The following is a 56,966-nucleotide window of genomic DNA, read 5'->3' as shown; positions in this document are numbered from 1 at the left end:
ATAGGTTGGGATTAAAGCAGGTGTTCTTCAAGGAGCAAATAGGGGATAGCCTAATTTTTGAAGCTGTGGGCTTTGATAAAGGGGCAAAACATCGCTTTTGCGTTAGACCAAAGACGAAAACGATTGATGAATTCATTTCAGGCAAATGGATGAAGGTCCGCAGTTTTATAATCAAAAGTGTGGATATTTAATGTTGAACCCTATAAAGGTAGCCCCGTTAATCGGAGTTACCTTTTTATTTTTTGACCCATAGTCATTGATAATGTGAAGTATCTCCATACAGATCAATGGTTGTATTGTTATCAGTTAGGGTTACTTTACATAATGCTGTAGAGAGAATATCCGGTAACTCCCCAATTTCCTGCAATGATTTATTGAGAAAATAAGCCATAATGACTTTTAAAGTCATCCGATGCGTGACGATGAGCACTTCTAGCCCTACGTTATCGTTTATGATGCGCTCCATTGTCGGCACTACTCTTTGTTCAAGCTGCTTGTAAGTTTCACCTGAGGTTAGAGGAATATATAGATCGGGTCTAGTGAAAAAATGGGAATATTGTAAAGGGGATTCTAGTTGTATCTGATCCGTATTCATTCCTTCCCAGCTCCCCATGTTAATTTCCATTAAAGAAACTTGCTGATGAATAGGTAAACTCCGCTTTCCCCGTAAAATCTGCGCAGTATGCAATGCTCTTGGACTAGTACTAGAATAAATTGCGCCTAAGTTTTCTACTTCCAAACGATCTCTTAACCATTCCGCCTGCTGTTCACCCAAGGCTGTAAGCGCAGAATTTTGATGCCCTTGCATTCGTTTTTGTAAATTCCATTCTGTTTGCCCGTGGCGGGTTAAGTATAATACTGTCTTTGTCATTAACGTGACCTCCCTTATGAATAGTTGTAAGTATAAGATAAATAAATATAAATAAACAATATATAATAGTTAACATCCATAATGTATAGTTATAGTAAAATGGCTGAGGATAAGCGGCGAATACTGATATTATTTTATGAAGTGAGGAAGAGATCACGATGAACTATCATGTATTAAAATTGTTTTATTACGTTGCGATCACAGGTAGTGTGACCAAAGCCTCTGAACGTTTGCATATCAGTCAACCCGCTATATCAGCGCAAATCCGTAAGTTTGAACGGGAGAATCATATTTTATTATTTGAAATTAAAGGAAAGAGGATGGTGCTCACCCCTTTAGGAAAAAGGTTAATCGAACCTCTTGAGAAGTTTTTTGCCATGGGTGATCAAGTCCAGCAAATCATTGAAGACTATCACAAATTTCCTGAGGGGAATCTGCGGATTGCAGGTAATTATTTGGCGACAAGCATCCTCATTCCCCGGTGGGCGTCATTATTCAAACAATCTTTTCCGGAAGTTAACATTCAGATCACTACTACTAATTCTCATGGTGTCATGGGAAAATTAAATAATTTTGAAGCAGACGTGGCGATTTACAGTGATATGGAGTTTCCTTCGCATAATACAGGAGTGTTCGAACATCGGGAGTTATATAGGGACGAGTATATATTCGTGGTTTCTTCCCATCACCCTATTGCCAATCAGCAGGTTAGTTTTGAAGAAGTGATGTCTGAAGCATTTATTATGAGGGAAGAGGGCAGTGCAGCCAGAGAGCGGCTTGTCCGGTTGTGTGAAGAAAGAAGTGTACAGCAGCCAACGATTGGGCTTCAATTTAATGGAGTGAATGAAGTTATTCAAGCTGTCATTGCCGGTTATGGAATTAGTTATGTATCCGCTTTGTTGGCGAAACCTTATCTTGATCAGGGAACATTAGCTAAAATAGCAGTAGAAAATGTAGTCTCCAAGCATTCGATATGGATGGGCTACAGAAAGAAGGAACTTCAAGAAAGTTATATGCAGTCGTTTATTACGCTCGTTATGAAACAATTAAGTATAAAATAATTTTAGGAAATTAAAGATAATCTCATGGTAAACTATGGATAAAAATATTAGGAGGGGTCATAATGGATCAAATTGTATTCAAACAAATTAAGTTTGTGCGAAGTGTTACTGTGCGTGCTGTCGAGGGACTATCTGAGGGAACTTTGAATAGCATTCCAGAAGGGTTTAATAACAATATCCGATGGAATTTGGGACATATTTATTTGGTGCAAGAGAAGTTTGCCTTTCATTCTGCTCGGGAGCTTATGCAATTGCCGGCAAGCTTTGAACGCTTATTTGCGAAAGGGACTAAACCAGCCGAGTGGAATGAGGAACCGCCAACGCTTGAAGTTTTACTTGAGATGCTTACGGAGCAACCCAAACGGATCCAGGAAGCTTTTCACAATCGCTTAAGTGAGCAAGTAACCCCTCTTACAACAGGAAGTGGATTAACCTTAAATTCAATCGGTGAATTCATAAATTTCACACTTTACCATGAAGGTATGCATTTCAATACAATAAAATTATTAAATCGCTTTGCAGATAAATAAATTCAAATAACAAAAGATATCGATATATAGTTGGTATCTTTTGTTAGCTTTATGATCGAAAAAAAGATTTGTAAATGAAAAGGTTATGTGATAATCTAATTTATGTAATACATGTAACCGGTTACACATTGGGGGATGAATGAAAGAATGATGACGATCAAAGATGTCGCAAAAATAGCTGGAGTTTCGGTAGCAACAGTCTCACGGGTTATAAATGAATCTGGATATGTGAATATCGATACTCGCAAAAAGGTTGAGGCAGCGATCAAAGAAATGAATTATACCCCTAATGAGGTTGCAAGATCATTATACAAGCGGAAATCTAAATTAATCGGGCTGCTCTTGCCTGATATTACTAACCCGTTCTTCCCGCAGTTAGCGCGGGGGATAGAGGATCGGATGCAGGAGCAAGGTTATCGGATCATCTTTGGCAATAGTGATGAGAACGAGGACAAAGAGATGGATTATATTCAAACCTTTATCCAAAACAATGTCATTGGCATGATATCGTCAACCAATTTCCCTGAGAGTGACGTTTATTCTAACTTGAAGATTCCGGTTGTATTTCTGGACCGTACTTCTAATGATAGCCCTTCCGTATACGCAGATGGCAAAAAGGGCGGACGTCTTGCAGCACAGGAGATTATCGCACGGGGAAGCAAAAAAATTACAGTGATACAAGGACCGGCGCATATCAAACCTGCACAAGATCGATTTCTTGGGGCGATTGAAGTCCTTAATGAAATGGGAATCAGCTATAATGTGATCGAAACTTCATCCTTCTCCCATACAGTAGCAGAACAATGGGCTGTGGAGTTATTTGATAAATATATAGATACGGATGGCGTAATTGCCAGTAATGATATTGTGGCGACGGCAGTCATTCATGAAGCACATCGTTTAGGTAAAAGAGTGCCGCAGGATCTGCAAATCATCGGATTTGATGATATCCCGCTCAGCAGCTTGTTGTCACCTGCTTTATCCACCATTCGCCAGCCGGCACATGATATGGGTAGAGAAGCAGCGGGTTTACTTATTAAGCTAATTGAGCAAGATAAGGTGGAAGAGAAGATTATTCAACTACCCGTTAGCTTTGTGGAGCGGGAAACTACAAGAAGTAAAGAATAGATGACAACATGAGAAAGGTTGATGAATATGGCTAAGATATGTGTAATTGGCAGCTGTTCAATGGATTTAGTAGTGACTTCGAATAAGCGGCCTCACGCGGGTGAGACTGTGCTTGGAGAACAATTCTCCACCGTTCCGGGCGGTAAGGGTGCGAACCAAGCCGTCGCTGCTGCCCGTCTAGGAGCAGAAGTTACGATGGTTGGTTGTGTAGGTGATGATTTCTATGGTACCGCTATCATGGATAATCTGAAAAAGAATCGCGTTTTTACCGCCAATGTGGAACCGGTTACACATGTCGAAAGTGGAACAGCTCACATCATTTTAGCGGAAGGCGATAACAGCATTATCGTTGTAAAAGGAGCCAATGATTTAGTTACTCCTGCATTGGTTGAACGGGCACTTGATAATATTAAAGGCTCTGACATGGTATTAATCCAACAAGAAATTCCGGAAGAGACGGTGTCTTATGTAAGTGAGATTTGCTATAAATTCAATGTGCCTATGTTGCTTAACCCAGCACCTGCTCGGCCTATCAGTGAAACGATTATAAACAATGCCACCTATTTAACTCCCAATGAACATGAATGTGCAATATTATTTCCTGAGATGAGTACTGCTGAAGCTTTACGCAAATACCCCAATAAGTTATTTATAACCGAGGGCAGCAATGGTGTGCGTTATTACGATGGTAAACAGGAAGTTTTAGTTCCCACCTATAAAGTGAATGCTATAGATACCACTGGAGCAGGAGATACTTTTAATGCGGCATTTGCTGTTGCTCTAGCCGAAGGCAAGTCTATTCGAACAAGTGTAAAGTTTGCCAATCGCGCCGCTTCTTTATCCGTCACAAAATTTGGTGCCCAAGGTGGCATGCCAACAAGAGTAGAGGTGGAGGTGAGTCTTTAATTATGAAAAAACAAGGAATCTTAAACAGTCATATTTCCAAAGTGCTTGCTGATTTAGGCCACATCGATACGATTGTCATTGCTGATATTGGATTACCCGTTCCATCTGGTGTTCCAAAGATTGATTTAGCGCTTAAATTGGGAGTTCCCAGCTTTCAAGAGATTGTCGAAATCATATCAGAGGATATGGTCATAGAGAAAGTTATCGTGGCAGAGGAATTAGCAGCAAAAAATAAAGGCACTTCTGAATACTTGAATGACAAATTTAAGGAAATACCTATAGAGGCGATTTCACATGAACAATTTAAATTGTTAACCCGGCATGCGAAGGTCATCATTCGTACGGGGGAAGCTAAGCCGTATGCAAATTGTATTTTACAAGCCGGGGTCTATTTTTGATAAAAAGGGGGTTCAAAGCATATGCACATTACGATGAAAGATATTTATAAATCTTTTGGGGCTAACCGTGTGTTGACGGGTGTGGATTTTGAGCTGAAGGATGGTGAAGTTCATGCCCTAATGGGAGAGAATGGTGCAGGAAAGTCTACTCTGATGAACATTTTGATTGGACTGCATCAGCGTGATCAAGGAACCATTAGTATAGATGGTCAGGAAACATACTTTAACAATCCCAAAGAGGCTGAACGTTATGGGATCGCTTTTATCCATCAGGAGTTGAATGTGTGGCCGGATATGACAGTTCTAGATAATCTGTTTATTGGTAAGGAACGAACCTCCAAACTAGGGATCTTAAATATGAAAGAAATGAAAGCGTTAGCAAATGAACAGTTTCGTAAGCTCTCCGTAACGATTCCCTTAAATCAAGAGGCGGGGGAATGTTCGGTAGGGGAGAAACAGATGATTGAGATTGCAAAAGCGCTTATGACTCATGCAAAAGTTATCGTCATGGACGAACCGACAGCGGCATTAACCGAACGGGAAATCCAGAAATTGTTCGAAGTCATAACTTCCCTTAAAAAGGAAGGCGTCTCCATCGTGTATATTTCGCACCGGATGGAAGAGATTTTTACGATATGTGACCGAATAACGGTCATGCGAGATGGGAAAACAGTAGACACGAAGCCCATTCCAGAGACTAACTTCGATGATGTAGTTCGGAAGATGGTAGGGCGTGAATTAACCGACCGGTTTCCTGAGCGTACCTCCAAACCCGGAGAGGTTGTTCTTGAAGTTAAAAATGCCACGAAAAAAGGGCAATTTAAAGATGTCAATTTCTCCGTTCGTTCGGGTGAGATCTTAGGTTTCTCGGGATTAATGGGATCTGGACGAACAGAAATGATGAGAACCTTATTCGGTTTGGAATCGTTAGACCGTGGAGAAATTATGGTGCGGGGAGAAAAGGTCACGATTCGAAATCCCAATGATGCGATGAAGGCGGGGATAGGATTCGTTACGGAGGACCGTAAAGATGAAGGGTTAGTGCTTGATTTCTCTATTCGAGACAATATGGTGCTTACAAATTTATATAGCTTCGCTCCTAAGGGTGTAATCATTGATAAAAAAGAACAAGAATTTGTAGACATACTTATCAAACGGCTACACATCAAGACACAGTCTTCCTCCACTTTAGTCCGGAATTTATCCGGGGGGAATCAACAAAAGGTGGTCATCGCCAAATGGATTGGGATCGGCTTAAGTGTGCTTATCCTCGATGAACCTACCCGTGGAGTGGACGTAGGAGCTAAACGGGAGATCTATCAGCTCATGAACGAATTAACGGAACGTGGAGTCGCCATAATCATGGTATCGTCAGAGCTTCCTGAAGTCTTAGGAATGAGCGACCGGATCGTAGTGGTTCATGAAGGGGAAATTAGTGGAGAGCTATCACAACAAGAAGCTACGCAAGAAAAAATCATGACGTTAGCTACAGGGGGGCAATAGTAATGACAACTATCAAAGGTGAGAGAGAAAGTAAAGGTTTTCAAATCGGGCAAATTACACAGAAGCTAGGTCCATTACTAGGGCTGATTATTCTAATTGTTATCGTTACGGTGTTGAACCCAAGCTTTATGGAGCCCCTTAATATCCTGAACTTGCTTAGACAAGTTGCCATAAATGCGCTTATCGCTTTTGGGATGACCTTTGTTATTCTAACGGGTGGTATCGATTTATCGGTGGGTTCTATTCTAGCCCTATCCAGTGCCTTCACAGCTAACCTGATGTTGTCTGGTTGGGATCCTGTCTTAGCCATTATTGTAGGTTGTTTAGCGGGTGGCGTGATGGGGATGGTCAACGGACTGATGATTACAAAAGGTAAAATGGCGCCATTTATCGCTACGTTGGCGACCATGACGATTTTCCGGGGATTAACACTTGTATACACAGACGGTAATCCGATCACAGGTCTCGGAGACAGCATGACCTTCCAATTGTTTGGCCGTGGATATTTACTGGGAATACCTGTACCTGCTATAACAATGATCATCGTCTTCGCAGTCTTATGGGTTGTATTGCACAAAACTCCATTTGGTCGTAAAACCTATGCCATTGGTGGTAATGAAAAAGCATCTATTATTTCAGGGATTAAAGTCGACCGCATTAAAATAATGATCTATTCATTGACGGGTATGTTGTCCGCATTGGCAGGAGCGATCTTGACTTCCAGATTGAACTCAGCGCAACCCACAGCAGGCACATCTTATGAGTTGGATGCTATCGCAGCTGTAGTATTAGGCGGTACGAGCTTAACTGGTGGTCGTGGACGTATCGTGGGCACATTGATTGGTGCACTGATTATCGGGATTTTGAACAATGGATTGAACTTGCTCGGCGTATCTTCTTTTTACCAAATGGTGGTCAAAGGGATCGTTATTGCCATTGCCGTACTCATAGACCGTAAGAAAGCCGTATAAGGGGGATTCCAACATGAAAAAGTTAACTTTGATTCTTACTTCCTTACTATTAATTCTCATGACAGGTTGTTCCTTGGAGCCTCCAGAGTGGGCTAAGCCTAGCAGTGGTGGAAGCCTGGAGAATATGAAGATTGGATTATCCATATCTACATTGAATAACCCCTTCTTTGTATCCGTTAAAGATGGTGTTTTGGCCGAGGCTAAGAAGCAAGGCTTGGAAGTCCTTGTCATTGATGCCCAAAATGATTCTGCTAAACAAAGTAATGACGTCGAAGATTTGATGCAAAAAGGTGTGAATGCGTTATTGATCAATCCAGTGGATTCATCAGCGATCTCGACAGTAGTGCAAACAGCTAACAGTTTAAATATTCCCGTCGTTACGTTGGACCGTTCCGCAGATCAAGGGGATATCAAAGCTCTTGTTGCCTCTGATAATGTAAAGGGTGGCTCTATGGCGGCACAATATATTGTAGAGCAGCTTGGGAAAGGTGCAAAGGTCATCGAGCTAGAAGGATCCCCAGGAGCTTCAGCGACTCGGGAACGCGGTAAGGGATTCCATGAGATTGCGGACAGCCAGCTAGAGGTCATTGCTAAGCAAACAGCTGATTTCGACCGCACGAAAGGCCTGACCGTTATGGAGAACCTTCTACAAGGAAATCCTGGCGTACAAGCAGTTTTCGCTCATAATGATGAAATGGCGCTAGGTGCTATTGAAGCCATTCAAAGTTCAGGCAAGAATATCCCTGTGATTGGTTTTGATGGAAATGAAGATGCACTTAAATCCATCGAAGCTGGTAAATTAACAGGAACCGTTGCGCAGCAGCCTGAATTAATTGGCCAACTAGCCATTCAAGCCGCTAAGGATGTATTAGAAGGCAAAACCGTAGAGAAGCTGATTGCGGCACCGCTTAAACTAGTTGTTAAAGAGTCAAAATAATAACCATTATAGAAAAAGACTGCGCTCACCGATTTGGTGTGCACAGTCTTTTTTGCTATACATTGCAGCTTATTCTTCAATAACTCTATCCGTTAGCTGTGTTACATAGCTGTCTGACAAATGGAGCAGCTGTAAGGCACGCTCGAATTCGTCTTCTGTGGATTGCAGAGGTTGGTTGCCGTTACCAGATAAAGTATAATGCTGGCCATCCTCGAAGCCACTGCCGGATAAGAAGAGCTCTTCGTTATTTACGAAAGATCCTGTAGGCAAGTAATACCGTTGTGGTAGTAAGTTATAAGTTGATTGATTCAAGAGATCTTGTCCGAAATGAATATGATCTGCAAGAGAGACACCCAATAAATTAGATACGGTAGGTAAAATATCTACTTGCCCGCCTAGCTGTTCTTTTACACTAGGAGTTGTAATCCCTGTTGCTGACATGATCAACGGAATATTAATCAATTCACGTTCCGAATATTCATGGCCGAGAATCTCTTCCAGTAGGAGATGATCATCCTCTTTTAAAGAGAAGATAGGCAGTCCACGATGATCCCCGTACAATACGATCAAGCTGTTATCCCACACACCGTTTTGTTTGAGCTCATCGATAAAAAGTCCCAGCGCATAATCAGCATAATTCTGAGCCCGAATATAATCGCCAACAAGCGTTCCTTCGAATCGCTCTGGAAGTGTCATTTTGTATTTATCCTCTGGGATGGAGAACGGATTATGAGATGACATCGAAATTACATGGGAGTAGAAAGGTTGCTCATTCTGATCCATTCTTGCCAGCTCTGCAGCTGTTTTTTCATACAAAACTTCATCAGAAGCGCCATAGAATACAGTGTCTTCTTCCCCGAAGTAAGTTTTATCATAATAACGATTGAATCCCAAAGCACTATAAAGCTCACCACGGTTCCAAAAGTCGACTTCGTTCGTATGGAATGTTGCCGTATCGTAACCTTGTGCTTGCAACAGCTTGGGTAAGCTTGGTAGCTCTTTAGGAGCGTACATTTGGGTAGCTGGACCATCAGGGGGTACATAAAAAGAAGTGTTCACAATAAACTCTGCATCTGAAGTGTTGCCTTGTCCAACCTGCTGGTAGAAACGCGGGAAGTAGAAGCTGCTGGCGGCAAGCTTGTTCATATTTGGTGTGATTTCTTGTCCATCAATCTTTAGATTGATTAAGAAGTTCTGGAAAGACTCCATTTGCAGAATGATTAGATTTTTTCCTTTGGCGGCTCCAAATAAAACCGGATTAGAGCTAGCTTGAATTCCTTTAGTTTTATCAATAGTGGATTGCGTAATCTCAGAAACGTCAATTTGTTCTTCCTCTTGATCAGCTAGCAGAGAGTAGGCTTCATAATTAAGAATGCCCATTTGTTCCGCTTTAATCGTTTCGTTCATACTGGCACGGTTTGGAAAAATATTCATTGCACAAATGATGATGGAAATACAGAACAGGACTGCCACCGCTTTACGGTTACTTTTGCGCGACATGGCTTTTTTCCAATCCAGCGCTTTCTGTTTTCTAAACATCACCAAGCTGATGACAATGATATCCACAAAGATAAGCATATATTGAGGACGAAGGACCGAAAATATACTTTTCTTTACGGCTCCCACTTGTTTGACCTGATCTAATACTTGCGAAGTAGCAATGATGCCAAAATGATTATGATATACAATTAATGAGAAAAATAGAGTAGTAATCAATACATTGACAAGCATGTAAATTGCAATTTTTCGTTTCGTAGCGAACCATTCAATCAAGCAAAAGACTAGAAGTACAAAAGGGATTTCTTTAAGCCAAGTGGTCCAAGTAGGGCCATCTTCAAATAGAAAGTACCAGGCAAAATAGCTTTTTACAAGCATAATGAGAGAGAAGAATAGCAGAGATCTTTTACTAAGTGTACGAGGTTCTTTAAACGGCATTGCTTATGCCCATCCTTTTCTTTTTAGATTAGTTCATTCTATTACATTGAAGCGTTTAAAATCAACTAGATTTGGGTATGTCTGAGTGAAAATTTCCTGAATATTACAGTTTAGGTGGATTGAATAGTTCACGATATATAAAAATTTTTTATGAAGATGAACTTTTTACAGTGCTCCTGACTCATATAGGGGAGAGAGGTGAAGGCATGGATGTTGTTCGATTGGTGAAAAAAGCTAAAAAGGGAAATAAAGAAGTTTTGCTGCAATTAATCATGTATGAAAAGGATGTTTTTTATAGGCTTGCGTACAGCTATATGGGAAATGCGCATGATGCTATGGATGCCATGGAGGAAATGATAGTTACGTTATACGAGAAGATTGACCAACTTAAGAAAGAGGAGTCTTTTTACAGCTGGAGTAAGACGATTTTGGTAAACGGCTGTAAAAGGCAACTTCATAAGCGAAGCAAGCTGGTGTTATTAGAGGACTGGAGCATCACTGACGAGAAGGAAAAAGCCGATGTTACATCAGGCGATCCTTATCATAAAAGTGAACAGCAAATGGATATGCAGGCGTTATTGTTACATGTGAACGAGCAGCAAAGAGAAGCAATTCAATTGAAATATTTTCATGATCTCGATTATCAAACGATAGCTGAGATCACACAGGTCTCGATCGGAACTGTTAAATCAAGGATCTACAATGGATTACAAACGCTGAAAAATCATTACAGAGGTGATGTTGATGAACAATAACGTCGAACAACGATTAGTGGATGAGAAGAGGAACTTAGAGTCCATAACTGCACCTGAGGGTTTAGAAATGATATTAAGAAATGCTTTAGACTCGGCACCTCCAAAAAGAATAAAAAGAAAAAGCTCGCCCCTCTGGAAGATTGCAGCCGTCATTATATTAGTGATAGTAGTTTCTGGAAACAGCTATAATGCCTTCGCTTATTATGGAAAAAAGTTATTTGGTTTTGATGAGGTGTTAGAGGGAACTTTACAACAACTCAATGAACAAGGAATGGGACAAAGCATAGACAAAAAGACGACGTTAGCAGATGGAACAGAACTTACGATTAACGGAATTATGGCAGATGCCAATCAATTTATTGTGTATTACACGTTAAACAATCCTAAGGGACTAGAGGAGACGGGAGATCATTTTAGTCCTTCAAAAATAGAAGGGTTTCTCACGAATTCCAACATAAGAAGCGGCGTATCTTTAATCAACGACGAACATACAGAAATAAAAGGCACGATGACATTTGATAGCGTAAGCCCATTCTCGAAAAAACTAACACTTCATTACTGGGGACCTCCACAGAAAGGGCAGATGAGTGAAGGGAGCATAACGTTTTCTTATAATCCAAATCAAGCGATGGTGACTCAGATCAAACAGTCGATTAATAAAAAGGTCAAAGCCGACAAAGGATCAATTACCTTCAAGTCGATCACGGCCACACCCACCATGACTGTGATTAAAGGGAGTATGAATGTCGAGAATTTCGATCGAATAAGATTAGGGTTAGAAGGCATTCAATTAATTGCCAATGGAAAGCCTGTAGAAATATTAGGTAGTAGCAATAAAACCTCGTTGGGTGGGAGATCATTTGATATTCGTTATGACACCTTGCCAAAAGAATTACATTCATTGCAGCTGGTTGTTAAAGAGTTTGTTGGATATCAGAAGCTGGAAGAGAAGTATCCTCTAAATGCTGATAGTAATGAGCCGATTCTACTAGGGGATAAAGAATTATGGATTAAAGATGTGACCAAGACCGCTCAAGGGATTGAAATAACTATTGCTACAGATGAGGATGTAATGCTGGATGGTGTGTCTATAGAAAATGCTAACGAAAACACGGCTTTAAAAACAACAATTAATCAAAAAGAGTCAGAACAAACGAACGGTAAACTCATGAAGGAACGCACCTTATTATTTGATACACAAACGAAACCTGAAAGTATTCTGATAGAAGGAATACATTATATGAAGGAATATAACAAGGTGATTGAGATTCCTGTGGATTAAAAAGAAGTGCCATATCCATAATTTATGAAATATAGTAAGTTATAATAGTCTGAGAAAGTGAGGGGTTTATGGAAAATATAGGTGCTTATAAGGTGAGTCGTCCGTCGTTAATGTCGCTTCTGTTTTCTATGATTTTTTCAAGTGGCATACTATTGTTAAATACCAGAAATAATATGGAGTATAAAGTATTACTTTATTTTGGTTATATATGGTCGGCTTTCTGTCTGATTGTTGTAATCATATTGCTCTATAGGATCATTACGATTAGAAAGTTCATTGAGGTTCGGATTCATCCGGACGCTATAATAGTAGAAAACAAAGAAATTCAAGCGAATCAAATTGATAATATTTATGTAAAGGGCTATTTCATACCCGTAATAGGCATTAAACCTGTAGATCACAAATTTCCTCCCTATAAATTATGTTTTAGTTTTCTTGACGACGAATACAAAGGAATGAAAGAACTAACCGCATGGGCCGAAAGTAATCAGATTAAACTATCTAAAAAAAGATTTATGAGATGGCTTTAACCGGGCTCTGACCAGTCCACCATACCGCGCTATATGCGCACAGCGGAAAGGATGGGTGTCCTAAAAGCCGAAAATGGCTGCTGGGGCACCTCATTTTTTTGCTCCATCATCGTCCCCCAAACGTCGCTCGTTTTCTCCATCCGCGAATCCTGAAACTTCGTTTGCTTCCTCCATCATCAAGAACCCTCTACTTTTGTCACCTCCGCTATCCCCCAAAAAAAACTACACTTTCTTCGATCACATTTGCACACCCGGAAGCATCTATCGGACTCAGATGACCCTTAGACGCGTCATATCCCACTTTTGGAACCCTAACGGACCGCATAGTCGTTATTGGTCTAAAAAACACCCCGAAAGCAGCCTTTTCAGGGGAATAACTGCACTGGAGTCCGAAACCTTGCTCCAAAGCCGAAATCTTCGCAAATAACGTCATCTGGGTCCGAAAGTAACCGTCATCCATCATCAAACTCCCAAGCCACACTTTCTTCGATCACGTTTGCGCGCCCGGAAGCATCTATCGGACTCAGATGACCCTTAGACGCGTCATATCCCACTTTTGGAATTCTAACGGACCGCATAGTCGCTATTGGCCTGAAAAACACCCTAAAAGCAGCCTTTTCGAGGGAATAGCTGCACTGGGGTCCGAAACCTTGCTCCAAAGCCGAAATCTTCGCAAATAACGTCATCTGGGTCCGAAAGTAACCGTCATCCATCATCAAACTCCCAAGCCACACTTTCTTCGATCACGTTTGCGCGCCCGGAAGCATCTAACGGACTCAGATGACCCTTAGACGCGCCATATCCCACTTTTGGAACCCTAACGGACCGCATAGCCGTTATTGGCCTGAAAAACACCCCAAAAGAAGCCTTTTCGAGGGAATAACTGCACTGGGGTCCGAAACCTTGCTCCAAAGCCGAAATCTTCGCAAATAACGTCATCTGGGTCCGAAAAGTAACCGTCATCCATCATCAAACTCCCAAGCCACACTTTCTTCGACCACGTTTGCGCGCCCGGTAGCATCTAACGGACTCAGATGACCCTTAGACGCGTCATATCTCACTTTTGGAATCCTAACGGACCGCATAGCCGTTATTGGCCTGAAAAACACCTCAAAAGCAGCCTTTTTGAGGGAATAACTGCACTGGAGTCCGAAACCTTGCTCAAAAGCCGAAATGTTCGCAAATAACGTCATCTGGGTCCGAAAGTAACCGCCATCCATCATCAAACTCCCAAGTCACACTTTCTTCGATCACATTTGCACACCCGTAAGCATCTATCGGACTCAGATGACCCTTAGACGCGTCATATCCCACTTTTGGAATTCTAACGGACCGCATAGTCGCTATTGGCCTGAAAAACACCCCGAAAGCAGCCTTTTCAGGGGAATAACTGCACTGAAGTCCGAAACCTTGCTCCAAAGCCGAAATATTCGCAAATAACGTCATCTGGGTCCGAAAGTAGCCATCTTCCATCATCGAATTCCCAAGCCACACTTTCTTCGATCACGTTTGCGCGCCCGGAAGCATCTAACGGACTCAGATGACCCTTAGACGCGCCATATCTCACTTTTGGAATCCTAACGGACCGTATAGCCGTTATTAGCCTGAAAAACACCCCGAAAGCAGCCTTTTCGGGGGAATAACTGCACTGTGGTCCGAAACCTTGCTCCAAAGCCGAAAAATTCGCAAATAACGTCATCTGGGTCCGAAAATAACCATCTTCCATCATCGAATCCCCAAACCTCGCTCGCTTCCTTTTGGAGTTCTGACTGCCGTAGAGAGACTGATTACCCCAATACGCTAATAGGTAGAATGAATGGTAAATCCTTAGTTTTTTTTGTTGTAAATACAACAATTATGTTATACTATTTTCCTGTCACATCTGCATAACACCATATAATTAGAGCTCAAAATAAGAGTTTATTTGTAAATTGATATTTTAAAAGGAGAAAACAATATGGCTATCAATATAAAAAAGTGCACGGTCGAAGATCTAGGTTCACTTCAAGGAATTAGTGTTGAAACATTTAATGAGACATTTAGTAATCAAAATTCACCTGAAAATATGAAGGCCTACCTGGATAGAGCATTTAACTTAAAACAATTAGAAAAAGAATTGTCGGATAGCTCATCAGAATTCTATTTTATTTATTTTAATGAAGAAATCGCTGGGTATTTAAAGGTAAACACCGAGGATGCTCAATCTGAAGTAATGGGTAATGATTCACTTGAAGTCGAGAGGATCTATATTAGAAAAAAATTTCATAAACAGGGGCTTGGGAAATATCTAATAAATAAAGCTATAGAAATAGCGGTACAATGTAATAAAGAGAAGATTTGGTTAGGGGTTTGGGAAAAGAATAAGAACGCTATTAGCTTTTATGAAAAAATGAAGTTTGTTCATACAGGAACTCATTCTTTTTATATGGGTGAAGAAGAACAAATAGATTTTATTATGACAAAACAACTATAACATTTGTCTAAAATGATGTTAACTAAGAGGATCGATAGGAGGCTTAGAATGAAGCAACTTTATATAAAACAAAAGGTATTCAGTCTAAGTGGTAAATTCACGGTAAAGAATCAGCAGGAGCAAGATGTCTATTACGTAGAGGGCAGTTTTATGCAAATTCCCAAGACATTCTCCATCATGAATACAACAAGAGATGAAGTCGCACTTATTACGAAAAAAGTGTTCAGTTTTTTACCAAAGTTTTTTGTAGAAGTAGATGGTCGAGAGGTATTGACGATTAAGAAGGAGTTTTCTTTCTTTAAAGCACGTTATACGATTGATGCGGCTGACATTGAGGTACATGGTAACTGGTGGGACATGGATTTTCAGGTTTTACAGCGTGGTGTAGTCATCGGTAAAGTGAACAAAGAGTGGTTCACTTGGGGTGATAGCTATAAGGTTCAAATATTGAATGATGAGATGGAAACGCTCATGATTGCGTTCGTTGTCGCTATTGATTGTGTGAAGGCTGACCAGGCATCTACATCACATCAGTGAAGATTCAATATTAAAGTTAATAACTTAGCAAGGTGATGTGGACGGAATAAATTCAGCAGGTAAAGCTGAGTGTAATTGGTCAGTTTATCTATGATGCGCTGAACGTACCATAAGTAGGCAAGTTAGGTTTCTGATAGTGCCTATGTTAGATCTTATTGTTGATTTTCATTTTTTGAAAAAACGCCTATTGCGCCCAAACGCTCTCTTCGCGAATGCATATGATGATTATGCCTACTCATTGAAAGGAGCGATCACATATGGGATTTTTTCCAACACCGGGAGCCGGCGGGGGATTTCCAGGATTCCCAGGCGGACCTGGCGTGCCGGGAGGACCAGGAGGACCAGGAGGACCTGGAGGACCAGGGGGACCAGGGTTTCCGGGTGGAACCCCCGGACAATTTCCGGGGGGTGCACCGGGAGGCGTTCAAGCGCCGACGGCTCCTCCACCGCAATTCGTGCCACAAATGTCGTCTACCACATTTGCCATTGATCCCGGCGGGATCAGACGCTGCCTGTTCCGCAACACATACATTTGGCTGAACAACGGCGAGCAATTCTGGTTCTTTCCGGTATTCGTCGGACGTAATTCTATTGCAGGGTTCAGATGGAATGGTTTTTTCTGGTCGTACTTCGGCATTGATTTGAATCGGATTAGCTCGTTCACGTGCTTCTAAGGTAGACAGCGATAGAGAACAGCCAGCAGGCTGTTCTCTATGTTGTGCAAATTATCGTGTCCCCGGAGTTGTGAATTACGCAAAAGATACATAGTGAAGAATCGTTTCCCCTGACGCTAACGTTAATGCTGGAAAAAAAAGGACTACTCTGCGAAGGATAGCCTTAAAGCTTGCCGTTACAGACAGCGCGTTGAGCCATCTCATAAATCACGGTAATGCGGAGGGATGGGCACGTTGGTGATCCATTGTGTTATGAATTCAATTAGTTTTTTTGCCGCTGGAGAGGCATTTTTAATGGAGGCGGCTGCAATACCAATAGAACGATAATACTCGCCTTCCAATGGGCGATAACATACATTGTCGGGGAGATGTGACAAAATCATTTCTGGGAGAATACTTAACCCTAAACCATTTTGTACCATGGCTATTATGGCATGATCATCTTCTAATTCATATTTGATCGTGGGTGTGAGTTTATTTTGCGAGAAAATTCGCTTTACATCGGTGTCACAACCCGCAATGGGCATGATAAAAGGTTCATCAATCAATTGCTCAAGGCGGATGGTTGATTGGCGCTCGAGAGGATGATTCTGCCACATAATGCAGACCATCCTATCTTTTTGAAGAGGGACCACATGAAAAGCATCTCGAGTAGGCAGATTAACAAATCCCAAGTCAGCGGTTCCATCGGCAATCCATTCTTCTATTTCAGAGTAGTTACCATCAAGTAGTTTTATTTCAATATGTGGAAACTGATTTTGAAATTGTTTAATGATTTGGGGCATCCATTGGATCGATACACTAGAGAAAGCACCTATTTTCACAGTGCCGATTTCGACACCCTTTAATGCAGCTACTTCTTGATTGAGTTTTTCATTAAGTTGGAGGATTTCTCTGATATGTGGGATTAAACGTTCGCCATCGTTGGTTAACCGGATACCCGATCTGTTTCTTATGAGAAGACACAGTCCGAATTCAGCTTCTAAGCTAGAAAGCGCATGACTGATGGCTGATTGTGTTAAATTTAATATCTCTCCTGTTTTGGTAATGCTGCCGATCTCAACTACCTTACTGAAAATTTGATATTTTAAAAGATTCATAATGATTTCTCTCCTCAATAATGTATGAAAAAAATTCATTAAACTAACAATTAATATTCATTATTTTTATCTTAATTATAATAGTATAATCTGTTTTATATAAAAACATCTACGATTAAAGGGGAGTTTGAGCGGAATGGTTCATGAATCAAACGGATCTTATTATGCAGTCATATTTTCAAGTCAACGTACGGAGGGGGATAACGGGTATAACCTTATGGCTGAAAAAATGGAGCAGCTTGCGTCCGGGCAACCTGGGTTTTTAGGAGTGGAAAGTGTCAGGGATTCTTCAGGAGCAGGTATTACGATTTCTTATTGGGAGAGCTTGGACGCGATTAGGAACTGGAAACAGCATCAATCTCACAAAGTTGCTCAGGAGAAAGGTAAGAAAGAATGGTACCAAAATTACAAAGTAAAAATTTGTAAAGTTGAAAGAGAGTATTCTTGAGTGGTAACATATTACTGCAAAGTCATTGGGAATCAATCCATTGAAGCGTACAACAACAATCATTTTATTTCTCAAAAGGATGCAAAGAAACTTATTCGAGAAAATAGAAGAGTCCGTTACTAATTAGATAAAATATAGATATGGGATGATTTTTAGATGAACTATCAAATTAAAAGGGCGACCCTTGAAGAAAAAGAAATCCTCAACAACCTAATGCAATTTTATATGTATGATTTCTCCGAGTATATGGATTTGCACCTTGAAGAAAACGGAAAATTTAATGATTATCCTCTCAACGATTACTGGACAGAAGAATCGAATTTCCCATATCTGTTAACTCTGAATGGGAAAAATGCTGGATTCGTTTTAGTCAAAATAAAAAATAGAGATGATGATTTATACTTTTCCATTGCAGAGTTTTTTATTATAAAAAAGTATCGGAGAGTAGGATTAGGTAGACTAGTTGCAAAAGATATTTTTAATATACATAAGGGGCAATGGGAAGTTTACCAAATAGATAATAACGAGCCCGCACAACGCTTTTGGAAAAAGGTGATAGAGGAATACACTGGCGGAAAATTCACTGAACGAATTGAAGCAGGGAGAAAGACACAGGTGTTTGTTAATCGAGTTGAATCTTAAGCTAGGGTACAATAGATCAATAAAAAGCGGCAGTCGTGGACTTTATTTTCTAGTCCAGGGTTGCCGTTGTTTTTTTAGGATCTCCAGAAGTGATGTTATAGGCCAGTTGTCCGGGTATTTTTGAGTAGTACAAAATCACTTCTGATGTTAAAATTACCCAAAAAGTATTTTAGGAGGCTAAGACGGGAATTATGCTAAATATACAGCAGATTGTAGAACTTATTCCTCATCGGTATCCGTTTATTTTAGTGGACAGAATTATAGAGCTGGAGGAGAACAAAAGAGCAGTAGGTATTAAAAATGTATCCATTAATGAACCGTTTTTTAGCGGCCATTTTCCTGAGCATCCTGTTATGCCGGGTGTTTTAATTGTGGAGGCATTAGCCCAGGTAGGCGGAATCACAATGTGCAAAAACGAGAAGCTGATGGGCAAGATAGGGTTATTAGTTGGCATTGATAATGCCCGTTTTAAGCGCCAAGTAACGCCTGGGGATCAGCTTCTTCTCGAATTCGAAGTCAATCGGATGAAAGGTGAAATTGTAAAAGGCAAAGGCACCGCAACAGTAAATAGTGAGCTTGTATGTGAAGCTGAGATTTCTTTTGCATTTGTGCAAAAAGGAGGTTCAAAATGAAAAGGATGCCGTTTGTACGACCAACCGAACATTACGATCTGCAAATTAAGGATATTGACGAGCAAATATGTGCATTGATTAAGCAACGAAAGGAAATCTCGAATAATAATCCAGGATTCCCACCGTTTGAATCTATCTCTAAATGGGCAGAAAATTATGAGCTCTATGAGGATTTTTTGAAAGCGGTATTTGGGACGTTGCTAAGTGAAGATCATTTTAAACCGATGGTTGAGCCAATTGATTTTAGAAAACATATTGCAGTTCTTAAATCAATTGAGAAAGATGGATTTTTTTATACACTGACCTCTATACGCCAATATAGTAATGCTAGTGTGGTCACCCTTAATATAGATTGGGACATGACAACTGAGCTTCCAACAAATTCTCATAACCATAGCTTTTTCGAGCTGTTTATAGGAGAAGAATATGATAGTCGAATGATGAATGGCGGAAGTTCAACCGGACAAGCTTCTTATAATTACGTAATTTCTCCACCGCTTTCTGACGATCCTTCAGGTGTTATATTAGAGTTCAGGGAACATGGTAAACCCTTCAAGAACAATGAGACAGGAAATCAAATTGTTTTTAGGCTGTAGTACTTATTTCTTCTCCTCCGGAAAATATTGCTTATAGCTGTCTCCATTGCTATTATCAAAAGTGGAGATCCGAGCGAAGTTAAATTAGGCGCCGCTCCATATCACAGTTAACGGATTTTTAGTGAAATAAAAACCGGCCATCCTGAGGGGATGGCTGTTTTCTGTGTAAGACAACTTAATGATTCATTTCCGAATGCGTTCCTTCCTCAGGAGATTTGCCTTCTGGTGGGATCCAAACGATTTGATGAATATTATTGTCTGCTACTAAATAGGTATAAGCCCAGCCCGCTTCATTTTTAAATCTAACCGTTAAATGATAAGGATTATATTGTCTACCTTCTGGCCGGCTAATCTCCCACTCTTGATAAGGGTATTTTTTCTCCAGATATTGATTAAGTTGTTCTGTTTTTTTAGAAACTTGAAACTCAATCCAAACGGGACGAATCGCAAAGGATAAAAGCAAAAGTAATGTTAATATAGAGGCTACGATTAAACCGAGTTTTCTAATCCTCGTAGGTGAAACTAATACTATAACAAAAATGACAAGGACAAACCCAACCGACGTTACAATTTCGATTACGGTTATGGGATGCAATGAAATCCTCTCCTTCTCTCAGATACAGAAAGGTGGCAGCTCTAGATTTATGAGCCCTTAAAAACTACGAAGGTACAGTTTACAATTTAGATATTCAGGAATACGAAAATTGATGACCCCACACAGACTTCACATGTCTGTATTTTTTTGCTAATTGTGGTTCTATAGTATGATTTTTTGGGATTATTTGAAAAATGGTTGAGAAATACATAGTGTATAGTCAATACTGTGACTTATAATGTTAGCTTAGGTAATGATCTAAAACTCTTAATATAACCTTGAATATATTCATTTACGCAGTAAAAGGCTGAAAGGAAGTCATCTCTTGTTTGAAACCCTACTTTTAAATTTTTTGTTTTTGCTTTTTCCAGTATTAACATTTCTAATATTCTTTGAGAATCGGGCCTATTCCTACAATAGATTGATTCTCGTTTTTATGTCTGCAGTGACCATGAGTCTCTGTATTGCAAAACCTATCAGACTTGAAATTGGCTATATTTTTGATTTGAGGTACATTCCGTTTATTATTGTGGCACTGTTTGGAGGATATAGGAACGTTCTTCCTCTATATATTATTTTGAATGCTTACAGATTCTATGTGGGTGGAGGTGGAGTATTTTATTCGTTTCTATTTGCGACAGCGATTCTGATTTTGGTGCCGTTATATAAAAATAGATTTTTAAAATTACCATCGAAGGGCCGTGTGATTGCGGCAAGTCTGATTGCTTTGCTAATTATGGGGGTTTATCTGTTAATTTTAGGTTTTGTTCAGGATTCTTTAGACAGGCAATTTTGGATTCTTTCATTAAATGCGTTGACAACTCATGTTGGGGTGATGAGTGTCATTATGATTTTGATTGAGAAAATTATCTCCAATATTAAAAATCGGGAACGGATTGTCCAATCGGAAAGATTAAATGTCGTCAGCGAGCTAGCGGCAAGTGTATCCCATGAAATCAGAAATCCACTTACAGTGACTAGTGGTTTTTTGCAGCTATTAAATAAATCTAAAACGATGACGCCAGAGGAAAAGGGCTTTGTAGAGTTATCTCTACAAGAGCTACAGCGAGCAGAAAAAATTGTAAGTGATTATCTCTCCTTTGCCAAGCCACAATCTGAAAACATGGTTTACTCCAATATGAAGGCAGAATCAGAATATACTAAAAATATCATAATGCCTTATGCCACTATGCACAAAGTAGATGTCCAATTTAGTTTTAATAATTCGTTAAATAAAAACTATGACCGAAACCAGATTCAGCAGTGTCTAATTAATTTATATAAAAACGGTATAGAAGCGATGAAGGAAACCGATGGCGGTACGCTATTTATCGATATATTTGAAAAAAAACAAAATATTATGATCAGTATCAAAGATAACGGAGTCGGCATGACTAAAGATGAAATATCGCGACTCGGTAAGCCGTATTATTCCACTAAAGCAGAAGGAACGGGGCTGGGTATGCTTATGGTCTACAGTACCGTCGATAAAGTGAAAGGAACTATTGAAGTCGATAGTGAAAAAGGCAAAGGGACAACGTTCCTTATAAATATCCCAACATAGGCAAGTTGCAGAGAGTATCCTTTGCTGTTTATACCCCACTAGGAGTGTGTAATACCTCTCATGAATGGATTTCGTGTAAAAAGGGTAACGAGCCTGTGCGAGTCCCATCTGGAGGTGCAGCAATGGAGATATTTGTATCTATAGGCGTCAAATTGGTCATCAGCTTTTTTGGTTTGTGGATCATTACCTTTATTACCGGCCGCAAGACGCTTAGTCAATTGACACCACTCGATTTTCTGTCTTCATTGATTTTAAGTGAAATTGTCGGCAATACGATATATGATGATGAGGTGAAGATCTGGCATCTGCTGTTTGCTCTTTTTATTTGGACCGCATTATCTTATCTGTTCGAAAAGGTGACCACCTATTTTGTGAAATTCGGGAACATGGCGGAAGGCCGGACAGTGCTGCTAATTGACGATGGCAAAGTGAATCAGGATTTGTTGGAGAAATACGATATTGAGTATACCCAACTGCTGTTCATGCTGAGGCAACAAAATATCTTTTCCCTAAGTGAAGTACGGTATGCTCTGCTTGAAACGAACGGCTCTCTATCGGTTATGCGCAAGTCTGAAGCTGAGCAGTCTTCTGCTTTTTCCATAACAGTTATTGATAAAGGCAGGGTACTGGAAGAGTCCATGCGGGGCAGATCGATGAACAAGGAGCAGATTCAGGAACGCGTCAGAGAGCAGGGTTATAATTGCATTGAGGATATTGCCTATGCTGAATATAAAGAAGACGGAACGCTCTATATCCTTCCCAAAAACAAACCATAAATCAACATGATGAGACGCTGGAGCCGGGAGGCTCAAGTGTCTTTATTTGAAATCAGGAGTGCCTAGTGAATAATAAATTTTAATGGAGGTAAGGATGATTAGTTTAGGATTATGGATCTTAACCGCTCTAATTGTGCTAGTTGTTGTAATGTTTCACGCAGGAGCATTATTAGATTTTATCCGGCCTAGTGTGCTACAAACTCAAATTTTTGGTCTTCACATTACATTGTTTGGAGTAGTTGTGATATTGGCCTATGAGGTCGTCGCGGGATAGGCGTTTTTATTGGATTAATTGGACTGTTTACGGGGATCTTGGGCTCTTTTAGAGATTTCTCTAAACCGGAGGATAAAAAGAATATCTGACAGCTTATATATTTACTAACTTTCGGAGGGGTATAACTTTATGGAGATTTCTTTATGTAAAGCAGACGCGAGCGACGCAGAGTTTATTCATGAAATGCAAGTAAAAGCCTTTATGCCATTGCTGGAGAAATATAAAGATTATGAAACCAGCCCAGCCAATGAATCTGTGGAACAAATCAGGGATCGAATTAATCAGTCTTTTGCAGATTATTATATGATTAAGTATTTTGATATTGCTGTGGGCGGTGTCCGTATCGTTAAAAAGGATAATAAAGCTTATCGGGTCAGCATCATCTTTATATTGCCAGAACATCATGGGAAGGGGATTGCCCAGCAGGTTTTTGCAATGATTGAACAGAGATATAAAGATGCAAAGAAATGGGAGCTGGATAGTATTATACAGGAGCAAAGGAATTGCTATTTATATGAAAAGTTAGGGTATAGAAGCACGGGGGAAACCAAAAAAATAAATGACAACTTAACATTAGTTTTTTATGAAAAACATATGAGTTAAAGCCTTAGGGTTATACTTAAAAAAAAGACAGCGGGCAGTTCATGTCCACTGTCTTTTTCACATACAAATCAATACACTCGAATACGCTTCACAAATAACGATATAATCAATCCAATACCTGCAATTGCTGCGATAAATAAGTAAGCATGTGTAATTCCAGCGGTTAATATTTCAGGCTGTGCAGCGGTTGGATGTGTGTTTGCGAATCGTGTTTGTCCGCTAGACATTAGCGTAACAGCGAACGTTGTACCAAGAGCACCTGCAATTTGCTGAAGTGTACTCATAACAGCAGCCCCATCCGGATAGTATTTCACGGGTAATTGATTTAACCCATTGGTTTGAGCGGGCATAATGACCATAGCTAATCCGATAAACATTGCGCAGTGTATTAAAATAAAGGTTAGGCTACTGGTTTCAGTAGAGTTTCTTGTAAATAGAAAACCAGCAATGGTTGCGATAAAAAATCCAAGCGGCAGCAATAATTTCGGACCGTATTTATCGAATACTCTACCCGTAACTGGAGCCATAGCCCCGTTAATAACACTGCCTGGAAGAAGTAGAGTACCAGCCATTGTGGCCGATAACAATAAACCTCCTTTTAAATATAAAGGTAATAAAATTGCAGAAGATAAAATGATCATCATTCCTAAAAAGAGCATTATAAGACCTATCGTAAACATGGGATATTTAAATACCCGTAAATTCAGCATTGGGGTTTCCAATTTAAATTGCCGTAATACAAACAAGATTAAGCTGATGAAACCAACAATAAGAGGCAGCAAAACAATGATTTCACTCAAAGAATGATCAGCAAAGTTACTAAAACCAAAGACGATTCCACCAAATCCAAAAGTAGAAAGCAAGATGGATAAAATATCTATTTTAGGTTTTGTGATGTTGGCTACATTTTTAATGAATGTTAATCCGAAACCTGATGTAAATAACAATAAAGGTAAGCTTATCCAAAAGATATACTCCCACCCAAAATGATCTACAATTAAACCAGATAGAGTAGGCCCAAGTGCCGGTGCACACATAATAACGAGCCCCATCATTCCCATGACAGTTCCGCGTTTATGTGCAGGAAAAATAATAAGAATAATATTGGTCATTAATGGAAGCAATAAGCCTGTCCCTAAGGCTTGCACTAATCGTGCAATTAATAATGAGGTGAAATTAGGCGAGAGGGCAGCAATTAATGTACCGACGATAGATAATAGCAAGGAAGCTGTGAATAATTGTCTAGTGGTAAACCATTGCATTAATAGGGCGGATATTGGAACGAGGATACCTAATACAAGTAAATATCCTGTGGTTAGCCACTGAACCGTTGAGGCGTTGATTGAAAATTCATCCATTAAATTTGTAAAAGCCATGTTTAAGGCGGTTTCACTAAATAGCCCGACGAATGCACCTAACATAAGCGAGAAGGCCATGAGGGCTGGACGTTTAACTTGAACAGTTGATGATGATTCCATAATAATGATGAACCTCTTTTCAGAATTTTGATTCGTATTATTTTTGCATGATAGATGATATATCAACTATATGGGGGAGAGAAATGCTTTAAGCACTTCTTACATTATTCAGCACATGTGTTAGCAAAGTCTTTAACGTTGAGTAATCTGAAGCAGATAATCCTGACTCGATAATTTCGTTTAAATTGACCGTCACCTCATTTATAGTATTCTCTAATTTCCGTCCTTCTTCTGTTACATATACATTTACCGCTCGGCGATCTTGCGCACTTGTTACTTTGTGTATGTAACCTTTGCTCTCTAAGCTGGCGATCATTCGGGCAACACTGGCTTTGTCCTTACCAAGATTAGCAGCAATCTCGTTCTGAGATAGACCTTCTTTCTCAAGCATCAGAGCCATAAGTAGATGCTGTTCAGGTGCAAGTCGAAAAGGAGCAAGTAACTTTGTTAAATAATTTGCTATTTCTAAATGCAAATCTCGAATGACCAAACCTAAAGGTTCTCTTGAATCCATATGATCTCTCCTAATTGAAGAATAGATGATATATCAACGTTATTGATTTGTCTATATTAGCATAAAGTTATGTATGCTTGTCAAGTTAAAGAAAATGAATTGAATCATAGACTTAGATACAAGCGGCAAAGTTGTTTAATGCCCAATCACTTGATGATACATAGTCATATGCTGTTGTGAAATTTGAAAAAATTAATTAGGGAGGGATTTAAATGGGGTATAACTGTGTTGGGGGCGTTCAAGAACAAAAAAAGGCTCCAGTTTGTATTAATCCTTGGACATCAACGGGTACGATTCTTGTGCTTTACATTCTTCTCGTCATTATCCTTAAAACTTGTTGGATCTAGAATTCATGTAAATTGATGCCCCAAAGTTTTTTTCTTCGGGGCGTTTCTTTGTTTTCTTTAGTTAGATAATAGACACGTTAAGGATTCAGGATAGACTTAACGGGAATAATCGGGTTGTGTCATAGAAATAGGCTGAGGATTGGCAAGTACCCATTGCACCGCCAGCTCGCATAATCTGGCTGGTTGCTCATTGCCAGCGATGTTGCGGAACCGTTTGGCGAGTGATGTTGCCTCTTGAAGAAGGACGGGCTCTAAAGGCGTTCCCGTGCTAAAATGCCGTATCAGTGCATCCAGCATTTTACGGTAATCGGCATCCCAGTTTCCTCCGCCATTATTAAGGATTTCATGAGACACCCGCCCTGTGATGCGGATAACCTCACCCTGCACCGTTGTCGCGTGTCCTGAAGCAGGGACGAGAAAATCCCACAGCTCTTGGTGCTGTGCGGGCCATGCGGTTGCCGTTACCTCGATAGGAGAGATTCCATCATGTCTCTGCAGTTTCGCTATAGGCTCGACATCAAATTGCCGGTACAGCTCCAGGAGAGCATTTGCAGTTTCATCCAGTCGATCTTTATTGTAATTTGTTCTGACGAATTCAAAATCCTTGCCGATACGCCGCACGGATTCCTTCATCTCCGGCGTGATTACTGCTCCTGCATCCAGCATAATTCGCGAGATTTCTGCCATGTGAACTATATCGATATTCCGGCATTGTAATAATCCTTTGGCGAGAGGTGTGTTTTTCCGGTTATTTTCTGCATGGACATTTGCGCCGCGTACCACCAGATCCCGCACTACTTTTGTTTTGTAAGAAGCAGCTGCTGAGTGCAGCGGTGTCTCATTCTGGTAATCCAGAGCTTCCATATCTGCACCTAGTTCAAGGAGTAAGGGGACATTTCCGGACCAGGTTGCAGCCTGAGCATGAAGAGGGGTACGCTTATAGTTGTCGGCAGCGTTGATGTCAGCACCCTGCTCCACAAGCCAGGAAACCATCTCATCCGGTATTTGCCGGAAGCTGAGGGCGGTACCTTTGCTGTAACCCCCACGGGCATCCCATTCGCATAGCTCAAATACCTCTTTTAAGGCAGATATATCATTCGTTTTAACCAGCTCGGCAAAATTGGCGGGTAATGTTTTTTTCTTTTTGCCCATCTCATTTTTCCGCTCCTTTATTAATAGATAAATAGCAGATAACTTCTTGCAAGTTTATCATATAGTAGAATTGAACACTAATTCATGCAGGACGAAAAGGTTGAAGATATAAACGTAACTTTATTGGAAAAGAGTGGGATATCGTTTATATGGCGTTCCCGAAATCATAGACTATTAGAAAATGAAAACATTAAGCTTGTGTCTTGGAAATATATTCGAGATTTACGAAGGGCATCGAAATTACGCTAACACAAGGCAGTCAGACAAAGCGATCGACTCTGCTTTTGTTGTTTTTTAAGTTCGTTCATTTCTAATTTTTCTGAACTCCTTAGGAGTTATGTTTAAGTGTTTTTTAAAAGACTGGATAAAGTGATTTGCGTTATTGAAACCAACTCGCTGTGCGATTTCAGTTATCGTGTAGTCAGTTGCTATTAACAAATCACAGCTTTTATTAATGCGATATTTAATTAAGTAGAAATACGGAGTCATATGGATACTTTTCTTAAAACCTCGAGTGCACTCCGATACACTTAGATGTGCTGTATCTGCTATTTCCTTCAATGTCAAATTATTAGAATAGTTTTTGTGAATAAAACTAAGCATTAATTGTAGTCTCTCTTGCTGGAGTCTGTTATATTTAGACGATTCCTCAGAGGATAGAGAAAAATTTGATATAAGGATTAACCATAACTGGACTGTTTTGATAGAAACTTCGTACTCCCATCCCCATTTTTTTTTCGATTCAAATTCTTTTTTCATAGCCCAAAGAATTTGTAGGATTTGATTATGCCAGTCCTTATCTCCTTTGATTTCTAAACTTAACAAGAATGAATTGGTATACGGAAGTACATACTTTTTTTCCATTGCACTATCAGAATAAAAAGCAAGTAACTTCTCTGGGAAGTTAAAACTAACATATTCACCCTCTTGGTTAAGGTATGTAACAATATGAAGTACGCTCTTATTAATAAAGATGGCCTGACCTGCTTCTAAATCATAATTGATTCCGTTGACTTGTATGGTTAGTTTCCCTTTGGTCACTAAAGTAATTTGTAGTTCTTGGTGCCAATGTAGATCGTTAACCCCTCTGCCATTAGGAATAGATTCATAATTGGTATGAGTGTACATGATGTATGGAAATGCATCATTAGGAAATTGAATGGCTTCGTGTAATTGCTTTTTCAAAGTGCTTATTCTCCTTATTTGACGATATTTCAATATAAATTAAAGATATAGTTGCACAATATTGATCTTGGCGGTGATATTATTATATCCAGCCTAGACTTATCATACAATTCTGTGCACAGGGATTGTCACACATTTTGGAGGAACTATGGCTAGTTCAAATAAACCGCCTATACTATTGCATCCGTTTATTCTGTTATTTATCAGTATTTTGTCCGTTTCTATCTCTTCAATCATGATTAAACTTTCAGATACACCTACTTCAGTGGCCGGGATGTATAGATTGTTTATTTCTGTAATCATCATGCTCTGTTTTACATCTGGGAAAATGGCTCGTTCTACTGAGATGAATAAAAAAGATTGGGTCATCGTTATTTTATCCGGCCTATTTCTAGGGTTACACTTTTTATTCTGGATGGAATCATTGGTCTATACTTCAGTTGCAAGCTCCATGGTGATCTTATCGTTACAGCCGCTATTTGTTATGATGGGGTCTTACTTTTTATTCAAAGAACATGTTAACCTGCTAAGCGTTTTTTGCCTGATTGTTGCTCTTTTAGGTTCGATTGTTATTGCATGGGGAGACATATGGGTTTCGAAAGATGCATTAATTGGCGATGGTTTATCGTTAATTGGCACATTCTTTGCTTCAGTCTATCTGTTGGCCGGGCAAAAAGTAAGCGGCAAAATCAATGCAAGTATATACAGCATTTTCGTTTTTTTTATTGGTGGTACTGTTATGCTCGTGTACAATTTGATAAATAATGTCTCATTAATTAATTATGCTTCATCAGATTGGATTTATTTTTTGCTTCTTGCAATAATTCCAACTATTTTTGGTCAATACATCTTTAACCTTTTGTTAAAGTCGATTGGAGCAACTACTGTCTCGGTTGGGATTATTGGTGAGCCTGTTCTTGCTATAGTCCTTGCATATCTATTATTAGGGGAAACTATATCATTATTCCAGTTTTTAGGTGGCATAATAACCTTACTCGGTATGGGAATGTATTTTTGGTCGAAATCTTTAAAGTACAACATTCAAAATAAGTGAATGAGTAGTTGGAAAATGTTTTAGCTAAATAGGGGGATGGCAAATGGTAACTATTGATGATTTTTTAAAACTTGATGTTCGTGTTGGAACAATTATTAAAGCGGAGTTTTTTGCAAAAGCAAAAATACCTGCGATTAAACTCCAAATTGATTTTGGACCAGATATCGGAAGCAAAACATCAAGTGCACAGATTACTAAACGATATAAGGCCGAAGAGATTGTAGGGCAACAAATCATTGGGGTAGTTAACTTTCCTGCTCGAAATATTGCGGGTTTCCAATCAGAAGTATTAGTTCTTGGAGGAATACCGGATAAAGGGGATGTGGTTCTCTTGAAGCCAGATATTAAATTACCTAATGGGACACCTATTGGGTAATATAGGGTAATTGTAGTATACAAAAATTGATAGTAATCGGAGAGAAGACAATGGAAGAATTAACAAGCTTAGCATCTGAAAGTATTGAGGCAAGTAAAACGGCGCTAGTCGTGATCGACTTGCAGCAGGGAATTGTCCACAGTCCAAAGCAGGGGCCGCATACAAGTGCTCAGGTGGTTGAGAATGCCAGCAAATTAGCCCAATCCTTTACGGAGAAAGGAGGATTTGTTGTTCTGGTGAGGGTGTCATGGCTAGATGGGCAAGATATGCTTAAACCTAAAACTGATTTGAAAATGAATTCCGTGACCTATCCAGAAGGTTGGGACGACATCGTACCAGAATTAGCGAATATCAAAAATGCACATCTGATTACCAAACGGCAGTGGGGGGCATTTTTCGGTACAGATCTTGATTTGCAGTTACGACGCCGCGGAATAGACACGATCGTATTATGTGGTATTTCTACCTCGATTGGTGTGGATACTACTGCTAGAGAAGCTTATCAGCTTGGTTATCATCAAGTTTTTGTAGAAGATGCTATGACCGCGATGGCTAAAGAAGAGCATGATTATGTATGCAAAACTATCTTCCCTCGCATAGGTAAGATCCGGTCGAGCGATGAAGTAATATCCATGTTGAAATAATATAAAAAAACCTCATGCTCTCTCTGTGATCTCAGAGATTGTCATGAGGTTTTTTAATTGAAGTTATGTCTTACATAAAGATGAGGAGAAGTATCCCAGCTAAGAAGCAGTAATAAGAGAAATACTTCAAATTACCTTTAGCCATAATCCCCATAAACCAACGCATGGAGAAATAAGTGACGATAAGTGTAGTAATAAATGCAATCAAGTATGGAATGGCTAGCTGCGAGCGGTTAGGATCGTGGGCAATATCAGATGCGCCCATAACAAGTCCGCCCAAACTGACAGGAATATAAAGCATAAAAGAAAAGCGTAAGGCAGTTTCTTGCTTCATTCCCACAGCGATGGAAGAGATGACAGTTGCACCAGAGCGGCTTATCCCAGGAATAAGGGCGACTGCTTGGGCAAGTCCGACTATAACTGCATCCTTCGCTTTTAAGTCACCATCTTGTTTACGTCCGCGAAGGTTACGGATCAACCATAAAGCTACCCCTGTAACCAGCAAGGCGATGGATACGGTATGAACCGACGAGAAGATATCCTCAATCTGATCCTTGAAGAGTAAGGCAACAATTACCGCAGGCAAGGTACCGATGATGATGTACAAAGAGAAGAGGAAATCCGACTTATATTCCTCTTTGCGGGTCAGAATAAATTGAACGAATCCAGTGATCAATCTTCCGATATCTTTGCGGAAAATAAAACAAATCGCAATTAGTGAAGCCGTATTTGTTAAGATTTCAAATGATAGCCCATTTTGTTTTAAGCCTAGCAATTTCTGTGCGATGATCAAATGGCCGCTCGAAGAGACGGGGATTGGCTCAGTTGCCCCTTGAACAAACCCTAGAAACAAGTATTTAAGCCACAGTATAATATCTTCCATTTTACCTCCCAGTATTTTTGTAATCTTTTCAATCATATCGTATTCAATAAAGAAATGACAATAGAACCATCGTGCCATATTCAATTGAACGAGTTATACTAATTCGTAAGACTATTAAATGAGGTGGAACTATTTGTAGTACAGTACTAAAAATTCAGCAGCATGATATTCCAAGAGCAGCCAGTGTTCTGGCCGAAGCATTTGCCAAAAATGATCCGTTATATCAGCATATCTTGCCTGATGAATCAACCCGATTACGCGTGTTGAATATTTTTTTTCATCGTTACATTGAGATGTTGTATCCATATTCGGATTTACTAACGACTTCTACTAACTTTGAAGCAGTGGCTTTAGTGTTCCATTCGGAGCGTCAGACAGGGACAGTGATTTCGAACGTCAGGTATATGAAACAGATTGTCTTTGCGATAATTAAGTCATTACCGATTTGCCGAATCATTGGGGTGCGAGGATTTATACGTGGTTTATCTATTTTGCGTAGTATGAGTTCCTTGTGGTTATCAATGTTTGGGGATCAGAAGTATAAACATTTGGATATGCTTGCAGTGCAGGATCAATATCGAGGTCAAGGATATGTATCAAAAATCATGACACCGCTACTCGCGGAATGTCGTATGAGCAATACGTTATGTACGTTAGAGACACAGACACCGAGCAATTTGCCCATTTATGAGCATTATCAGTTCCGTACGGTTAAGGTCATTCCTCTACCTAATAGCACACTTGAGCAGTATTGTATGGCGTTTACGCCAGGAGTTGCCGAGTAGTTAATAAAAAAGGGCGGTCCCATTCAGCCATTTCATGGTTTTTGGGGCAGTCTTTTTTTTGCGGAGTCTATAAGGGTTAATGAAGTTTCAACAGAAAAATCAGGGAATTTCTCCCTGTAATTCTGCGATCTTTTGTCATCCGGCTAGAATCAATTATTTTGTTTAACAAAAATAGCATAACCTTTGTAGGATTGTTATAATAGAAACATATATTCCCGTGCTTCAGAACCCTATACAGGATGTATAGGGGTTTTATTTCTTTTAGTGAGGGTGATCGAGAACAAGTATGGGGTTGTCCGTACAGGGAAAAGAGGATCGGAGAGTTCCGCAGGAAATTTTAAATTATGAAGTGATGGCGAGGTTAGCAGAAAGATGAATTGGTCGGATTTTGGCGAACGAAACAAACGATTGAATCCCCTGTGGAATTTGGGGGCTGGCATGAACCTTGGCGAAATCCAACCTTACAAAGAAATGGTATCTTTAAGCGTTCTGCTGCAAGTCTATTATCTGGAGCTAGAATCGAATGAGAGAAGATCCAAAGAGGATATTATTGAGCTTACTTGGACTGCGCTGGAACGTTTTAATATCGCCAATCTTGGGACTACCGAATCCGTAGAGCGTCTCGTGGACGGTTTATTGTGGAGCGGGAATGGTGGGGATTTCGAATCCTTTTTCTATGATGATGTGACCCGGCAAATGTCCGTGCAGAAATATAAGTATTTCACAGTGGACGAGGATGCGACTCGCAGCAGTTGGGAAGAGAACGGCAGAACCATCTATCGACTCTCTGAATATGCAATGGAGCTCATTTTTATGAGCCATGAGATTATTGATGAATTTCAGATCAGCATCAAACTGCTCGAGATTCAAATGCATATAAAGCATGGGCGCGTAACTCGGGCTCTTCAGGATGTTAATGAACTGATCTCCCGTGTCCGCAAGATGACCCAGCAACAGCAAGAATACCGCAATGCGTTACGCCGCAATCCGAAGCATATTTTTAGTGAATTCGGAGTAGCTCGGCATCAGCGACTCGAAGAGATTCATCATCAGTTCGAGGAGGAACGCAAACATTTTGACAGTATTCACCGTTCTCTGGCCCGGCTGGCCAATGATGAGAAAGACGTGATCGACTTCAATGAGATCCGTATTCTCTCTGAACGAGTCGAGCTTTCTAGGCGTGTACACGATGAGCTGGCTGAGGTAGTGTTGAATATTTTTGAGATGGAGACCAATTTAAGGTTGAACTTCCCTGAATTATTCTGGGGAGCAGCCGGGTTTAACTTCCGTACACATGTATGGGAGGAATGGGTGAAAGAGGAGGGTCTGCCAAGCGGTGACAGTCTTGAACTGCTGCTCAGCGGATTATTCGCTCCGAATCAGGACTTCGTTTATCCGCTTCCTTGGGCTTGGGAGGAACAAGAGGTAGGGTTTATCCCCGACTTAATGATGGATGATTTCGAAGATGAGGTGGACACTGAGCCTGTTCAATATATTCCTAAAGGTATTCCATGGAGAAAAGTAGTGGAGCTGTGGATGCCGGTTTTTGCTGCCTTGGCTGAGCAGGGAAGCTTTACCTTTACTGCAGACGCTTTTTCCGCCGAAGAACTAACAGGGTGGGCTAACACACCGGATGCTGTTGATCTGTGGGTGCAGTTTTTTCATACAGATATTTTAGTGCAGGAACAGGCACCAGAAGGTGGTAGCGGCGTTTCTGATGAATGCCAACAGCTAATCCAATATGTGCTTGCGGAAGATCTTCTGTTGGAGAGTTTACGCGGCAAAACGCTGCGGACGAGCATTGCTCCAGAACCAGCCTCAAGGGTACGGTGTCCTGGTCTGGATATGAGTCCATATATGATTACGATCGTGGAGAGGTGAGAAGTTACTAACATGAGTTATACATTAGAACAGGTACAGCAAGCTTCGCGGCTATTTTTTGAATTGCTCCGTAAAAAAGTAATTCCTCTCGATGACCCTGCAGCGGCAGAATGCCTTCAGGATGCAGGAACTTATGATGCACTTCAGTACGTTGCTAAAGAAGGGGGCTGTCGGGTGATGAATTCCGGGCACCGTCTCCATCTGCTAGTTAATCCGCTGGGATCAGTGTTTGCAACCAACTTCACCCAGTTGAAGAACAAATATTCACGTGTTGAGCGTAAAACTCACTTACATATTATCAATATTATTATCCTGGTTTTTCTAGCCGAAATGGATCAGGATGAGACTCATTTTAAGTCGGGGCAGGACAGTATGTCCTATATTCAAATTGCTGATCAGGTGTCCTCTCTCTTTCAGACGTGGATTCAGGTGGATGAGGAAGGACGATTCAGCCAGCAGTGGCAGCTTGATATCCAAGCGATGTTTAAGGTATGGACCAGTCTTTACATGCAGACTAAGAGTCAGGAAGAGAGTGATCTTCTGACCAGAGGCGCAGGCTCACGAATTGGGCTGATTCATGAAGGCATGAAACTTCTGGAAGAGGAGAAACTCGTATTCATCTCTGAAACAGAGAAGCGTATCTTTCCTCGGGAAGAGCTTTATGAGAGAATGCGTTATTTATATCATGATGTCGATCGATACCAGGAATTAAAGAGCCTCATTGGAAGAACTTTAGCTGAGAAAGACGGTGCTACCTATGCCGCGGATTGAACGCATACGAATTACAGGACTTAAATACGAGAAGATGCTCAAGAAATACGACGACATGATTCTGGACCTCTGCAACGAAGAGGGACCCGCTAATACGCTTATTACGCTCATGAATGGCGGTGGAAAGGGCGTACTGCTGCAATCTATTTTCCAGCTATTGATGCCCAAAACACCATGGGGCAAAGACAGTGAGAACCAGGTTGAGGCATTCTTTCATAATCATAAAAAACAACTTAAACCGTACACTTTTCACGTAGCTATCGAATGGCATCTCGACAACAATGAGCGCAATGAGTATATGACCACGGGAATCGCTATGACGGCACATAATTCGCTTGATCAGCAGGATATCAAAGTGGATTACTTGCTGTACGCACTTACAGATTACGGTGAAGCGGCTGAACTTACGCTATCAACGTTGCCGTTATTTGACGAGGTGACTGCTGAACCTACGAGTTTTGAAACGATCCAGCAATTTGTGCGCGATCGGCGGGGAGAGATTGTACCTTTTGGCAGCCATAGCTCGGATTTGAAAAGATATTATGACTTCCTGGCTACCCGGGATATCCATATCGCCGAGTGGCGTAATATGCGGCGAATCAATGGTGAAGAGGGTGGTATCAAAGGTTATTTTAAAAAAAATGATGCCTTCACCAATCATAACTTGTTCGAAAAGCTGATTATTCCTGAAATCGGATCTAGTCTGAATGAAGGATTAAAGGAAGACGACAATACGCTGCAGCGGATGTTTATCGATACAGCAACAGTGGCTCAGCGCTTGCCGATGCTTGAACAGCGGGAGCAGGTCTATACAGAGTTTCTTAGTATGGCTGCACCACTTTATGAGCTGGTAAAACTAGGCGTGGAAGCAGAAAACGTAGTTCAAGAAACTGAATTACGTGGACGCCAAATCTATACGGTTATCTATGAAGAGCAGAGAAATGCAGAAGCTGAGCGAAGTAAGATTGCTGATGAACTGGCTGGACGTTATCAGGATGCGAAGCAATTGCGCTTTGAGACAGACAATCTTAAATACTTACGCAGTAAGGAAGAAACGGAACTGAAGCAAGAAGAGTTTAAGAAGCTCAGTGATGATCAGAGCCGTGCGCGTGGTCGGCTGGAGGATTCCAAAGCGCAAGAGAAGAAGCTTGAAGTAGCTTATTTTCTGGCTAAACGGTTGCTCCATACCCGGCAAATTGAGCAGTGGCAAAAAGAAATTCAAGCTATCGAAGGTTCTCTGGAGATGAAAGAACGGCAGGAGGTCATTCAGGCAGCCAAGGAACAGCTGCGGAAACAGTGGGATGTGGTGTTTAATCTCTGGCAGCAAACGATCAGAGAGTTTGGGACAGCACAGCAAGACCTAACGGCGGAAGAGAGAAGATTGCGCAAGGAAAGGGAAAGTTTCTTGGTAGAGCTGGCCGGGCTGGATAATCAGATCAATGATTTGACCTTATCTATTCGGCAATACACGGAAGAACTCGGAGCATTCGCAGCCCAATATGGGCAGGATGCCGCCCATTCTCCGGCAGCTGCCCTGCAGCGTACGATCTCAGCGGCCAAAACGATTCTTCAAGACATTGGAGACTTGGAAGAACAGCACAAGCAGGAAGAGATTCGGAAGCTGGCACTGCATAAGAGTCATGCTGAGCTGAGTGAGAAACGGCGTTCTTATGAGCGTGAAGCGGACGAGCTTGGGGTTCTGCTTGAGTCACAGACTCAGAAAGAATCCCAATTATGGTCACAGCTCGTTGTACTGCTGGAAATGTATGAAGAGCATAATCGTTTAGGAGTTACTGGCCTTTTTGAAGAACAAGATGTTATCCCGGCACGTTTTATCCGAAAAATAGATGAAGTAGAGCAACAGACTAAACGTTCCAGAAGGGATTACTATAATCAGCTCATGGATGTGGAACTTCAGAACCAATCCTACTGGCTACCCAATTCAGATATTCTGACGGTCAAAGATACACTCGATTCGTTAAAGATTCAATCAACACTAGGTAGTTCCTACTTAAATGACCGTCCGTATCTTGAACGTGAGGAAGAACTGGAGCAATATCCGTTACTTCCATATAGTTTGATTATGACCCGGCGCGAAGCTGATAAAATTCAGCCGGAACTGATGAAGGACATCTTGCTTAAATCAGCGGTGCCGATCTTTATCCGTGAAGAGATGGCAGCTCCGCATCAAGCATCCTTCATGCTTTTTGCGAATCAAGGGCCGCAAATGGTCTTGCAGCCGGATCGTTTCCAGGATTGGAAGAGCAGTATTCAGGGGAAACTCAAAGAACAGGAGCAGATCCTTCAGGACTCTGAAGCTTATTTATCTAAGTTAAAATCGGTGCGTCAAGAATATGAACGTTTATTCCAAACTGAGAATACCATGACGCTTACAGCCAAGCATGATGCCCTTATTAAACTGCAGGCTGAACTTCAGCAGAGCATTATCAATCTGAGCCATGAGATGGATGAGAACGAAGGGACGCTTACCCGGATCGGACGGGAGCTCGCTGAGAACAAAGTTCTAAGTGTGGAGCATGAGCAGAGAGCGGGGGTTCTGCAAGCTTGGATTGAACGGACGAAGAAACAGGAACAAGATTATAAGGAAAAACAAAAAATAATCGAACGAAAGAATCTGGTGAGCAAAGAGTTAGCAGGTAAAGATCAGCAGCTTGAACACCTAAAGGTGCAAATGGAAAGCTTGAGTGGACAACGCAATAAATGGACGAGAGAAACCGAATATGCGATGTTCCCTAGACTGCAACGATGGTTTCCTGAGATTGTTTTCCCAACAGATCACCAGCTTTCTGATGAAGGAGAAGTCATACCTATAGATCCTGTAGAGCAGAATCTTCTCTTGCAGCAGCTCAGTACCGTGGAAAGCCTACAGCAATCATTAACTGAAAATGAACTGGAAGTTCGGACAAGAGCTGCACAGATTAAAGCAGCAAGCGAGAATCTGGCTGAGCTTGAATCCAGCCTGAATCAAGTGGATGTGAATTGGCGGAAGGCGACTGAACCTACGGAAACGTCTGAGACCATTATGGCTGCAAGAAATCGCCAAAAGACGGATACTACTTCGTTGGAGGAAGACTATCAGATTGTTCACGACGGTTACATCCGCTGCCAGACTGAATTGGAGAACTTGCAGAAAGAGTTGCGCAAAGTAGAGAAGGTGATCAAAGAGAAACATGAACGTGCCGTGGAGCTTTGGAATGAGGCGCTAGGGGATAAGGAGACAGAAATTCAGGAGCGCTGCCAAGCGAATGAGCTTATGCTTAATCAGTGTAAAAGATCCTTGGACCGAATCGATGTCCTCCTTCAGACTTTATCCAATCAAATCAAAATAATGAACGCGCATATTGAGGATCGCGTCAACCTACGGAGTGTGCCAGAAGAAATAACGCTGAGGGTTAGAGAAAGCTGCGAGCCTCTAGTAGCCGACTGGCTTCTCCGCATTAAGGATAGCCGGATTAGACAGGATGAGATCTCCAAAAAGGTGAAGGAAGAGAAAAATTCCTTAACCGAAAAACTTGCGAAAAATGAACGGAATTCCGAACTGGAGACCAAGATTCTAGATCGATTGAATACGGTCCATTGGGATAATTTCGCCATTGCACTGCAAGTCCTAGATTCCATGCTACGCAGTTCGCGCGATCAGATCGAGAGCATTCAAAGCGATAAGGAAGGCATGGATCTCTCCCGCAAGATGTGGGTTGGCCGGGCATCTCTACGAGTGGTTCAAATCATTGATATTATGAAGCGAATGGAACGCCGGATGATTATTCATAACGAGAATAATTATGCTTTCCCGCTGGTACGTCTGAACTACAAGAATATCAATGTGCCAAGAACAAGCGATGAGGTAGAGCCGATGGTGAGTGACTACTTCAATCAATGCATCAATGAATTGCTCAAAAAGTATCCCAAGATAGAACAAGTGCCGGCGCTGGTAATCAAAGAGGTTATTAATGACGGACGAATTGTCTATGCGGCGCTGCAGAACCGCTTTCCGATACTTCAAGTGTATAAACCGGTAACGGAGAATTATTTCCTCTACGCCGCACCGGAAGATTATCATTATTCGGACTGGGAGATTATTAATCGCGGCGCACTGGATGAAGCAGTCGGCAGTGGTGGGCAACGTCAATCTGTACAGCTGCTGGTCGCAATGATGATCATGACGCATAAACGGGTGAATCGTGAGAATAAAGGCTGGACGGTCTTTTTATATGACAATCCTTTCGGAGAAATGGTCTCCAATAACGTGCTTGACCCCGTCTTCGAAATTTCCAAGGCGCTCAAATTCCAATGGCTGATTGTTACGCCGCCGGAGCTGGTGAAGAATGATGTCAGCGTGCGTTTTGGCGTGTATTGGCAGCTTTATTTTGGAGGCGTCAAAGGGGACATGCTGGAATCGACCCTGATCAAGGGCGGAAGAAAGCTTATTCCTGTCTCGTTGTTCTGAGTATGGAATGAAACTTAAAGAAGCTCCAGTATGCATCACGCTGCTGGGGCTTCTTTTTATTAAATGTTAAAGATGGTGTGGTTATTTAGGTTTGCGTTCGGAAATATATGAACCGGTGAGCGTTAAAAAAGTTCCCGTCAGGATTGCCCAGGTGATCTTTTCATTCAGAACAAGGGCGGAAGCTGCCACTGTAATTACAGGCACAATATAGATGTATACACTTGTTTTTACAGCCCCTAGAATCCCTACAGCTTTATTCCAAGTCAAAAAACACAGTGCCGAGGCACCCAGACCTAAGAAAAGCAGGTGAGCTACATTTGAAATCTCTTTGAATCTACTCAGACCCAGCTGGAAATCAAACAGAAACAGAGGAGGCAGCATAAACAGCAGACCATAGAAAAATACTCTGCGGGTAGCCCCTATAGTATGAACCTTTAGTAGGCTTATTTTTCGCATCAACACTGAATATATTGCCCAAACCACAGGTGCCAGCAATGCCAGCAAGTCGCCGATGGGGTTCAGTTGGAGAAGAAAACTCCCGTTCAGCCCAATTAATATAATTCCTGCCAAGGCTATCAAAAATCCTATAAAAAACTGCCTGTGAAATTTCTCTTCTTCTAAAAAGAAGTGAGCGATAACCGCCGTGAAAAATGGAGCGATGGAGACAATCACGCCTACATTGGATGCAAGGGTATAGACTAGGGCAATATTTTCTATAAGAAAATATAACGTGACTCCACAAAGACCTGCTGAGATAAAGAGTAATTCCTCTTTAAAGGATGTAGTTCGGATTGGACGTGAATAGATCAGTAACAGTACAAAGTACCCAATAAGAAAACGGAAGAACAGAATTTCCACAGGCGTAAAGTCTTTTAACAGTATTTTTGTGGAGATAAAGGTGGTTCCCCAGATTAAAATCGTAAGTAATGCCAGCAGATGTCCTGTGTTAATCTTGCGTTGATCTATCATTTCGTAAGTTCCATTGATGACTTTACTCCCGTTTGCTGAACAAATATACGCATATATTGCTTAGGGGTTAAGCCTATGAGTCTTTTGAAAAAATTTGTGAAATGGCTCTGATCACTGAATCCGGTTAGAGAGGCCACTTCTATTGGCAATATTCCTTGTTCTAAAAGCCTTTTGGCGTGGTTGATGCGAATAGTTTCCAAGTAACGGTAAGGTGATATTCCTTTCTGTCTGGTAAATAAACGCAGCAAGTGATATTTACTTAAGCCGCTCAATTCACTTAGCTGGTTCAGCGTAATGTTCTGCGCATAATGTAACTCTATGTATTCGCAAATGATTTTAATTTCAGAAGTAGGCTCTTGAGCGGGACAGAGGGTTTCTGTCTCCGTGTATTCTCTCAGAAGCTGCTCCAAGAGAAATAGAAACAATTCTTCTTTTTGAAAATCGGATTGATCCTCTAATATCATTTGGTGCAGATCGTGTAAAGGGCTCGACAGTTCACTTTGGTAGAGGACATTGTGTGTGAACCGCGGTAAGTAGTCTATGCCGGTAATTTCTAGCACATACTCACGCATGACTTCCGGCTGAATATTGATGCAGCGATAGTCAAGCGTCCTCCCGTCTATCTGTTCACAGGCATGGGGATCCGCCGGATTAAAGATGACCACATCTCCGCTGTTAAGAATATGCTCTTCTTGGTTACATAGCAGATGTCTCTTTCCTTGTTCAATAAAACCTATGACATAATAGTCATGAAAATGGTTGGGAAACTTCTGCATAATACCTTCGAATCGATAGGTCTCAAATTTTAAGTCACGATCGAAAACTACTGTTCGAACTTCACGAGTCATTGCTGCACCTTCTTTTCCAATTATGTATAACCATTATAATGTGAAAATTAGGGGCATTCTTGCATGATGTTGCGATACCTCATCTACTACATGATAGGTTCCTCAGGTGTAATGATCGTTGGAATACTCACAGTAAAAGTTGTTCCTTGCTCCAGAATACTTTCTACAGAGATCGCTCCGCCATGATTATGTATAATATTTTGTGTGATCATATAACCTAAGCCTGTTCCTGTTTCTTTGGTCGTATAAAATGGTTTGCCGAGGGCATTGATCTGTTCCTCTGTCATCCCACAGCCTTCATCCTGCACACTGATTCGGGCTTCTCTGTCATAGGTTTGCACATGAATATAGATGTTTCCCCCATGATTCATTGCTTCCATCGCATTTTTAAGTAAGTTAATAAATACCTGCTTAAGCTGATAAGCCTCACCATTGATCCAAATGGAATGATCAGTACAGACAGGGAGGATCTTGAGATTTTTTAGGGCAGCTTGTCCATTCATTAGTGTGGTGACTTGTTCCAGCAAAGACAATAAATCCACTGGTTTACTAATATGAGTGGTTTGGGGTTTAGATAAGACAAGCAGTTCGTTGACGATGAACTCGATGCGTTTCAATTCTGACTCAATAATGGAAATATATTTATCATTCATCCGCTCGGAAGAGCGCAGTAGCTTCATAAAACCATTAATGGCTGTAAGAGGATTCCGTATTTCATGAGCGATTCCAGCTGCTAACTGTCCTGCTGTGGATAATTTCTCGGACTGAATCAGTCGTTCATCTTCCAATACTTGCTCGGATATATCTTTAAATATGCCAATGTACGCTTCGTTTCCCTCAAAGATAATCGGCAATGTAATTCCATCCACATATTTCTGCTGGTTATTTAAACAATTAATCAAGTAGCAGACAGAACCTGTTGTTCTATCAGTGTTGAATTTCTTTCTTCGTTCTGAGAGAATTTCATAATTAGAGTAGTCGACAATATCCATAGTCGATAGACCAAGCACTTGATCTAGGCTTTCTGCATGGATTAATTGTAAACCTGCCGAATTTGCATACAGAACGATCCCTTCCCTAGTGATAAGCACGGGCTGAGGAAGTTCCTCCAGCAGCTGTAGAAAAGAGCTCTCTTTTTCAAGTAGATGGGTCTTCACAACCTGAAGCTGAGTCTCCATTTCCCTGATCAGGGTCTTATTCTCGAATTGAGTAAAATAAAATATGGGTTTACCAATGTCATCCGAAAGGATAGATATGGAGACTTTTAAAGATAACCGGTATCCGGTGGGATGGAAATAATCTACTTCGAGTCTCTGCGGATCAGTACTCGTAGATGGAAGAGAGCTTCCTAGTGAAATGAATTTATGAATCTGATCTAGAAGGGTACGGACGGTTGGAGAGGGTGTAGTTAATTCGGTTTCATCATACCCCAAGAGGTCGCATAATGCTGAATTCAGTTTTAGGAACGTTCCATCAAGCGAAATAAGGGCCATACCCATCACGGCTTGAGTAAAAACAAAGTCAAAACCTTGAAAATCATTTGTCCGCACAGCAGGTTACCTCTCTTCTTTATGGGGGAGTGAGTGTTATTTCAAAATGCAATATGTCTAACAGTCATAGTATAAAACATATAACTCAATAAAACATATAAAATTTCTGGGTTATTAGATATTCATACAACAGTTAAATAAAATCAGGTAGAATAGGAAGATACGTTGCATTTTAAGACAAGTGGAGGCGTTGTATTATGTTATCAGTTGTTGGTGAAATTCAAGGAATTAATCGTTACCCGGTCAAGTCATTTGCGGGTGAAAAATTAGAAAGCTGTATGATTGAACCCTATGGAATGCTTGGTGACCGTTTTTGCTCCTTTTACGATGAGTCAAAAGAGGGCTGGCGAAGATATATCACCGCTAGAAATATACCGAATATGCTTACCTATCAAGCGCAATTTATAGATGGACAAATCCATGTAACGGCATCAGACGGGCGAACCTTTGGATGGGATGATAATCTATTGGAAGAAATCCAAAGCCAAACCAAAACTCCAATCACTATGTCTGGTCTAAAAGCTGCACATCCACAGCCAGAACATCCGCAGCTCCTATCCGTGGATGGCGCTAGTATTCTACTCATTACGGATGCCAGCTTAAAAAAACTGGAGGCAACCTGGGGGCATTCCTTGGATCAACGTCGTTTTCGCGGGAATTTTGTTATCGCGCTGAATGATGATTCTCTTTTTGAAGGAGATTGGATTGGACGCCGGCTCAACATTGGGGATGTACAGCTACAGGTAGATAGTTTTTGTGAGAGATGTGTTGTGATTACGATGGACCCGGATAGTCTCCAGAAGGACCCAGTGCTTTTGAAAAAATTACATAAAGAGTTTGATTTGCATTTCGGAGTCTATGCCTCTGTAATCAAAACAGGGGAAATTCGAATCGGAGATAAAGTAGAAATAGTAGATTAGATATATAATCCCAATAGTATAAACTTCCTTTACATTACTCCATGGATAAATTATCCTTTAAAGGATGACGATTTCATATCGGGAGGTTATGTATGAAGAAAAATTTGGCATCCTTATTAGTTGCATTGCTTCTATTGGTGTATGTCCCTACTAGTGTTTTAGCAGCGGATAGCAGCAAAGGGCAAACGTATGTGAACACTCAGAAGGTGGCAGCAGAGAAGGCGGCGTTCTTAACGGAGAAGCTGGGGACGACTAGTCTCCAATATGCTCTTATTGATGGCGATAATATCGTTGTGAGCGGTCAATCTGGATTTAGCCATGTGGAGAGTAAGACAGCACCAAGCGTCACAACGATGTATGGTATTGGCTCGACGAGTAAAATGTATACAACAGCTTCTATTATGAAGCTTGTTGAGCAAGGAAAAGTAGATTTGGACGGTTCAGTCGTATCTTATTTGAATAATTTTACGATGGAAGATTCTCGTTATAAGCAAATCACTGTACGGATGCTGTTGAATCATTCATCAGGTCTTGCTGGCTCGAACTTATCCAATTCTTTCTTATTTAATGATTCCGATCCTATTGCAAAAGATAGTTTGCTAGAGACTTTGTCAACACAACGTCTGAAGGCCGATCCAGGCGCCTACTCAGTATATTGTAATGATGGATTTACGTTGGCTGAGTTGATTGTTGAAAAGGTCAGTGGCACGGACTTTACCACATTCATTCATCAAAATTTCACAGAACCTCTAGGGCTTGAACATACGAAAACGCCTGTAGATTCTGTAGCTTCTTCTCAGCTGGCTAGTGTCTATAATGCTACCTACTCAGCAGCTTTACCCAAAGAAACCATTAACGTGATTGGAACAGGTGGTATCTATTCCACTGCTGAGGATTTGGTGCGTTTTGCAACTATTTTTACAGGCCAATCGACTGGCATTTTGTCAGAAAAGTCTGTAAAAGCGATGGAACAAGAGGAATATAAGCGTGGAATATGGCCTAAAGGAGCCGATAATTCGTTAGCTTATGGATTAGGCTGGGACAGTGTGAACTTATATCCATTTAACCAGTACGAAATCAAGGCTTTGACAAAGGGTGGAGATACAGGTCTGTATCATACCTCATTAGTTGTATTGCCCGAGCAGCAGATGGCAGCAGCAGTAATATCTTCTGGCGGATCAAGTACAACGGACCAGATGCTTGCCAACGAAATTTTACTCAGCGCTTTACAGGAAAAGGGAGTTATTAAGGAACTGAAAGCTACACCTACATTTAAAACTTCGAACAAAGAGGATATGCCGCAAGAATTGCTAAACTATGCGGGTGTCTATGGTGATTCTACGCAACTGATGAAGATAGAGGTTAGTAAAACTGGGGAATTGAGTATATCTTCAATTATAGCTCCTACAATGCCGGTGCAGAAATTTTCCTATAATTCGAACGGAGAATTCTTAGATGCAGAGGGTACAAGTAAAGTTAGCTTTGTGAAGGAGAGCAATGGCCGTATCTATCTTTGGAGTCAAGGGTATGGGGTGATTCCAGGACTTGGTGAAACTGCCGTTACCCAATATGCAGCTGAGAAGCTTGAACCTAATGCCCTATCTCAAGAGGTCACTACTGCATGGCAGCAGCGCCAAGGGAAATTGTATTTTGATGTCAGCGAGAAGTACAGCTCCCAATATTACATGAGTATGCCGGTAGCTGGAATCGCTATGTTCCCTGACGCACCTGGTTATATGGGCTCGAATAAAATAACTGGGCCTAATAAAGCAGAAATGACCGTGCAAATCCCAACCATCGCTGGGCGCGATCTTGCGGATCTTATTTTTGAAGAGAAAAATGGTGTGGAGTATTTAAAGATTGGCAATCAATTGTTTATACATCAAGATGCGGTTAAACCTATTTATGCAGGCCCGCAATCTATGGTAACTATCCAATCAGATGGATATGCTAGATGGTATGGAGTTCCTGAAACGGCAACAGGTAAGATAATGACAGTAGAGCTGCCAACCAAAAGTTCCTTTGCCGTCTATGATGAGAATGGTGTATGTGTGAATTACTTCACCATAAGCGGTCTTAAACAAGTCAAACTTCCTAGCAACGGCAAAATTGTATTTGTAGGTGATGTCGGTGCGAAGTTTGAAGTGACCCTCAAGGCGCAATAAACGTATATAAAAAAAGAATCCTGTTATCAAGATTTTCGTCTTGGTAACAGGATTTTTTATTTGAAATTTTGTGAGAATTCTCTTATTTTATCTACCAAAATCCCTTTTAGCTGATCAGTACCTTCCTTTGGAGCCTTATAGGCCTTATAACCTCCAAAAGATTCAATACAAATCGCAGCTTCTTTCAGATCATCAGGGAAATTTTTCTCTATTAATTCTTCGGTTTTCTTAGGTTTCTCGTTGCAAATGTAGTAGCCCATCTTCTTAGTCAGTAACTCATCTTTATTTTTTTTGATAAAGTCACGAATGGCTTTATATATTTTTTCATCTCTTACTCCTGCTCCTAAAATAATGCTATCAAATGCCTCGATATTCGGCTTCTCTAATTCTATATTGCAAATTTTGCTCTGAGGTAGCTCTTCTGATAATACTTTTGCACATTGTTCTGTTGCTCCAGATTTTGTAGCGTATAGAATAAGTACTGCCATTGTGTTCCCTCTTTTCAGTTAAGATTAATCGTGTTCCCGCATTGAAAAAACTCTCGCATACCAATTATCTTGATTATCAAGATATAGTATATTTTATCGAATATACTGATCATTTGTCAAGCCAACGGCAAGCTCCTGAGTGTTAATTAGATATCCTTATTATACTATCATGGGAATAATATTAATCTAATGCTAACTATATCTTTAATGAAATATACAAAAATAAGAGGAGTGAACGTAAATTGGGGATCATCGTAATGCTAATCATCTATTTGTTGCTTGGAATATTCGTGATTAAAGTAGGCATCGATAACTCTAGAAGTACGCAACTATCAAAAGAAATATTAAATGAGTTAAAAGAAATCAAAGAACTAATGATCAGAAATAAATACGAATGAATTCTATATAAGAGTGGAGGTGAACGAAAGTGAAAATTGGACTTATACTTATAATCCTTGCTTTTTCTAACCTATTTCTAAGGATATGGATTGTTGGCCCGGATAAAGAAAAACTTCCTGAAGACGGTTATGAGCTTAATATAAAAGGGAAGCTTATACTTGCACTTGTGGGATTAATTACGGGGATTGTGATAATAATTGCCGATGGCCCAGAGGGTACGGTTATAAAATGGTTTTGGATTGTAGTTATAGTAGTAGCAATAGGGTTTCAGTCGTTCATCGACTGGAAATTTCTAAAACATACGAAACAGCACATAGTTTCACTTATTCTGTTAGTCCTGGGTGTGGTATTAGTTTATTTTATATTCTGATCTAGTTTCATTCGTACCGGTTTCGGACCCAGATGATGTTAATTGCTAAATAATCGCCTTTTGGGCAGCGTTTCGGACTCCAGTGCAGCTATTCGTTAGAAAGTGACTTATATTACGGGTTTTTTATGCCAATAGTGTCCATGGGGTCCGATGGAATTCTTAAAGTGGAAATATACTGCTGTTAGTGTCAATGGAGTCCGTTAGTGACTTTGTAACTGCTGATGGCATCGAATCATACGAAGAAAAGAGGTGTTCCGGCAGCCAGCATATGGCTTGTTGGGCACCTCCTTTTTGTGTTCACATTATACTTCTGCTTTCGTAGCCACGAGTGGACAGAATCCAGGGTTCGTTATACATAATTCTTGAGCGAATTCCGGTTGGAGCTTGGAGAGCTCGGCGAAATAGCTGCTGATTACGTGATTACCACTTGTAGATCCATTCTGGAAAGACAGTGAGTTAAAAGTATGGACATGATTGTAATAATACTTTTTTTCCCGTTTGGGGAGCTTATAGACATGTGGAGGTGCGTAGGTTACAACATCAAAAAGATTGGCATACCGGTAACTCTTCCGCACATATTGTTTGAAAATATTAACGAAGTCCGGATCACCTACCCGTGGGGAACCATAAGTATATAGGTTAGGTGAGGTGTAAGAGGTATTTGCCGCAATATCTAAGGTACATAAGGTGGCGAGCGCTCCACCGAGGCTGTGGCCCGTAATGTATAGGGTCTTGTCAGGAGATAGCTTGGAGAGCGCAGAGAAGATGCCGTCCCGAGCTGAAGAATAAATGTTGGTGAAGCCACGATGGGTGAGAGAGTCTTCTTTAAGATATTTGAACCGTTCCTGTGAAGCGAGGACGTTGGATATCCAATTGGTCGTCGTACTGGTTCCCCGAAAGGCGATAATAATCTCTTGTGGAGACTCCAAAATAAAGCCGAAACGTTCCCATACATTATTGAAGGATTGTGCTTCAATGGGATGACATAGCTGATAATCTAATGGAATGACGAAAACTCCATCTATATTTGAAAATTGTGTATAGGTTTGCCCGCAGACTGCAGCTAGAAAGATCGCCCTTTGCTCTTGCTCATCCCGCTTACTCACGTACATCCCGCCTTTCTTTCCTACACTATATTAGGGGGATGAAGGAGTGATTCCTAAGAAAAAGGATTCCCTGAAACTTCTCTCTGAGTTACTATATATAAATAAGTCCAACAGCGAGAGAAAAGGGGGAAATGCATACATGAGCAACTTATTGGAAATTTTACACAAGGAAGTCGTGCCGGCAGAAGGCTGTACGGAGCCGATTGCAGTTGCGTATGCCGTCTCCTTGGCGGCAGAGCTTCTCGAGGAAGAAATTACGGGGATTCAGCTGCATCTCAGCGGTAATATTATTAAAAATGCAATGGGAGTGGGCATTCCCGGGACAGGCCAGACAGGCCTGCCCATCGCAGCAGCCCTTGGAGCGGTGGTCGGCCGTTCTCACAAGGAGCTGGAAATTCTGTCAGGTCTGACGCAGGCTGAGTTGAAGATGGCAAATGACCTGCTGGATAGAAAGCTGCTAAAAGTGGAGATAAAGGACACTCCTGAGAAATTATATATTGAAGCCCAGTTGTTTACGCAGAACCATACGGCGACTGCCATTATTGCCAGAGAGCACACCCATATAGAATATTTGGCTCTGGACGGGGAGAAAATAACACCCCGGAATTCAAAAGCCGACTGTGGCAAGCCTGGTCTTTCCGACACGGAAGAGTATGCGGGCTCAGTTGACCAGATATTCGAGTTTATCTGTACCGCTCCTTTTTCAGACCTAAGCTTTCTCTTGGAAGGGGCGCGGATGAACAAAGCGATCTCTGATGAGGGATTGCGAGGCGATTATGGCTTGCAAGTAGGTAAGAAAATGAATCAGCAATCAGCGGTGAATCTGTTCGGCAATGATGTAGCGAACAGAATTATCGCGGCTACCGCAGCGGCTTCAGATGCTCGAATGGATGGCAGTGCAATGCCTGTGATGACAACTGCGGGCAGTGGCAATCAAGGCATCGCCTGTACGCTTCCCGTTATAGCTCTGGCGGAATTGCTGGACAAGGATGAAGAAATGCTAGCTCGGGCGCTTGCACTGAGCAATCTGGTCACTGTGCACATCAAACATTATATCGGGCGTTTGTCCCCATTATGTGGTTCAGGGATTGCAGGGGGAGTAGGAGCAAATAGCGGGATCATTTATCTCATGGGCGGCAGTCTTGAGCAGATCAAGCATGGGATACAGAATACGATAGCTTCTTTGTCAGGCATGATCTGTGACGGTGCGAATTCTACCTGTGCGCTGAAGATTTCCACCTCCACCAATACGGCGATCCAGGCAGCCACACTGGCTATGAACAACATTGCTCCTACAACCAAGGATGGTGTAATTTTCGAAGAGGTGGAAGATACCATCCGCAACATGGAGCGTTTGGTTCAGGAAGGGCTGGCGGATACTGACAAGACCATTCTCAATATTATGCTCTCCAAAGGCGGAGCGAATTAGCTTCCAAATAAGTTGAAAACAAGATAGAACATCATAATTAAGACCGCCCGGTTCCCTGCATAAAATGGCAGGAAGCCGGGCGGTCTTTGTAACACTTCGGCAAAAACATAGGTCTGCGAGAAGATTTGCATTAAATTTTAACATAACTTATTCTGAGTTAATAAAGGCATAGAGACTGAGGGTATAAAAAGGAGATAATATGACAGAGAAAATAGATATAGGCTGGAATTTTGCGAACAGTTATACTCATCTGCCGGAATCAATGTTTACAAGGATTAAGCCAACGCCTGTGCGTAAACCGGAACTGATTATTTTTAATGAACCATTGGCTGCTACTCTTGGGCTGAATAGCACAGCACTACAGAGTAAGGAGGGTCTTGGGATTCTTGCCGGCAACGAAGTTCCTGAAGGTACCCTGTCGCTTGCGCAAGCTTATGCTGGACATCAATTCGGACATTTTACCATGTTGGGAGACGGTCGAGCAGTGCTGCTGGGCGAACAGATCACACCTCAAGGTGATCGTGTAGATATTCAATTGAAGGGTGCGGGAAGAACCCCATACTCTCGTGGTGGCGATGGCCGGGCAGCGCTTGGACCGATGTTACGCGAATATATCATCAGTGAAGCTATGCATGGACTTGGGATTCCTACGACTCGCAGCTTGGCGGTGGTAGCTACAGGGGAGCCGCTAATTCGGGAAACGGAACAGCCGGGGGCGGTTCTGACCCGGATTGCTGCCAGTCATTTGCGTGTTGGAACCTTCCAATATGTTGCTGCATGGGGGACTGTGGAGGATCTGCGTATTCTGGCTGATTACACGTTGCAAAGACATTATCCAGAAGCTCCTGTGGAAGATAATCCATATCTTGTTCTGCTTCGGGAAGTAATGGAACGTCAAGCAGCGCTAATTGCTAAATGGCAGCTTGTAGGTTTTATTCACGGAGTGATGAATACTGATAATATGGCCCTTAGCGGAGAAACGATTGATTATGGTCCATGTGCCTTCATGGATGTGTATAATCCTGAGACAGTATTTAGTTCCATAGACCAGCAGGGTCGTTATGCTTACCACAATCAGCCCGGGATTGGCGCATGGAATCTCGCCAGATTTGCCGAGACTCTCTTGCCATTGCTGGCTGACGATCAGGCACAGGCGATTAAGCTGGCTGAGGAGGCAATTTCAGATTTTTCGGAGCGGTCCTATCAATATTGGCTAACGGGAATGAGAGCGAAGCTGGGAATCTTTAACGAAGAGTTAGAGGATGTTGCTCTGATTGATACCCTCCTTGAACTGATGCAAAAATATCGGGCTGACTACACTAATACATTTCGGTCCTTAACTCTAGGCGTAATGGAAGATGCTGCTCTGTTTGGCACCCCTGAATTTAAGGAATGGAATGAGCTGTGGCAGGCGCGACTTAGCAGGCAGCAGGAATCACAATCCTCTTCGCTGAAGCTGATGCACAGCAGCAATCCTGCGATTATTCCACGGAACCATCGTGTAGAAGAAGCGCTTGAGGCTGCGGTAGAGCGGGAAGATTACGATGTGATGGAGAGGTTACTTCAAGCTTTGACTAACCCATACGCCTACTCCTCTGAACAAGAGGAATACTCGGCACTTCCTGAGGAATCCGCATGTCCATATCGTACATTCTGCGGTACTTGATTTGCATATAATTTATCTGGAAAATGGGGGAAGGAAGAATGTTTCATGCTTATGATGTTCTAGCCAATCAGTTGCTGGCCAATGCGAATGATCCGAGTTGGTATGTGCCCCTTGAAGTGGCGGTTAAAGACTTAAGTGAAGAAGAAGCTTTTTGGAAGGTAACGGAAGAAAGCAATAGTATTGCTGAGATTGTGCAGCATCTGCTTTACTGGAATGAAACTTGGCAAACAAGGTATAAAGAAGCCAGTGTTCAGGCGGTTCCTCCAGTGGATAGTAATAATAATACCTTTGTCGTTGCAGAAGGGAAAACGTTCGAAGCGCTGCAAAAACAACTTTTAGAGGTTCTTTTAAACTGGCAGGAATTGATTAAGAAAGAACAATTGGAAGCTGATGTTCAAGGATTTCCAGACAGTAAATGGTGGGAAGTCCTCGGAAATGTAACAACCCATAATGCTTATCATGTGGGCCAAATTGTTTATATTCGAAAGATACAGAAGAGCTGGAACCGCGATGTGAAGTGACATTGTGAAGTGAATCCTAAAGAATAGACATTTTAAAGGCGTTAGCGGATGCACATTCATCTGGCTTTCGTCTTTTTTTCGCATTAATACTTATATATACTTAATTATTAACTTATAAATGCTTGTAAATACTTATAAAATGACTTATGATGACTTTAGGAGGTGAATTTCATTATGTATCAAGAGGAACGATTATTAAAAATACTCGAATATTTGAAACAACACCAATCGATGAGTGTTCAAGATATCTGTACGCAATTTGAAGTCTCAAGAGATACTGCCCGACGGGATATTGTTAGGTTAGTACAAGAGGGCGTCGTTGTTCGGACGCATGGCGGTCTAGCGTTACCTGAATTGCAAAAAGAATTATTATCTTACCAGGATCGTTTGATCGATGAATCCGAGAGTAAGCAGAGAATAGGGAAGATCGCGGCCGGGCTTATCCAAGATCGTGAGACTGTGATTTTAGACGTATCGACCACTGTACAGTTTGTTGCAGAACAAATTAGTGCGCAGGATATTACGGTTGTCACGCACTCGATAGATAATGTAGGGATTTTATCCCATCGCGAGGATCTGCAAATTTATGTACTTGGTGGTTACTTGAATGTGAAAAACCGCTTGTTATATGGTTCTTCCATTATCGATAAACTTAGTGAAATTCGTGCGGATAAAGCCTTTATTGGAGCATCGGCGATCTGTGCTGATGGACTCTATTATCCTTATGAAGAAGATGCGCGGGTAAAAAGAGAAATGGCTCGAAGATCTGATCAAGTGATTTTAGTAGCGGATCACACCAAATTTAATGCTAAATCCTTTTATCGGCTAGACTTTGATTTCGTTGATATTTTAGTTACAAATCGAGAGCTTCCAATCGAGATCAGAGAAGTTCTAGATCAGAAGAACATCACAGTTATTGAGTGTCTAGATGAAGCTGAAGAGGTTCGAAATCAAGAGTGATAACGAATGGAGGAGAATGTTTATGACTTATATTTTGCAAAATGTACAAGTAGTGCTTCAGAATAGTATAGTTTCAGCGGCCAATGTATGGATTTCTGAAGGAAAAGTGATGAGGATAGACTCAGGAGATATTTCTATCCCAGAGGGTGAGTATGAACGGATTGATGGCGGAGGGCATTTGTTAGTGCCCGGAATGATAGATGTGCATATTCATGGCGCTAACGGGTTTGATATGATGGACGGTACTGAAGAGAGTATTCAAGAAGTATCGAAGGCTTGTGCAGCTTCTGGTTGCACCTCATTTCTGGCTACCTCTGTGAGTTCTACGATGGAGGATCTTTTAGAGATGATTCGTAGTGTCAAACGTGTAATTGGGCATGAAGTGGGAGCAAAGATCGCAGGCATTCACTTAGAGGGACCTTATCTAAACCCCAAGAGAAAAGGAATGCAAAATGAAAAGTATCTGCGGCATCCTAACTTAGAGGAAATGAAGCTCATTTTCCAAGAAGCTGGATCACTCATAAAAATGGTTACGATTGCTCCTGAGCTGCCGGGAGGCATGGAGCTTCTTTCCTTTTTGAAAGAACGGGGAGTGGTGATAGCGATTGCTCATTCGGATGCCACATATGAGGAAGCCAAACAAGCTTTTGCCGCTGGGGCAAGTCATGTTACGCATTGTTTTAATGGCATGCGGCCGATCCATCATCGAGATCCGGGGATTGTGGTTGCCGCTTTCGAAGAGAGGCATGTGAGCCTGCAAGCTATTGTTGATAATGTCCATCTGCATCCTGCAATTATCCGCTTGATGCATACCATGAAAGGACCGGAAGGAATGGTCTTGATCACAGATGCCTTACAGGCAATGGGGTTAGGGGATGGAAATTATATATTTGGAGGACATCAGGTTACGGTATCTGGTGGCATAGCGCGATTGGAAGATGGCACGCTGGCCTCCAGTACAGTTACCATGAATGAAGCCTTACGTTATACTGTCGAAACTGGAATTTCGCTCACAGATGCCGTGCAAATGGCTTCAACTACACCGGCCAATATTCTTGAACTTCAACAAAAGGGGACGATCACCTCTGGCTTGGATGCTGACCTGGTTCTCTTGGATGATGAATTCAAAGTGCTCTGGACAATGGTAGGAGGGCAGATCTTACAGCTGTGACCGGTATTCATGTGCGGTTATTCCGAACACGCTTTTAAAATGCCTGTTCAGATGAGTTAGATCCACAAATCCGCAATCTACAACAGCTGCATAGATATCCTTGGTTCTCTCTATGGACTGCTTGGCACGCTCTACCTTGCAATTTAAGAAAAATTGATAGGGTGATATTCCTGTATGTGTCTTAAACTCGCGAATAAATTGATATTTGGATAGACCAAACTCTGTGCAGAGATCGTCCAGCTTCAGCACATGGTCTAAACTGCAGTACATCATTTCCTTTGCTTTTTTGAGAAATTTATTATTCGTTCTACGATCGGTAACTATTTCAGTATTAGAGACTAAATGAACCAGAGTGAATAACAGTTCACTGCACAAAGACTCCTCTTTGCCATTCTGGATGGCATGGTTTAGGGCTAATATGCACTGCGCCAATTTGTCATCGTATAAGATAGGAGTGGCGAAGCGGAGTTCTTTTTTTCTTAATATCTCTAACATTAGGGTTGGCTTAATATAAAGCATGACATAATCAATGCCACCTTTATCATACGCATTGCCATCATGCGTTTGTTCCGGATTAAACAACATTACGCCATTTTTATGAGAGGACTGCAAACTACCGTCAAGATTATATTGCTGAATGCCACGAAGGGTCACACCGAGTGCATATTCCTCATGGCAATGTTTTTTATAGGTGAAATCAGTAAGGCTGGCGGATAAGGACAGGATCTCTGCTGACTTTTTATAGTTAAATCTCTCCACGTTCTTAACCTCCGCGACTTTATAGGATTCCCGATATCATAATGGCTGAGTATACTAAAAACAGTGCCATCACGGTATTTAGAACTTTTTGATGATTTTTCATAAATGTTCTGAAGATTGTCCCAAATACAACCCATGTCGTAAATGCAAAAAATCCGATCACAGTTATAATTATAACAAATATAAACAAGGCAAGCGAAGAGGTATAGAATGGCATTACGTAGTTGGGAATGACCGTTAGTGTAAATACTAGCACTTTAGGATTCACAAGCTGCATAAGCACGCCTGAGCGGAAATTGGCATTAGGGTCAGGCTGGTCTTCCATTGAACCCATTTTAAAGATTTTATAAGCAAGGTAGAGCATATATAAACTCCCAATGATTTGCATAATGATCAGGATATTTGGGATGATTTCTACTAGAACACGGTTCAGCAGAGTAGAAAGGATGAGTAATAAGCCAAAAGCCAGCGTAGATCCGTATACATACCCCATTGATTTTTTAGCCCCGGAATGTTGCACGGAAGAAAGAATAACAATATTGGTAGGACCGGGTGTAAATGTAGCGACAACGCAATAGATCAGAAAGGACAATATATTCATGATGACCTCCAGTAAAGTAGTTCTATGAATATAAACCTTTCAGTCTGAATGCTGATAGTATATTATTGCAGGATTTTTAAGAATTCCGGCCGGGAATAGAAGAGGTGTCCGAATCAATGAATAAGAGTAATCCAATGACCATAAGCACGCTTTCTCCAGCTGATTTTGAATCCACATGCTCTGTTTTTGAAACTTCAATCCAAGATGCCTTTGAAAAAGAAGGGCTTGATCATTTACAAGACGATATCCAAAGTGAAATAGATCATAAAAAGCAAATGGTGATGACTTCACTGGATACTACGACTGGGGAGCCTTACTTCCTTCTTGCAAAAATAGAAGAGCAGGTTGTCGGTACGATTTCCTTTGGACCTTGTGGCGAAGATATTCAAACCTGCACGGATCATCAGTTAGATGAAATAGGGGAATTGGGCAGTCTATACATTATGCCAAGTTATCAGGGCCAAGGTGTGGGTTCAGCCTTAATTAAGGAAATGATGATATTTCTAAAAAAGCAAGGGGTAGAGCAGTTTTGTCTGGACAGCGGTTATAAACATGCACAGGTCAGGTGGCAACGTAAATTTGGGCAGCCTTATAAAGTAGTAGAAGACTATTGGGGACCTGATTCTGTCCATATGGTTTGGTTTTGTAATGTGAATGATCATTTAAGCTAGAGATATATAGTACATGAAAATAACAGTCCCTTTGCTACGCGCAGAGGGATTTTTTGTTTTGTTGGATAAAACGGGTGTAATGTCGTTTGACAGATGATCTTTTGCCGGGTAATATGAATCTTATATTTAGTAAATTAGTAATTTAGTAAATGAGTAAATTAGTAAATCATAAAATGGAGAGTGACTAACATGAAAATTCCAACAACTCTAAAACATAAACCTGTAGTCGTGTCAGAAAATTACGAGCAGGTTGATGGCCGGTACGCCGGGGACACAGATGCAAAAGGTCTGTCCCTAGGATTAGCACAATGGAACGATAGAGGAAAGGTCGACATCTCAGCAAAGGTATGGAGACATACAGGGGACAAATGGTCGAGACAGTCCGAAGAGCTGCCAATGCACAGAGTGCTTGACCTGGCAATTTTGATTTGCAGAAGTAGTTTGTATTTTCAAGAGGCCTATCGTTTTCCAAAAATGTATGATCCCGAGAGCCCTATGATTGATCGTATTGGACTGCAGGGAGATGCAATGAGTGTATCTGTATGTGCAGATAATCCCATGATTGATAATGATATTAAGCTGTTCGCTCAGGCGCTTAGTGATGATGGTGAAATGATCGGAGAACGACTTTCGGTATTGTCCCGTTTATTGAAAGAAATGGGGTACTGAAATTTAGCAGAATGGCCTGTGAAAGGAGAATCATAAATTATAATGGACAAAAGTAAACGTAAAGAACTTCAGGAGCAATATAAGCAGCTCAAGACGTACATGGGTGCTATTCAAATTACAAACAAAAGAAGCGGGAAAATATTCGTTGACAGCTATCCCAACCTGAAGAATAAATGGATGACTATACAGATGCAATTAGATATGGGCAGATTTGCGAATGCAGAGCTGCAAAAGGACTGGAAGGAACTTAAAGCAGAAGCCTTCAGCTATGAGGTGTTAGAGCAGAAGGAGTCAGAAGACGTAACCGACGTGCGCTGGGAGCTTAAACTATTGAAAAAGAAGTGGTTCGAGAAATTGCAGCCCTTTGATGACAAAGGATATAATAAGCCACTAACCCATTAAGCCAAGTATAAAGAAACCTTTAGCTTTTATAGCAAGGGTTTCT

61 protein-coding genes (1 of these 61 cut by a window edge) are annotated in these 56,966 nt (G+C 41.2%); 42 read left to right on the top strand and 19 right to left on the bottom strand.

The window, feature by feature from the left end; translation table 11 throughout:
- Window positions 1-191: the 3' portion of a hypothetical protein gene (locus NST58_RS21210; RefSeq protein ID WP_036688955.1), read on the top strand. Its footprint begins 55 nt before the window's first position; the window shows 191 of its 246 coding nt (coding positions 56-246); its start codon lies off the left edge, out of view; its stop codon occupies window positions 189-191.
- A gap of 62 nt (window positions 192-253) precedes the next feature.
- Here the strand turns inward: NST58_RS21210 and NST58_RS21205 are convergent, their stop codons facing one another.
- A complete protein-coding gene (locus NST58_RS21205; RefSeq protein WP_076190600.1) occupies window positions 254-871 on the bottom strand; it encodes a histidine phosphatase family protein in 618 nt (205 codons plus the stop codon).
- A gap of 158 nt (window positions 872-1,029) precedes the next feature.
- Between NST58_RS21205 and NST58_RS21200 the strand changes: the two genes are divergently transcribed.
- The 8 genes from NST58_RS21200 (at window position 1,030) to rbsB (ending at window position 8,305) form a co-directional block, all read left to right on the top strand.
- Window positions 1,030-1,932: a LysR family transcriptional regulator gene (locus NST58_RS21200; RefSeq protein ID WP_339244136.1), complete on the top strand. Its 903-nt coding sequence runs from the start codon at window positions 1,030-1,032 to the stop codon at window positions 1,930-1,932.
- A 62-nt stretch (window positions 1,933-1,994) separates the two neighbouring features.
- Window positions 1,995-2,462: a DinB family protein gene (locus tag NST58_RS21195; RefSeq protein ID WP_076127369.1), complete on the top strand. Its 468-nt coding sequence runs from the start codon at window positions 1,995-1,997 to the stop codon at window positions 2,460-2,462.
- A 147-nt stretch (window positions 2,463-2,609) separates the two neighbouring features.
- On the top strand, window positions 2,610-3,590 hold the full coding sequence (locus NST58_RS21190; protein WP_076127368.1) for a LacI family DNA-binding transcriptional regulator: 981 nt from the start codon (window positions 2,610-2,612) through the stop codon (window positions 3,588-3,590).
- 27 nt (window positions 3,591-3,617) lie between these two features.
- Window positions 3,618-4,496 carry a ribokinase gene (rbsK, locus tag NST58_RS21185; RefSeq protein WP_076127398.1) on the top strand — a complete coding sequence of 293 codons (879 nt, stop codon included), beginning with the start codon at window positions 3,618-3,620 and terminating at the stop codon, window positions 4,494-4,496.
- Window positions 4,497-4,498: 2 nt separating this feature from the next.
- Window positions 4,499-4,894 (top strand): D-ribose pyranase, encoded by a 396-nt coding sequence (gene rbsD / locus NST58_RS21180; protein WP_339244135.1) that lies wholly within the window; start codon window positions 4,499-4,501, stop codon window positions 4,892-4,894.
- 21 nt (window positions 4,895-4,915) lie between these two features.
- Window positions 4,916-6,397, top strand: a complete 1,482-nt coding sequence (locus NST58_RS21175) for a sugar ABC transporter ATP-binding protein (protein ID WP_076218180.1) — start codon at window positions 4,916-4,918, stop codon at window positions 6,395-6,397.
- 2 nt (window positions 6,398-6,399) lie between these two features.
- Window positions 6,400-7,368 (top strand): hypothetical protein, encoded by a 969-nt coding sequence (gene rbsC / locus NST58_RS21170; protein WP_076218179.1) that lies wholly within the window; start codon window positions 6,400-6,402, stop codon window positions 7,366-7,368.
- 13 nt (window positions 7,369-7,381) lie between these two features.
- Window positions 7,382-8,305 (top strand): ribose ABC transporter substrate-binding protein RbsB, encoded by a 924-nt coding sequence (gene rbsB / locus NST58_RS21165; protein ID WP_076218178.1) that lies wholly within the window; start codon window positions 7,382-7,384, stop codon window positions 8,303-8,305.
- 69 nt (window positions 8,306-8,374) lie between these two features.
- On the opposite strand, the gene NST58_RS21160 is transcribed toward rbsB, so the two are convergent.
- Window positions 8,375-10,240, bottom strand: coding sequence for an LTA synthase family protein (locus tag NST58_RS21160; protein WP_339244131.1), 1,866 nt, complete (start codon window positions 10,238-10,240; stop codon window positions 8,375-8,377).
- Between the two features lie 206 nt (window positions 10,241-10,446).
- Between NST58_RS21160 and NST58_RS21155 the strand changes: the two genes are divergently transcribed.
- The 3 genes from NST58_RS21155 to NST58_RS21145 all read left to right on the top strand — a co-directional run bounded on the left by NST58_RS21155 (window position 10,447) and on the right by NST58_RS21145 (window position 12,807).
- On the top strand, window positions 10,447-10,995 hold the full coding sequence (locus tag NST58_RS21155) for a sigma-70 family RNA polymerase sigma factor (RefSeq protein WP_076278725.1): 549 nt from the start codon (window positions 10,447-10,449) through the stop codon (window positions 10,993-10,995).
- On the top strand, window positions 10,985-12,277 hold the full coding sequence (locus NST58_RS21150; RefSeq protein ID WP_339244129.1) for a DUF4179 domain-containing protein: 1,293 nt from the start codon (window positions 10,985-10,987) through the stop codon (window positions 12,275-12,277). Before NST58_RS21155 ends, NST58_RS21150 begins: the two co-directional genes overlap by 11 nt.
- 68 nt (window positions 12,278-12,345) lie before the next feature.
- Window positions 12,346-12,807 carry a hypothetical protein gene (locus NST58_RS21145; protein ID WP_339244127.1) on the top strand — a complete coding sequence of 154 codons (462 nt, stop codon included), beginning with the start codon at window positions 12,346-12,348 and terminating at the stop codon, window positions 12,805-12,807.
- A 452-nt stretch (window positions 12,808-13,259) separates the two neighbouring features.
- Here NST58_RS21145 and NST58_RS21140 read toward each other — a convergent pair whose 3' ends face one another.
- The 3 genes from NST58_RS21140 to NST58_RS21130 form a co-directional block, all read right to left on the bottom strand.
- The gene (locus NST58_RS21140; RefSeq protein ID WP_339244125.1) at window positions 13,260-13,520 is read right to left on the bottom strand and encodes a hypothetical protein; all 261 of its coding nucleotides are present in this window, start codon (window positions 13,518-13,520) and stop codon (window positions 13,260-13,262) included.
- Complete coding sequence (locus tag NST58_RS21135) at window positions 13,513-13,770, bottom strand: hypothetical protein (RefSeq protein ID WP_339244123.1); 258 nt, start codon at window positions 13,768-13,770, stop codon at window positions 13,513-13,515. Before NST58_RS21135 ends, NST58_RS21140 begins: the two co-directional genes overlap by 8 nt.
- A gap of 198 nt (window positions 13,771-13,968) precedes the next feature.
- Window positions 13,969-14,283, bottom strand: a complete 315-nt coding sequence (locus NST58_RS21130; RefSeq protein WP_339244120.1) for a hypothetical protein — start codon at window positions 14,281-14,283, stop codon at window positions 13,969-13,971.
- A gap of 481 nt (window positions 14,284-14,764) precedes the next feature.
- Between NST58_RS21130 and NST58_RS21125 the strand changes: the two genes are divergently transcribed.
- The 3 genes from NST58_RS21125 (at window position 14,765) to NST58_RS21115 (ending at window position 16,491) form a co-directional block, all read left to right on the top strand.
- On the top strand, window positions 14,765-15,280 hold the full coding sequence (locus tag NST58_RS21125; protein WP_076127348.1) for a GNAT family N-acetyltransferase: 516 nt from the start codon (window positions 14,765-14,767) through the stop codon (window positions 15,278-15,280).
- Between the two features lie 48 nt (window positions 15,281-15,328).
- Window positions 15,329-15,817: an LURP-one-related family protein gene (locus tag NST58_RS21120; RefSeq protein ID WP_076127346.1), complete on the top strand. Its 489-nt coding sequence runs from the start codon at window positions 15,329-15,331 to the stop codon at window positions 15,815-15,817.
- Window positions 15,818-16,074: 257 nt separating this feature from the next.
- The gene (locus tag NST58_RS21115; protein ID WP_076127345.1) at window positions 16,075-16,491 is read left to right on the top strand and encodes a transporter; all 417 of its coding nucleotides are present in this window, start codon (window positions 16,075-16,077) and stop codon (window positions 16,489-16,491) included.
- A 200-nt stretch (window positions 16,492-16,691) separates the two neighbouring features.
- Here NST58_RS21115 and NST58_RS21110 read toward each other — a convergent pair whose 3' ends face one another.
- Entirely contained in the window at window positions 16,692-17,591 is a 900-nt protein-coding gene (locus NST58_RS21110) for a LysR substrate-binding domain-containing protein (protein ID WP_076127343.1), read from the bottom strand.
- A 136-nt stretch (window positions 17,592-17,727) separates the two neighbouring features.
- Between NST58_RS21110 and NST58_RS21105 the strand changes: the two genes are divergently transcribed.
- From NST58_RS21105 to NST58_RS21090, 4 genes are all read left to right on the top strand, one after another.
- On the top strand, window positions 17,728-18,039 hold the full coding sequence (locus tag NST58_RS21105) for an antibiotic biosynthesis monooxygenase (protein WP_076127341.1): 312 nt from the start codon (window positions 17,728-17,730) through the stop codon (window positions 18,037-18,039).
- Between the two features lie 156 nt (window positions 18,040-18,195).
- Window positions 18,196-18,681 (top strand): GNAT family N-acetyltransferase, encoded by a 486-nt coding sequence (locus NST58_RS21100; protein ID WP_076127339.1) that lies wholly within the window; start codon window positions 18,196-18,198, stop codon window positions 18,679-18,681.
- A 191-nt stretch (window positions 18,682-18,872) separates the two neighbouring features.
- Window positions 18,873-19,313, top strand: coding sequence for a 3-hydroxyacyl-ACP dehydratase FabZ (fabZ, locus tag NST58_RS21095; protein WP_076127337.1), 441 nt, complete (start codon window positions 18,873-18,875; stop codon window positions 19,311-19,313).
- Window positions 19,310-19,909, top strand: coding sequence for a chorismate mutase (locus NST58_RS21090; RefSeq protein WP_076278720.1), 600 nt, complete (start codon window positions 19,310-19,312; stop codon window positions 19,907-19,909). Before fabZ ends, NST58_RS21090 begins: the two co-directional genes overlap by 4 nt.
- A 175-nt stretch (window positions 19,910-20,084) precedes the next feature.
- Here the strand turns inward: NST58_RS21090 and NST58_RS21085 are convergent, their stop codons facing one another.
- Entirely contained in the window at window positions 20,085-20,504 is a 420-nt protein-coding gene (locus NST58_RS21085; protein WP_076127333.1) for a hypothetical protein, read from the bottom strand.
- Window positions 20,505-20,829: 325 nt separating this feature from the next.
- On the opposite strand from NST58_RS21085, the gene NST58_RS21080 reads away from it, so the two are divergent.
- The 4 genes from NST58_RS21080 (at window position 20,830) to NST58_RS21065 (ending at window position 23,721) form a co-directional block, all read left to right on the top strand.
- Window positions 20,830-22,068, top strand: coding sequence for an ATP-binding protein (locus tag NST58_RS21080; protein ID WP_339168621.1), 1,239 nt, complete (start codon window positions 20,830-20,832; stop codon window positions 22,066-22,068).
- A 122-nt stretch (window positions 22,069-22,190) separates the two neighbouring features.
- Window positions 22,191-22,844, top strand: a complete 654-nt coding sequence (locus NST58_RS21075) for a DUF421 domain-containing protein (RefSeq protein WP_339168619.1) — start codon at window positions 22,191-22,193, stop codon at window positions 22,842-22,844.
- Window positions 22,845-22,938: 94 nt separating this feature from the next.
- Complete coding sequence (locus NST58_RS21070) at window positions 22,939-23,118, top strand: hypothetical protein (protein WP_339168617.1); 180 nt, start codon at window positions 22,939-22,941, stop codon at window positions 23,116-23,118.
- Between the two features lie 129 nt (window positions 23,119-23,247).
- Entirely contained in the window at window positions 23,248-23,721 is a 474-nt protein-coding gene (locus tag NST58_RS21065; protein ID WP_339244114.1) for a GNAT family N-acetyltransferase, read from the top strand.
- Between the two features lie 68 nt (window positions 23,722-23,789).
- Here the strand turns inward: NST58_RS21065 and NST58_RS21060 are convergent, their stop codons facing one another.
- Window positions 23,790-25,199 (bottom strand): MDR family MFS transporter, encoded by a 1,410-nt coding sequence (locus NST58_RS21060; RefSeq protein ID WP_339168612.1) that lies wholly within the window; start codon window positions 25,197-25,199, stop codon window positions 23,790-23,792.
- 88 nt (window positions 25,200-25,287) lie between these two features.
- Window positions 25,288-25,713: a MarR family transcriptional regulator gene (locus NST58_RS21055; RefSeq protein WP_076183004.1), complete on the bottom strand. Its 426-nt coding sequence runs from the start codon at window positions 25,711-25,713 to the stop codon at window positions 25,288-25,290.
- A 266-nt stretch (window positions 25,714-25,979) separates the two neighbouring features.
- On the opposite strand from NST58_RS21055, the gene NST58_RS21050 reads away from it, so the two are divergent.
- On the top strand, window positions 25,980-26,060 hold the full coding sequence (locus NST58_RS21050) for a YjcZ family sporulation protein (RefSeq protein ID WP_232061537.1): 81 nt from the start codon (window positions 25,980-25,982) through the stop codon (window positions 26,058-26,060).
- A 96-nt stretch (window positions 26,061-26,156) separates the two neighbouring features.
- Here NST58_RS21050 and NST58_RS21045 read toward each other — a convergent pair whose 3' ends face one another.
- Together NST58_RS21045 and NST58_RS21040 are read right to left on the bottom strand one after the other, a co-directional pair.
- Window positions 26,157-27,212, bottom strand: coding sequence for an ankyrin repeat domain-containing protein (locus tag NST58_RS21045; RefSeq protein WP_076190631.1), 1,056 nt, complete (start codon window positions 27,210-27,212; stop codon window positions 26,157-26,159).
- Window positions 27,213-27,506: 294 nt separating this feature from the next.
- Window positions 27,507-28,397: an AraC family transcriptional regulator gene (locus tag NST58_RS21040; RefSeq protein ID WP_076190634.1), complete on the bottom strand. Its 891-nt coding sequence runs from the start codon at window positions 28,395-28,397 to the stop codon at window positions 27,507-27,509.
- Between the two features lie 148 nt (window positions 28,398-28,545).
- Here NST58_RS21040 and NST58_RS21035 point away from each other — a divergent pair, with 148 nt between their 5' ends.
- The 3 genes from NST58_RS21035 to NST58_RS21025 are packed head-to-tail and all read left to right on the top strand — an operon-like array spanning window position 28,546 to window position 30,471.
- Window positions 28,546-29,451, top strand: coding sequence for a DMT family transporter (locus tag NST58_RS21035; RefSeq protein WP_076190636.1), 906 nt, complete (start codon window positions 28,546-28,548; stop codon window positions 29,449-29,451).
- Between the two features lie 43 nt (window positions 29,452-29,494).
- Window positions 29,495-29,827: a chaperone CsaA gene (gene csaA, locus NST58_RS21030; RefSeq protein WP_076134367.1), complete on the top strand. Its 333-nt coding sequence runs from the start codon at window positions 29,495-29,497 to the stop codon at window positions 29,825-29,827.
- Between the two features lie 50 nt (window positions 29,828-29,877).
- Window positions 29,878-30,471: a hydrolase gene (locus NST58_RS21025; RefSeq protein WP_076127313.1), complete on the top strand. Its 594-nt coding sequence runs from the start codon at window positions 29,878-29,880 to the stop codon at window positions 30,469-30,471.
- Window positions 30,472-30,541: 70 nt separating this feature from the next.
- Here the strand turns inward: NST58_RS21025 and NST58_RS21020 are convergent, their stop codons facing one another.
- Window positions 30,542-31,354 (bottom strand): undecaprenyl-diphosphate phosphatase, encoded by an 813-nt coding sequence (locus NST58_RS21020; protein ID WP_036688882.1) that lies wholly within the window; start codon window positions 31,352-31,354, stop codon window positions 30,542-30,544.
- A 233-nt stretch (window positions 31,355-31,587) separates the two neighbouring features.
- Between NST58_RS21020 and NST58_RS21015 the strand changes: the two genes are divergently transcribed.
- The 4 genes from NST58_RS21015 (at window position 31,588) to NST58_RS21000 (ending at window position 39,259) form a co-directional block, all read left to right on the top strand.
- Window positions 31,588-32,139: a GNAT family N-acetyltransferase gene (locus NST58_RS21015; protein ID WP_254848723.1), complete on the top strand. Its 552-nt coding sequence runs from the start codon at window positions 31,588-31,590 to the stop codon at window positions 32,137-32,139.
- A 372-nt stretch (window positions 32,140-32,511) separates the two neighbouring features.
- Entirely contained in the window at window positions 32,512-34,020 is a 1,509-nt protein-coding gene (locus NST58_RS21010) for a hypothetical protein (protein ID WP_143761875.1), read from the top strand.
- 12 nt (window positions 34,021-34,032) lie between these two features.
- Window positions 34,033-34,791, top strand: coding sequence for a DUF6063 family protein (locus NST58_RS21005; protein WP_076127305.1), 759 nt, complete (start codon window positions 34,033-34,035; stop codon window positions 34,789-34,791).
- Complete coding sequence (locus NST58_RS21000; protein ID WP_339244109.1) at window positions 34,778-39,259, top strand: hypothetical protein; 4,482 nt, start codon at window positions 34,778-34,780, stop codon at window positions 39,257-39,259. Before NST58_RS21005 ends, NST58_RS21000 begins: the two co-directional genes overlap by 14 nt.
- An 81-nt stretch (window positions 39,260-39,340) precedes the next feature.
- Here NST58_RS21000 and NST58_RS20995 read toward each other — a convergent pair whose 3' ends face one another.
- The 3 genes from NST58_RS20995 to NST58_RS20985 all read right to left on the bottom strand — a co-directional run bounded on the left by NST58_RS20995 (window position 39,341) and on the right by NST58_RS20985 (window position 42,626).
- Window positions 39,341-40,225: a DMT family transporter gene (locus NST58_RS20995; RefSeq protein WP_248548619.1), complete on the bottom strand. Its 885-nt coding sequence runs from the start codon at window positions 40,223-40,225 to the stop codon at window positions 39,341-39,343.
- The gene (locus NST58_RS20990) at window positions 40,225-41,076 is read right to left on the bottom strand and encodes an AraC family transcriptional regulator (RefSeq protein ID WP_076127301.1); all 852 of its coding nucleotides are present in this window, start codon (window positions 41,074-41,076) and stop codon (window positions 40,225-40,227) included. The genes NST58_RS20995 and NST58_RS20990 overlap by 1 nt, the downstream gene beginning before the upstream one ends.
- 86 nt (window positions 41,077-41,162) lie before the next feature.
- Window positions 41,163-42,626, bottom strand: a complete 1,464-nt coding sequence (locus tag NST58_RS20985; protein ID WP_254848722.1) for an ATP-binding protein — start codon at window positions 42,624-42,626, stop codon at window positions 41,163-41,165.
- A 197-nt stretch (window positions 42,627-42,823) separates the two neighbouring features.
- Between NST58_RS20985 and NST58_RS20980 the strand changes: the two genes are divergently transcribed.
- Both NST58_RS20980 and NST58_RS20975 read left to right on the top strand, forming a co-directional pair.
- The gene (locus NST58_RS20980; RefSeq protein WP_076276121.1) at window positions 42,824-43,546 is read left to right on the top strand and encodes an MOSC domain-containing protein; all 723 of its coding nucleotides are present in this window, start codon (window positions 42,824-42,826) and stop codon (window positions 43,544-43,546) included.
- Window positions 43,547-43,638: 92 nt separating this feature from the next.
- Window positions 43,639-45,711 carry a serine hydrolase domain-containing protein gene (locus NST58_RS20975; protein WP_339244106.1) on the top strand — a complete coding sequence of 691 codons (2,073 nt, stop codon included), beginning with the start codon at window positions 43,639-43,641 and terminating at the stop codon, window positions 45,709-45,711.
- 56 nt (window positions 45,712-45,767) lie between these two features.
- On the opposite strand, the gene NST58_RS20970 is transcribed toward NST58_RS20975, so the two are convergent.
- Complete coding sequence (locus tag NST58_RS20970) at window positions 45,768-46,199, bottom strand: flavodoxin domain-containing protein (RefSeq protein WP_076190655.1); 432 nt, start codon at window positions 46,197-46,199, stop codon at window positions 45,768-45,770.
- 427 nt (window positions 46,200-46,626) lie between these two features.
- On the opposite strand from NST58_RS20970, the gene NST58_RS20965 reads away from it, so the two are divergent.
- A complete protein-coding gene (locus NST58_RS20965; RefSeq protein WP_036688860.1) occupies window positions 46,627-46,968 on the top strand; it encodes a DUF4181 domain-containing protein in 342 nt (113 codons plus the stop codon).
- 302 nt (window positions 46,969-47,270) lie between these two features.
- Here NST58_RS20965 and NST58_RS20960 read toward each other — a convergent pair whose 3' ends face one another.
- Complete coding sequence (locus NST58_RS20960) at window positions 47,271-48,080, bottom strand: lipase family protein (protein ID WP_076127292.1); 810 nt, start codon at window positions 48,078-48,080, stop codon at window positions 47,271-47,273.
- A 133-nt stretch (window positions 48,081-48,213) separates the two neighbouring features.
- Between NST58_RS20960 and NST58_RS20955 the strand changes: the two genes are divergently transcribed.
- The 5 genes from NST58_RS20955 to nagA all read left to right on the top strand — a co-directional run bounded on the left by NST58_RS20955 (window position 48,214) and on the right by nagA (window position 53,821).
- Window positions 48,214-49,503 (top strand): L-serine ammonia-lyase, iron-sulfur-dependent, subunit alpha, encoded by a 1,290-nt coding sequence (locus tag NST58_RS20955; protein WP_076218429.1) that lies wholly within the window; start codon window positions 48,214-48,216, stop codon window positions 49,501-49,503.
- Between the two features lie 199 nt (window positions 49,504-49,702).
- The gene (locus NST58_RS20950; protein WP_339244103.1) at window positions 49,703-51,169 is read left to right on the top strand and encodes a YdiU family protein; all 1,467 of its coding nucleotides are present in this window, start codon (window positions 49,703-49,705) and stop codon (window positions 51,167-51,169) included.
- Window positions 51,170-51,207: 38 nt separating this feature from the next.
- Window positions 51,208-51,690, top strand: coding sequence for a DinB family protein (locus NST58_RS20945; protein ID WP_339244101.1), 483 nt, complete (start codon window positions 51,208-51,210; stop codon window positions 51,688-51,690).
- Between the two features lie 174 nt (window positions 51,691-51,864).
- The gene (locus NST58_RS20940; protein WP_076276126.1) at window positions 51,865-52,650 is read left to right on the top strand and encodes a DeoR/GlpR family DNA-binding transcription regulator; all 786 of its coding nucleotides are present in this window, start codon (window positions 51,865-51,867) and stop codon (window positions 52,648-52,650) included.
- Window positions 52,651-52,672: 22 nt separating this feature from the next.
- Entirely contained in the window at window positions 52,673-53,821 is a 1,149-nt protein-coding gene (gene nagA / locus NST58_RS20935; protein ID WP_339168591.1) for an N-acetylglucosamine-6-phosphate deacetylase, read from the top strand.
- Here the strand turns inward: nagA and NST58_RS20930 are convergent.
- Together NST58_RS20930 and NST58_RS20925 are read right to left on the bottom strand one after the other, a co-directional pair.
- Complete coding sequence (locus NST58_RS20930) at window positions 53,810-54,580, bottom strand: AraC family transcriptional regulator (RefSeq protein ID WP_339244099.1); 771 nt, start codon at window positions 54,578-54,580, stop codon at window positions 53,810-53,812. The two genes, nagA and NST58_RS20930, sit on opposite strands and share 12 nt — an antisense overlap.
- Window positions 54,581-54,599: 19 nt before the next feature.
- On the bottom strand, window positions 54,600-55,181 hold the full coding sequence (locus NST58_RS20925) for a LysE family transporter (RefSeq protein WP_076190668.1): 582 nt from the start codon (window positions 55,179-55,181) through the stop codon (window positions 54,600-54,602).
- 116 nt (window positions 55,182-55,297) lie between these two features.
- Between NST58_RS20925 and NST58_RS20920 the strand changes: the two genes are divergently transcribed.
- From NST58_RS20920 to NST58_RS20910, 3 genes are all read left to right on the top strand, one after another.
- Window positions 55,298-55,852 (top strand): GNAT family N-acetyltransferase, encoded by a 555-nt coding sequence (locus NST58_RS20920; RefSeq protein WP_076190670.1) that lies wholly within the window; start codon window positions 55,298-55,300, stop codon window positions 55,850-55,852.
- A gap of 189 nt (window positions 55,853-56,041) precedes the next feature.
- Window positions 56,042-56,521, top strand: a complete 480-nt coding sequence (locus tag NST58_RS20915; protein ID WP_038572158.1) for a DUF6530 family protein — start codon at window positions 56,042-56,044, stop codon at window positions 56,519-56,521.
- A gap of 42 nt (window positions 56,522-56,563) precedes the next feature.
- Entirely contained in the window at window positions 56,564-56,923 is a 360-nt protein-coding gene (locus NST58_RS20910) for a GIY-YIG nuclease family protein (RefSeq protein WP_076190673.1), read from the top strand.
- Window positions 56,924-56,966 lie beyond the last annotated feature (43 nt).

The sequence above is a fragment of the Paenibacillus sp. FSL R10-2796 genome (assembly GCF_037965315.1).
GTDB lineage: Bacteria > Bacillota > Bacilli > Paenibacillales > Paenibacillaceae > Paenibacillus_AQ > Paenibacillus_AQ odorifer.
Note: the sequence above shows the minus strand (reverse complement) of the source record. Positions and strands in the feature narration are given on the sequence as shown.

Coding starts and splice junctions, on each gene's coding strand:
- rbsK (WP_076127398.1), top strand. CDS start 3,618: ATGGCTAAGATATGTGTAATTGGCAGCTGTTCAATGGATTTAGTAGTG.
- NST58_RS20955 (WP_076218429.1), top strand. CDS start 48,214: ATGAGCAACTTATTGGAAATTTTACACAAGGAAGTCGTGCCGGCAGAA.
- NST58_RS21020 (WP_036688882.1), bottom strand. CDS start 31,354: ATGGAAGATATTATACTGTGGCTTAAATACTTGTTTCTAGGGTTTGTT.
- NST58_RS21195 (WP_076127369.1), top strand. CDS start 1,995: ATGGATCAAATTGTATTCAAACAAATTAAGTTTGTGCGAAGTGTTACT.
- NST58_RS21005 (WP_076127305.1), top strand. CDS start 34,033: ATGAGTTATACATTAGAACAGGTACAGCAAGCTTCGCGGCTATTTTTT.
- NST58_RS21000 (WP_339244109.1), top strand. CDS start 34,778: ATGCCGCGGATTGAACGCATACGAATTACAGGACTTAAATACGAGAAG.
- NST58_RS20990 (WP_076127301.1), bottom strand. CDS start 41,076: ATGACTCGTGAAGTTCGAACAGTAGTTTTCGATCGTGACTTAAAATTT.
- NST58_RS21140 (WP_339244125.1), bottom strand. CDS start 13,520: ATGGATGACGGTTACTTTCGGACCCAGATGACGTTATTTGCGAAGATT.
- NST58_RS21035 (WP_076190636.1), top strand. CDS start 28,546: ATGGCTAGTTCAAATAAACCGCCTATACTATTGCATCCGTTTATTCTG.
- rbsB (WP_076218178.1), top strand. CDS start 7,382: ATGAAAAAGTTAACTTTGATTCTTACTTCCTTACTATTAATTCTCATG.
- NST58_RS20910 (WP_076190673.1), top strand. CDS start 56,564: ATGGACAAAAGTAAACGTAAAGAACTTCAGGAGCAATATAAGCAGCTC.
- fabZ (WP_076127337.1), top strand. CDS start 18,873: ATGCTAAATATACAGCAGATTGTAGAACTTATTCCTCATCGGTATCCG.
- NST58_RS21130 (WP_339244120.1), bottom strand. CDS start 14,283: ATGATGGAAGATGGCTACTTTCGGACCCAGATGACGTTATTTGCGAAT.
- NST58_RS21115 (WP_076127345.1), top strand. CDS start 16,075: ATGGGATTTTTTCCAACACCGGGAGCCGGCGGGGGATTTCCAGGATTC.
- NST58_RS21145 (WP_339244127.1), top strand. CDS start 12,346: ATGGAAAATATAGGTGCTTATAAGGTGAGTCGTCCGTCGTTAATGTCG.
- NST58_RS21125 (WP_076127348.1), top strand. CDS start 14,765: ATGGCTATCAATATAAAAAAGTGCACGGTCGAAGATCTAGGTTCACTT.
- NST58_RS21175 (WP_076218180.1), top strand. CDS start 4,916: ATGCACATTACGATGAAAGATATTTATAAATCTTTTGGGGCTAACCGT.
- rbsD (WP_339244135.1), top strand. CDS start 4,499: ATGAAAAAACAAGGAATCTTAAACAGTCATATTTCCAAAGTGCTTGCT.
- csaA (WP_076134367.1), top strand. CDS start 29,495: ATGGTAACTATTGATGATTTTTTAAAACTTGATGTTCGTGTTGGAACA.
- NST58_RS21160 (WP_339244131.1), bottom strand. CDS start 10,240: ATGCCGTTTAAAGAACCTCGTACACTTAGTAAAAGATCTCTGCTATTC.
- NST58_RS21090 (WP_076278720.1), top strand. CDS start 19,310: ATGAAAAGGATGCCGTTTGTACGACCAACCGAACATTACGATCTGCAA.
- NST58_RS20940 (WP_076276126.1), top strand. CDS start 51,865: ATGTATCAAGAGGAACGATTATTAAAAATACTCGAATATTTGAAACAA.
- NST58_RS21025 (WP_076127313.1), top strand. CDS start 29,878: ATGGAAGAATTAACAAGCTTAGCATCTGAAAGTATTGAGGCAAGTAAA.
- NST58_RS20950 (WP_339244103.1), top strand. CDS start 49,703: ATGACAGAGAAAATAGATATAGGCTGGAATTTTGCGAACAGTTATACT.
- NST58_RS21070 (WP_339168617.1), top strand. CDS start 22,939: ATGATTAGTTTAGGATTATGGATCTTAACCGCTCTAATTGTGCTAGTT.
- NST58_RS21135 (WP_339244123.1), bottom strand. CDS start 13,770: ATGACGGTTACTTTTCGGACCCAGATGACGTTATTTGCGAAGATTTCG.
- NST58_RS20915 (WP_038572158.1), top strand. CDS start 56,042: ATGAAAATTCCAACAACTCTAAAACATAAACCTGTAGTCGTGTCAGAA.
- NST58_RS20970 (WP_076190655.1), bottom strand. CDS start 46,199: ATGGCAGTACTTATTCTATACGCTACAAAATCTGGAGCAACAGAACAA.
- NST58_RS21060 (WP_339168612.1), bottom strand. CDS start 25,199: ATGGAATCATCATCAACTGTTCAAGTTAAACGTCCAGCCCTCATGGCC.
- NST58_RS21155 (WP_076278725.1), top strand. CDS start 10,447: ATGGATGTTGTTCGATTGGTGAAAAAAGCTAAAAAGGGAAATAAAGAA.
- NST58_RS21075 (WP_339168619.1), top strand. CDS start 22,191: ATGGAGATATTTGTATCTATAGGCGTCAAATTGGTCATCAGCTTTTTT.
- NST58_RS21055 (WP_076183004.1), bottom strand. CDS start 25,713: ATGGATTCAAGAGAACCTTTAGGTTTGGTCATTCGAGATTTGCATTTA.
- NST58_RS21045 (WP_076190631.1), bottom strand. CDS start 27,212: ATGGGCAAAAAGAAAAAAACATTACCCGCCAATTTTGCCGAGCTGGTT.
- NST58_RS21190 (WP_076127368.1), top strand. CDS start 2,610: ATGATGACGATCAAAGATGTCGCAAAAATAGCTGGAGTTTCGGTAGCA.
- NST58_RS21200 (WP_339244136.1), top strand. CDS start 1,030: ATGAACTATCATGTATTAAAATTGTTTTATTACGTTGCGATCACAGGT.
- NST58_RS21110 (WP_076127343.1), bottom strand. CDS start 17,591: ATGAATCTTTTAAAATATCAAATTTTCAGTAAGGTAGTTGAGATCGGC.
- NST58_RS20925 (WP_076190668.1), bottom strand. CDS start 55,181: ATGAATATATTGTCCTTTCTGATCTATTGCGTTGTCGCTACATTTACA.
- NST58_RS20945 (WP_339244101.1), top strand. CDS start 51,208: ATGTTTCATGCTTATGATGTTCTAGCCAATCAGTTGCTGGCCAATGCG.
- NST58_RS20960 (WP_076127292.1), bottom strand. CDS start 48,080: ATGTACGTGAGTAAGCGGGATGAGCAAGAGCAAAGGGCGATCTTTCTA.
- NST58_RS20980 (WP_076276121.1), top strand. CDS start 42,824: ATGTTATCAGTTGTTGGTGAAATTCAAGGAATTAATCGTTACCCGGTC.
- NST58_RS21100 (WP_076127339.1), top strand. CDS start 18,196: ATGAACTATCAAATTAAAAGGGCGACCCTTGAAGAAAAAGAAATCCTC.
- NST58_RS20975 (WP_339244106.1), top strand. CDS start 43,639: ATGAAGAAAAATTTGGCATCCTTATTAGTTGCATTGCTTCTATTGGTG.
- NST58_RS21010 (WP_143761875.1), top strand. CDS start 32,512: ATGAATTGGTCGGATTTTGGCGAACGAAACAAACGATTGAATCCCCTG.
- NST58_RS21205 (WP_076190600.1), bottom strand. CDS start 871: ATGACAAAGACAGTATTATACTTAACCCGCCACGGGCAAACAGAATGG.
- NST58_RS20920 (WP_076190670.1), top strand. CDS start 55,298: ATGAATAAGAGTAATCCAATGACCATAAGCACGCTTTCTCCAGCTGAT.
- rbsC (WP_076218179.1), top strand. CDS start 6,400: ATGACAACTATCAAAGGTGAGAGAGAAAGTAAAGGTTTTCAAATCGGG.
- NST58_RS21105 (WP_076127341.1), top strand. CDS start 17,728: ATGGTTCATGAATCAAACGGATCTTATTATGCAGTCATATTTTCAAGT.
- NST58_RS21120 (WP_076127346.1), top strand. CDS start 15,329: ATGAAGCAACTTTATATAAAACAAAAGGTATTCAGTCTAAGTGGTAAA.
- NST58_RS21150 (WP_339244129.1), top strand. CDS start 10,985: ATGAACAATAACGTCGAACAACGATTAGTGGATGAGAAGAGGAACTTA.
- nagA (WP_339168591.1), top strand. CDS start 52,673: ATGACTTATATTTTGCAAAATGTACAAGTAGTGCTTCAGAATAGTATA.
- NST58_RS21065 (WP_339244114.1), top strand. CDS start 23,248: ATGGAGATTTCTTTATGTAAAGCAGACGCGAGCGACGCAGAGTTTATT.